This is a genomic window from Mesorhizobium sp. J18 (assembly GCF_007829525.1).
GTDB lineage: Bacteria > Pseudomonadota > Alphaproteobacteria > Rhizobiales > Rhizobiaceae > VLJP01.
The window spans coordinates 114,631-164,820 of sequence record NZ_VLJP01000034.1 but is presented as its reverse complement, the minus strand read 5'-3'; the positions used below and the strand labels follow the sequence as shown (position 1 = coordinate 164,820).

Below are 50,190 nucleotides of genomic sequence, written 5' to 3'. Positions count from 1 at the left end.
CATATTGCTTGCGCCAGCGGTAATAAGTCTGTTCGACAACGCCGATCCGCCTGATCGCATCAAGACGGGACAGGCCTTGCCCCATCAGAACCTCAACCTGCCGCAACTTCGAGACAATCTCTTCCGGCTTCGGTCGCTTGTTGGCCATTCTCGATCCTCCGTTTCCTAATCATAACGGCGGACCACTTCACTGGGGGAGGATCATCAATTCGCCCAATTGACGGGATCGAACCTTCCCATCTCGCTATCGAGGAGGCAGCGGTAGCCGCGATCTCTGCATATCAAAATATGTAGCCTATCTCCAGGCATCTCGATTACCTCTATTAAAGAGCATTGGACGCCGATAGGTGGCCTATTAACATAACCTGTCCGTCATCGACGATATGAGTGCTCGATCATCAATTTCCTTTGTTCGAGGGGTAATCGGGAGAATAGTTGAGGATGCAATCCATTAGGCTCTCTCAGAGAAACGCATTGTAGCACTGACTTCTCGAATATTAAGCGTTCAGTGTCATGCTCTTTTGATGGATGGGCTGGATTAGCAAATATAATTAGCGACCAAGCGAGCCGGTGCTAGCATGGCCCGGCAATGTCATACGTCTTTGCCGCCTTAATGGAGATGTCCCGCGAGTACCGACATATCTACAAGGTTACCAGGTGCCTGTAGAACTTCTTCTTTTCCAGGAACGGGAGACGGGTCATGCGGGGCACGACGCTCTTCCCGCGAACGGTGGTCGTGACGATCTTTCGGTCTTTCAGGCTCATCACATGACGATGCACCGTGGCGTGCGGAAGACCTGTCAGGGCTTCGAGCGTCGTCAGATTGGCGTCAATCGAATCAAGCTCGCAGTAGACCAGGGCGAGGATGATTTCGCTCTCAGGCGGTTTCGTGCCCAGCGAAAGTATGAGTCGATTCGTCGACAGTCGTGTCCTGATGGCCAATCTCAGTATGTCGCGATCGATCTGGCTCAGGCTCTCGGGCAGGCGATTTTCGGACACAGGTCGGGGCTTTCTTATTCATTGTCGGACCCCTCCCAGGGCGTGTCATTTAGGGGATTTGTACATCAATTTGTACCCCAATTTGTACCTCACTTTTGGCGGAATACGCTTACCAGCGATTGTAGCCTGATCCAAATTTCTCAATAAAAACAAATCACTAGTACCTGTCGCGGAAATGAGTTTCTGGAGCGGGTAGCGGGAATCGAACCCGCATATTCAGCTTGGAAGGCTGCTGCTCTACCATTGAGCTATACCCGCATCCGCGCGCGTTTCAGGTTCAGGCCGACAGGTGGTGGAGGGGGCTGGATTCGAACCAGCGTAGGCATAGCCAACGGATTTACAGTCCGTCTCCTTTAACCACTCGGACACCCCTCCGTACCGCTGCCGGAACCGTGCAACGAGCAAGCCGGAAAGCGAGCCGCCTTGGCTTGTTTTCCGCGATGCGCCTTATGGCGAGGCGCCACCGCACTGTCAACAGGAGCCGGCGGGTTTTTCACGCTGCAGACATCCGAAGCGTATTCAAACGCCGGCGGGACATATATAGAGCGGCCATGAGCGATCACAAGAAAACGGGCACAGCAAGGGACAGCCACTATGCGAGGCTGCGGCGAGCCCATCGCGATATCAAGGGCGCAGTTCCTCGCAAACGTGCTCCTCTGGAAGGAAAGCCGCCCCCAGAAGGGCTTGTGCGTCTTTACGGCCTACACACGGTGCGCGCCGCGCTCGACAATCCGAAGCGCGTCATCCACGACATGCTGGTTACCCGCAACGCCGCCCAGCGGCTCGGGATCGAAGACGTCACCGCCCTTCCCTTCCCCGCAAAACTCGTCGAGCCGAAAGAGATCGAGACGCTGACGGGATCGGAAGCCGTTCATCAGGGCGTCGTCATCGAAGCGAAACCTTTGAAGGCGAATCCGCTGGACAAGCTGCAGCATGCCTCGCTGGTGCTGGTGCTCGACCAGGTAACGGACCCTCACAATGTCGGCGCCATCATGCGTTCGGCGGTGGCCTTCGGCGCCGATGCGCTGATGACGACGGCGCGTCACAGCCCGGCAGAAACCGGGGTGCTGGCCAAGTCCGCGTCGGGTGCGCTAGAACACGTCAACCACATCGAAGTACGCAACCTCGCAGCAGCCATCGAGGATCTGCATAAGGCCGGCTTCCACACGGTCGGTCTCGATTCGGAAGGGCCGCAGGAACTGGAGGAATCGCTTGTCGGTAGCAGGATCGCACTGGTGCTCGGCGCGGAGGGCAAGGGTCTGCGCCAGAAGACGCGAGAGACGGTGAATGCCCTTGCCCGACTGGACCTGCCCGGCGAAATCCGTTCGCTCAATGTATCGAATGCGACGGCAGTCGCGCTCTACATTGCCCGCCGCTATCTATCGGCACGGTAGTCACTGATCGACCGGATATTTTCGTCAGATCGCGCCCGTGGCCCGAAGCTCTCCGATTTCCTGTTCAGATAATCCGAGCTCCGACAGAATGGCCTCCGTATGCTCACCGAGCGCCGGCACTGCTTCCATGCGCGGTTCAAATGGACCAGGTGTTCCCGGCGGCAGAAGAGCAGGAATCGATCCGACCGGCGAATCGACCTTCCTCCAGCGCCCGCGCGCCCGTAACTGCTCGTGGTCCCAAAGGTCTTGCATGGTGTTCAGCTTCGCATTGGCGATCTGTGCCGTGTCCAGGCGTTGCTGCACTTCCTCGACGGAAAGCATTGCGAATGCGGCGGCAATAATGCGTTGGAGAGCCTCACGATTGGCATTGCGCGCTCCGTTGCTTTCGAAACGGCTGTCCTCTGTGAGTTCCGGCTGCTCCAGGACCTTTGCGCAGAACGTCTTCCACTCCCGCTCATTCTGCAGGCCAAGAAGGATCGTCTCGCCACCCGCGACTGGAAACGGGCCATAGGGATAAATGGTGGCGTGAGAGGCGCCCAAGCGTGCCGGCGGCTCGGCGGCCTCATAGGCGTAGTAGAGCGGGAAGCCCATCCATTCCGCCATCGCCTCAAGCATGGATATCTCGATGCGGCTTCCCTGCCCGCTTCTGCCCCGCTGAAGGAGCGCGCCAAGGATGTTGGAATAGGCATACATGCCGGCGGCAATATCGGCGATAGAGCATCCGGCTTTTGCAGGGGCGTCCGCCGTTCCCGTCACCGACATGAAGCCAGACTCAGCCTGGATCAGGAGATCGTAGGCCTTCTTGTCGCGATATGGACCGTCGGCGCCATAACCTGATATGTCGCAGACGATCAGCCGCGGATAGCGATCCTTCAGAGCCTCGTAGGAGAGACCTAGCCGATCGCTGGCTCCCGGCGCGAGATTCTGGACCAGCACATCGGCCTTGGCGATCAGCCTGTAGAGCAGATCGCGTGCGGCATCGTGTTTGACGTTGAGTGTCAGGCTTTCCTTGGAGCGGTTCGTCCAGACGAAATGAGACGAAAGCCCATTGACGCGCTGGTCGTAAGCGCGGGCGAAATCCCCTACTCCCGGCCGTTCCACCTTGATCACCCGGGCACCGAGATCGGCAAGTTGCCGCGTGCAGAAAGGCGCCGCGATCGCATGTTCCAGCGTGACGACCGTGATGCCTTCAAGCGGTCTCATGCAGAGCCTCAGAATGAGCGGGGCAAGCCGAGGATATGCTCGGCGACGTAGGAGAGGATGAGATTGGTCGAAATCGGCGCGACCTGATAGAGTCGCGTCTCTCGAAATTTGCGCTCCACATCGTATTCAGCCGCGAAGCCGAAGCCGCCATGGAACTGGAGACAGGCGTTGGCCGCCTCCCATGACGCATCGGCGGCAAGCAGCTTCGCCATGTTCGCCTGCGCGCCGCAGGGCAGTCCGGCATCGAAGCGGCGGCAAGCCTCCATGCGCATAAGGTTGGCGGCCTCCACATTTACATAAGCTCGCGCCACCGGAAACTGCACGCCCTGATTCTGACCTATTGGACGATCGAAGACGATGCGCTCCTTCGCGTAACCGGAGACCTTGTCGATGAACCAGTAGCCGTCACCGATGCACTCGGCTGCGATCAGGGTGCGCTCTGCGTTGAGACCATCGAGAATGTATTTGAAGCCTTCACCCTCGTTGCCGATCAGGTTTTCGGCCGGAATCTCCAGATTATCGAAGAAAAGCTCATTGGTCTCGTGATTCACCATATTGGCGATCGGCTTCACTTCGAGGCCGTTCCCGATCGCCTCGCGCAGATCAACGATGAAAATCGACAGCCCTTGCGACTTCTTCTTTACTTCGGCCAGCGGCGTGGTGCGGGCAAGCAGGATCATCAGATCGGAATGCAGCACGCGCGATATCCAGACTTTCTGCCCGTTGACGATATAGTGATCGCCCTTGCGGACGGCGGTAGTCTTCAGCTTGGTGGTGTCGGTGCCGGTCGTGGGTTCAGTCACCGCCATGGATTGCAGCCGCAATTCACCCGAAGCGATCCCCGGCAGATATTTTTTCTTCTGCTCCTCGGAACCGTGCCGGAGCAGCGTACCCATGTTGTACATCTGCCCATGACAGGCACCGGCATTGCCTCCCGAACGATTGATCTCCTCCATAATGATGGAGGCTTCCGTCAGGCCGAGGCCAGAGCCGCCGTATTCGGAGGGGATCATGGCTGCGAGCCATCCGGCCCGTGTCAGCGCCTTCACGAATTCGTCGGGATAGCCACGCCCGGCATCGACGCGGCGAAAATATTCCGGCGGAAATTCCTTGCAGAGATCGCGAAGCGCCTCGCGCATGTCCTGATACGGATCGATTTCGCCGCTCGTCATTCTTCCCGACGCTCCTGCTCTCATGTGAATTCCGCCCTGCCCTGCATCGCAAGCCCTTCCGGCTTTGCGATCCAAAGCTCGGCACCGTCCTTTCCGTCCGGCTTCCCCGCCACTTCGAAAGCCTCGCCTGCAAAGACAGGCGCCATGCCACGGAAGGAAAAATGCCTGAGCGTACGGCCGGGATTCTCCCGGCACGCCAGGTCCGCCATCAGCGTTGCAAGCAGCGGGCCATGCACGACCAGACCCGGATAGCCTTCGACGCCGGTCACATAGGGATGATCGTAGTGGATGCGGTGGCTGTTGAAAGTGAGCGCCGAGTAACGGAAAAGCATTACCGGATCGGGTGAAACCGTCCGGCGCCAGGCTGGATCGCTCGGGGCCTCCTGCATGCGGATGGCCGCCCCCGCGATCTTTGGAGCTTCCCGATAAACGATGTCCTGTTCCTCGGAGATGGCGAGGCCGTCGGCACCGGATATCTCGTGCAGGACGCTGACGAATACCAGCCTTCCAGAACGCCCCTCCTTTTCCTCGACATTCTCGATGCGCGAAACGCGCGTCGCCTGCTCACCAATTTTTAAGGGGCGATGGAATGTCAGTCGCCCTCCCGCCCACATGCGCCGCGGCAGTCCCGTATCCGGCAGGAACTCGCCCGTCCGAGCATGTCCATCCGGTCCGGCCTGCGAGAGCGGATCGAGCGGCAGGAAGTGAAGCCAGTGACGAAGCGGCGGGAGGGAATCGCCTTCCCGCGATGGCTCGATGCGATCCTCGAGCGTCAAGGCAAGCGCTTCGACCGGCCAGACACGGATGAGGTCGCGGGTCGTCCGCGTCCGGCCGATCGCCTCGGTAATTTTGCTCATATCCTCTCCCGTTTTGCCCACTGCGCCTGGAACGTCCTCAACGGTCCGGCTGATTTCATAGACGCTGTGATGCCGATCCTCAAACCGAATGCGCCAAGGCAACGCCGTGGTTAAGACAGGATGTTGCAGCAGCTATGACCGCATGGTCCAGGTGGATCGCGGAAACGGAATCACCACATTTACAGTCCTCTGAGCAGGATCATGCTCAAAATCGGCGAGAAGATCACTGCCGCCAACCGGCTTGGCCGGACAGGCAGCAGCGGCCGCTGCGCCGGTCCGCATCTTCACCGAGAGATCCGCCGAGATGACAAGACGGTCAACCCGCTTGCCTTCTTCAGGGCCGGCAGGCGGATCAGCCAACATCCCTGAGCCCAATATCCCTGAGCGTTGTCAGTCGAGGTCGGCGATCGCCAGGCTCGTGCCCTCTTCGATACGCTGGGACAGCGAAGCTTCCATGAACGCGTCGAGATCACCGTCAAGCACGGATTGCGGACTGGTGTTCTCGACACCGGTGCGCAGATCCTTGACCAGCTGATAGGGCTGGAGGACATAGGACCGGATCTGGTGTCCCCAGCCGATATCCGTCTTGGTGGCCTCCGTGGCGCTGGCAGCTTCCTCGCGCTTCTTCAGTTCTTCCTCGTAAAGGCGTGAACGCAGCATGTCCCAGGCCGTTGCCCGGTTCTTGTGCTGGGAACGCTCCTTCTGGCACTGGACAACAATACCCGTCGGGATATGCGTGATGCGGACGGCAGAATCGGTCGTATTGACGTGCTGGCCGCCGGCGCCGGAAGCACGATAGGTGTCGATGCGGACATCCGATTCCGGAATGTCGATCTCGATCGACTCGTCAATGACCGGATAGACCCAGACGCTGGCGAATGAAGTATGCCTCCGCGCATTGCTGTCAAAAGGTGAAATCCGCACCAGCCGGTGCACACCGGATTCCGTCTTGAGCCAGCCATAGGCATTGCGGCCCCTGACGAGCAGCGTGGCCGATTTGATGCCGGCCTCTTCGCCGTCATGGACCTCCAGCACCTCGACTTTCATGCCACGGCGTTCCGCCCAGCGGGTATACATGCGCAAAAGCATGGAAGCCCAATCCTGGCTTTCCGTGCCGCCCGCGCCGGCATGGACTTCAAGATAAGTGTCGTTACCGTCGGCCTCGCCGGAAAGAAGCGTCTCAACCTGCCGGGCGGCAATCTCTCCGCGCAGCGAGCGGATGGCCGCCTCAGCTTCCTGCACGACGCTCTCGTCGCCCTCCTCCTCTCCAAGCTCAATCAGACCGATATTGTCTTCAAGTGCCTGGGAAAGCGCCTTGATGGCAGCGATGTTTTCCTCGAGCGTCTGACGCTCGCGCATAAGTTTCTGAGCTTCCTGAGGATCGTTCCAAAGGGCCGCATCCTCGGCGCGCATGTTAAGATAGTCGAGGCGCTTTATTGCTTCATCCCAGTCAAAGATGCCTCCTCAGCAGGCTTATGGCCTGCTTGATTTCATCGACCAGGTTTTCGGTTTCCGCTCGCATTAACGTCTTCTTCTTTCTGGCGGCTCGGGCATTCGCAGCGGGATCGGGTCATCCTGCATCGCATAAATGCCGCTGGATCAAACAGATCGGGCATGATCCTGTCCGAAGATCGGGAGCACCATGCCCAGGATTCGGCGCGGAACATAGGGGCACGTCAGCCGGCTGTAAAGCACGGGCGCAAGACGGTCGTAAGCTTCCGTGGAAGCCGGCAGCCGGTCAGTAAAGACCGCCGGCGCCGGAGGTGATCGCGCGGTTGGCTTGCGGGGAGAGTTCCTGCGCGGGGATGGATTCCTCGTCCATGCCGATCACCCAATAGCTATCGGCCGGCCCGGTACCAGGCTTGAAGGCCTCGAGGATGACGCCGGGCTGACCCTCCTGAGCACGCATGCCGGTCTTGCGATCGATCGGGACGAGCTTCATGCCTTCGGGGACACGGAAATCTACCACGCGCGTGCCTTCAAGGGCCTTTGCCATGAAATCCTTGAAAATGGGCGCTGCCAGCCCGCCGCCCGTCGATCCCTTGCCCATCGGGCGAGGCTGATCGTAACCCATGAAAACACCAACCACGAGATCGGGCGTATAGCCGATGAACCAGGCATCCTTCTCGTCATTGGTAGTGCCGGTCTTGCCGGCGATCGGGCGGCCGAGCTCGGATACCGTCGTTGCGGTGCCACGGGTCACCACGCCTTCCATCATCGAGGTAATCTGGTAGGCCGTCATGGGGTCGAGCACCTGCTCGCGATTGTCGACCAGTTCGGGTTCGGGCTGACCGTTCCATTCTTCCGCACCGCAGCCCGTGCATTCACGTTGATCATGCTTGTAGACGGTCCGGCCATAGCGGTCCTGGATGCGGTCGATCAGTGACGGTTGGATGAACTTGCCGCCATTGGCCATCACCGAATAGGCCGAAACCATGCGCATGACCGTCGTCTCGCCGGAACCCAGCGACATTGCCAGGACCGGCAGCATCTTGTCGTACACACCGAAGCGTTCGGCATATTCGGCGACCAGATCCATGCCCATGTCCTTGGCAAGACGCACGGTCATCAGGTTACGCGAGCGCTCGATGCCGGCGCGAAGGGTCGACGGGCCGGCGAATTTGCCGCCGTAGTTCTTCGGCTCCCAAAGCTTGTCGCCAACCTGGATCGAGATCGGCGCATCCATGACCACGGACGCCGGCGTATAGCCATTGTCCAGTGCAGCGGCGTAGACAAAGGGCTTGAAGGCCGAGCCGGGCTGGCGATAAGCCTGTGTGGCCCGGTTGAACTCGGATTCGGCATAAGAGAAGCCGCCAACCATCGCCAGCACACGTCCGGTATGCGGGTCCATGGCAACCAGTGCGCCGCCGATCTCCGGCACCTGGCGCAAGACCCAGGCGTTCTCCGCACCGGTCTTCTTTTCCACATAGACGACGTCGCCGGGCTTGAGCACATCGTCTGCCGAGTCCGCCTTGAGCCGTTCCCCGTTAACGACATGGCGCAGCGCCCATTCCATGTCGTCAAGTGCGATCGTTCCAGTCTCACGCTCGTCGGAAAGTTCGCCGGAGACCTGACGTGAAGGTTGAAGCCCGATTGACACGGAAGCCTGGGATGCCTCCAGTACCACGGCCAGGCGCCATTCAGGCACGTCGCTCAGGCTCGGCACCTCGCTCAGGGCTACGCCCCAGTCAGCACCTGTTTCGATGTTTGCGACAGGACCACGGAAGCCGCGAAGCGTATCATAGCGTATGAGGCCGCGTTGGAGCGCCGCACGCGCGTGGAGCTGCAGTTCAGGGTTGAGCGTGGTGCGGACCGAAAGACCGCCCTCGTACAGCGCGGCCTCGCCATAGCGCGCAATGATCTCGCGGCGAACTTCCTCGGTGAAATAATCGGCCGCGAAGAGATAGCCACCACCGCGGCGCGGCTCGACGTTAAGCCCCGTTTCGCTCGCCTTGCGTCCCTCCTCCTCCGAGACATAGCCATTGGCGACCATCTGATCGATAACCCAGTTGCGGCGCTCGATGGCCCGTTCCGTGTGCCGGAAGGGATGATAGTTTGAAGGTCCCTTGGGCAGCGAGGCGAGATAGGCCACCTCTGCGACCGTCAGCTCGTTGACCGATTTGTTGTAATAGGTCAGAGCGGCACCAGCTATGCCGTAAGCGCCCATCCCGAAATAGATCTCGTTCAGGTAGAGCTCGAGAATGCGGTCCTTGGAGTAGGCCTGCTCTATCCGGAAGGCCAGGATCGCTTCCTTGATCTTCCGGTCCAGCGTGCGTTCGTTGCTGAGCAGGAAGTTCTTGGCGACCTGCTGGGTGATGGTTGAGCCGCCCTGAAGGGGGCCGCCTTGCAAATAAACCAGTGCGGCGCGCGCTATGCCTTGAATATCGACGCCCGGATGGTTGTAGAAATTCTTGTCCTCGGCCGAAAGAAAAGCCGCCTTGACCCGATCCGGAATTGCCTGGATGGGCAGGTAGAGCCGCTTTTCACGGGCGAACTCAGCCATGAGCGAACCGTCGCTCGCATGGACCCGCGTCGTCACAGGCGGCTCGTATTTCGCCAACACCTCGTAATCGGGCAAGTCCTTTGCCAGGTCCCCGACATAGATCGCGACGCCGGCGGCCGCGAGAAGCGCCAGCATGATGCCAATGCCGAAGAAATATCCAATAAGACGTACCATGCCCGCTCCAGTATCCGGACGACGTTTGATTTCCGCTCTATGTTCGCGCTCTAGTCGTCCAGGCCGATGAGGATTCCAGTGCTCCGTTGCCACTCTACTGTCGCGCCGTTGTGGGCAAATTGCGGCAACCGGGAAACGGCTCGATCAGGCGATCCTATTAAACCACGGACTGTTGTTTTGTTGCAACGTCGAAGAGAGTGCAGGAACAAGACGGCCACTCAACCGCCCGCTCCTTTTAAACCCGCAAAGCTTTCAATCGCTGCAACGATGCTGTCGGCCGCCTTTCCTCGCCATTCCGCGCTGCGCAGAAGCTTTTCGTCTTCGGCGTTGGAGAGATATCCCATTTCGAGCAGCACGGACGGGACGTCCGGTGCGCGCAGAACCCGGAAGCCCGCATAGCGGTGCGGATTGTTGATCATCTTGATCGTGTCGGAGAGTTCCCCCAGCAGCGTGTCGGCGAAGCGCATGGAGAAACTATGCGTTTCCCGGCGAATCAGATCGATGAGAATATCGGCAACATCGTCCTTCTGTTCCTCGACCTCGATACCCGCCAGCTTGTCGGAAAGGTTCTCCCGCGCCGCAGTCATGGCCGCCTCGGCATCCGAGGCCTTGTCGGAAACCGTATAGACCGTCGCACCCCGTACACTGCGGTAACGGATCGCATCGGCGTGGATCGAGATAAAAAGATCCGCCTCGTGCTCACGCGCGATGCGGACCCTCTCGTCAAGGCGGAGGAATTTGTCCGTATCGCGCGTCATGACCACATTGAACTTGCCGGTTTGCTCCAGCTTCTGCCTGAGTTCCAGGGCGAAAGCGAGGGTAATGGTCTTTTCGAGGGTGCCTGTGCTGCCCTCCGCGCCGACATCTATCCCGCCATGGCCTGCATCCAGCACGACAGTGAAGAGTTTCGACCGGGCAGCAGCCGGCACGATGCGACGGTCGGCCGTACCTGCCGTTGGGTCCGCGCCGGCAACGCGCTGGCTGAGGGCAGCATCGAAAGCGGTTGTCGACGTAGCCGTCAGATCAGCGATCATCCGGTATCCCGGAGAATTCTCGTTTTCGAGGATTTCCAGTTTATCGACCGCAAAGGGGCCGGCTGCCGTGAGAATGATTCGTGACCGGCCGGTGTCGATATTGCCATAGCGGACCTGTGCAACAAGGCCACGCGCCTTAAGATCCTCGGGCGAAACGTCAAAAGCCGTGCCGGCGAAATCAATGACGAGCCTGTACGGATCGCGCAGGAGAAACCATTTCGGCTCGGGCTTCTTGTCGAACCAGATGACGATGCGGGTATGCAGGCTGTCGCCCGCCATCTTGTAGCCATAGACTTGCAACGGCTGCGAATCGGTTTCCTGTGACAGTGCCGGCGAAAGCAATGCCTGGGCAACGAAGAGAACGATAAAAACGAAGCAGCCTAACGCCGTCCCTGGGCGTTTGAAAACCTTCGCTTGGAGGTTTGATCGTCCCACCTTCGGCTGCATTTGCTGCGCCAATCCCGTTTCGACAGTCGACACCAAGGACAGTAGCGCAATTGCTAACTATCCATGGTTAATCAATCCTTTCGGCCGGATGCCGTGATGCCCCCTCCCTTTGCCGGCATTGAAATCAGGGTTGCCATGATCATTGGCAAATCATAAAAGCGGCACTGGATCATCGCAATGTTCGTATCCGGCCAATGCGTTGAATACGCGCCAATTGCGGACATGGGCAACGCGTGTCAAGCCGACGCGACGTCCCATCGAAGGATGGTCCGGAAGGATTTCTTCAAGGTGTTTCCGGCAAGGCCGAAACCCTTAGCGTGAGGAAAATCGGCAGGGGCGGCGTTCCCGCGCCGGCTCTGTCAGAGCAAAAGAAGCGGTCCGGTTCGCCGGGCCTTGTTGAAACGGTTTCGCCAGGAAAGGCAATGGCTTCAGGCACAATTGCAAGGATCGGATCACTCCGCGCCGCCCAGGCAGCGGACGCATCCTCCATTGTGTCTCGGCGTCTGGCGAACCTCATACTGTCCGGCATCAGGCCTCCGGTCGGCGCGATGAGAAGCGTTTTCGCTCGCGCCCCGCGGTCGGTCGCTGCCGCGGAGAAAAATTATAATGCCCAACAAGATGCTGATAGATGCCTCCCATCCGGAGGAAACGAGAGTAGTCGTAACACGCGGTAATCGTATCGAAGAATTCGATTTCGAATCGCAGGACAAGAAACAACTCAGAGGCAATATCTACCTGGCGCGCGTCACGCGCGTCGAGCCTTCCCTTCAGGCCGCATTCGTCGAATATGGCGGCAACCGCCACGGTTTCCTGGCGTTCAGCGAAATACATCCGGACTATTACCAGATTCCCGTCGCCGACAGGCAGGCGATCCTGCAGGCGGAAGCCGAGCAGGTGCGCGCCGAAGACGAAAATGGTGAGGAGGAGGAAGAGCGTTCCAACCGCGGCAAGAGACGTCGCCGTTCGGGCAAGAACCGCCGTGACGCGGCCGGCGAGACACTTGCTGGCGAGGCAGAACAAATTGTCGGCGAATCCATCGAAATTGACGAGGCTTCGGCCGCCGAGAAGGATATCTTCCTCGAAGAAGGTGAAACTTCCATGGCGGCCGTGGCCGAAGCCGACTTGGTTTCAGAGGAAGTCAACCCTCCGGAGCAAGACGACCGGCAGGCTTCCGAGGATGATGCCGAGGTGGACACGGTCGGCGCAGAGGACGCCCTGGATGAAGTGCAAAACAGGCGCAAGCCCGTTCGCCGCACCTATAAGATTCAAGAGGTCATCAAGCGCCGCCAGATTCTACTGGTCCAGGTCGTGAAGGAAGAGCGCGGCAACAAAGGCGCGGCTCTGACCACTTATCTCTCTCTGGCAGGGCGTTATTCCGTCCTCATGCCGAACACGGCTCGCGGCGGCGGTATCTCGCGGAAGATCACCAATCCGCAGGACCGCAAGCGTCTCAAGGAGATCGTGCGCGAGCTGGAGGTCCCGGAGGGCATGGGTGTCATTTTGCGCACCGCCGGGGCCAATCGCACACGCGCCGAAATCAAGCGCGACTACGACTATCTGATGCGGCTGTGGGAAAGGGTGCGTAATCTGACGCTGGAATCGACAGCCCCTGCCTTGGTCTATGAGGAAGGCAGCCTCATCAAGCGCTCTGTCCGCGACCTCTACAACAAGGATATCGATGAAATCCTCGTCGCCGGCGAGGAAGGATATCGCGAGGCCAAGGACTTCATGCGCATGCTCATGCCGAGTCATGCCAAGGTCGTCCAGCCTTACCGCGACACCATCCCGATCTTCGCCCGTAACGGCATCGAAGCGCAGCTCGACAAGATGCTGCAGCCACAGGTTACGCTGAAGTCCGGCGGCTACATCATCATCAATCAGACGGAAGCCTTGGTCGCCATAGACGTCAATTCCGGCCGCTCGACCAAGGAGCATTCGATCGAGGACACGGCGCTGCAGACCAATCTGGAAGCAGCCGAGGAAGTGGCACGCCAATTGCGCCTGCGCGACCTTGCCGGCCTCATCGTGATCGACTTCATCGACATGGAGGAGAACCGAAACAACCGTGCTGTGGAGAAGCGTCTCAAGGATTGCCTGAAGAACGACCGGGCGCGCATCCAGGTCGGTCGCATCTCACATTTCGGCCTTCTGGAAATGTCGCGCCAACGCATACGCGCGAGCGTTCTTGAAAGCACTATGCAGCCCTGCCCGCATTGCGGCGGCACGGGTCATGTGCGATCGGAATCCTCGGTGGCATTGCTTGTCGTCCGTGCCGTCGAGGAGCACCTGCTCAAGGACAACCGCAACGACATAACGGTGCGCACGCCGGCTTCCACGGCGCTTTATATCCTCAACCACAAGCGATCCAACCTGGTCGCGCTCGAAGACCGTTTCGGGGTGACGATCACCGTTGAGGCCGACGATACGGTCGGTTCGCAATACTATACGATCATCAAAGGGCCGCCCTCCCAGCGCCCAGCGACGATCGAGACGCCGGCCTTTCCCGCCCCCATTCTGGACGAGGATCCGGATGAAGCGGATGCGGATGCCTTCGCCGAAGAGGCCGAGGCCGAACGCGGCGCGGAAGCCGACGATGCCAGAGACCGTAAAAAGCGCAGGCGGCGGAGGCGGCGCGGTGGCCGTGATCGGGATCGCCCCGCAAGCGAAGAAACCTATGTCGAGACCGCCGTATCCGATCTCGAAGCCGAAGCGCCGCAGGAAGAGGTTGACAGTATCGAGGCATCGGACGGGGGCGAAGCAACCGAAGATGCCGCTGAGCGCGGCGAGCGTAAGAAACGTCGACGTGGAAAGCGTGGCGGTAAACGAAACCGCCGCGAAGACGCGGCTCAGACCCCTGAAGAGGCTGGCACGGCGGAGGAGGTGACGGAGGCTGCATCCGAGGAACCTGCAGAGGAGCTTGTTCCGGCCGAGGCCGCGGTTCCAGTAGAACCGGTCGAGGTACCCGAGCCGGCAAAGAAGCCTGCTCGGCGAACGAGAAAATCCAAGACGGAAAAGACAGCGGAAGCCGAGAGTTCCCCGGCAATCGCCACTGAGCCGGAAACTCCCGCCGATGCTTCGCAGGACGAACCCGAATCAGCGGAAAGTGAAGCGAAGAAGCGCCCTGCTCCGGCGCGGAGAAAAGCAGCCCAAATCGCATCCGAGCCAGTGGTGTCTTCTTCCGACGACAAGGAAGACAAACCTCGCAAGACCGGTTGGTGGCAACGGAAAGGCTTCTTCTGAAGCATCGACCCGTGACAGGAGACCGGCGTTTTCGCCGGTCTTTCATCTTCTGGCATGAAGATCGTATGGCATTCTTGGCCTTGACGGGCCAAAGAAATACTATCTCTGTTCGCAAACCATGCCGCACAACTGCCAGATTGCTATGGAAGTGACGTGCATGATTCCGCCGTTAGCGGCTTTCTTTGGGGTTCTCCTTTGTCTATCCGTGGGTTTGCCATGTCTTTGATCCAGCAAGCCACCCGAGCCATCGTTATGCGCATACTTGTCCTGCTGTTGATGAGCGCGCAGTTCATGGTCGTGCCGCTCGGGGTGGCCCACGCACAGCGCTCGGTGCCGATCGTGCGCGACGCGGAGATCGAGGCACTGGTTTCGGAATATGCCCGCCCGATACTGAAAGCGGCAGGGCTGTCGAGGTCCGGCATACAGATCGTTCTTGTCAACGATCCCGGCTTCAATGCTTTCGTGGCCGGACGCAGGATTTTCGTCAATACCGGCGCCCTGATGGCCTCGGAAACGCCCAACGAAATCATCGGCGTCATCGCCCACGAAGCGGGGCACATCGCCGGCGGACACCAGGAGAGATTGCGTCAGCAGCTAGAGCGCGCGCAGACGATGGCCGTGGTCGCCGCCCTGCTTGGCATCGGAGCCGGTATTGCAGGGGCGGCAGCCAATGCCGACGGAATGGCGCAGGCCGGCGCAGGCCTGGCGATCGGCGGTTCTGAAATGGCCCGCCGCGGCTTGCTCGGTTATCAGCGCGGCGAGGAAATGACCGCCGACCGTTCCGCGCTCACCTACCTGCAGGCGACAGGCCAGTCGGCCAAAGGCATGCTGACGACATTCGAGCGTTTCGCCAGTTCCATGGCGCTGGCCGGCGTCAATGTCGATCCTTACCAGATCAGCCATCCGATGCCGCGCGAGCGCATCGCCAATCTCGAGACGCTGGCACGTCAAAGCCCTTATTTTGACAGGAAGGATCCGGCCGAACTGCAGTTGCGGCACGACCTCATGCGGGCCAAGATCGCGGCCTATACCGACGGCCCCAGCGGCGCAGCACGGCTTTTTCGCAATGACCCGCGCGGCATGCCGGCTCTTTACGGTGACGCCATATCCACCCTGCTCTATGGCAATCCGCGCACGGCCATCGAAAAGGCTGACAGGTTGATCGCCGCTATGCCTGGCAATGCCTATTTCCATGAATTGCGCGGCGACGCGCTCATCAAGGCAAATCGCGCCGTCGAGGCCGCCGATGCCTATGCAAAAGCCATACGGCTGGACAAGTCGCGTTCTGGGCTGCTGCAGGTAGGCTACGGCCAGGCACTGCTGGCGACCGGTAAGCCGGATCTCGTGAGGAAAGCAGCGGCCGAAATGCAGGCCGGCTTGTCGCGCGAGCCGGAATTTGCCAACGGCTATCGCTATCTTGCCCAGGCCTACGGCCAGATAGGCGACATTGCCTCGGCGGAATTGGCGACGGCGGAAGGGCATTACCAGGCAGGCCAGTATCAAGACGCCAAGATATTCGCGGCACGCGCCCAGATGAAGTTCAAGCGCGGCTCGCCCGGATGGCTTCGGGCGCAGGATATCATCGAGCTCAAAACGCCGAAGAGAAGATGACGGCCGTGAACCTCTTGTTCACCATGGTGCCGCCAAATACGAAAAAACAGACGGCTTCCCTGCAAGCCTATCTCGAAAGCCGGACATGACAAAGAAAAACGCAATTCTCGTCGGTGCAGCCGGAGCGGTAATTTCGCTCGGCATGCTTGCTTTGGGTTACATGGCAGGCAATTCGCAAATGCCCGGCGAAGCGGTGGCAACACTGCCACAGCAAAGCGCGGACCGGTCGGAAATCGAGCTCATCGTCCGCGACTATCTTCTCGCCAATCCCGATCTGCTGATCGACATGCAGACAGCGCTCGAGGAACGTCAGCGCGAGGAACAGCGTGTCTCCCAGCAACAGATCATCAGCGAGGCCGGCGACAGGATCTTCAACAGCAAGTTCGACGGCATTATAGGCAATCCCGATGGAACGGTCACGATCGTCGAGTTCTTCGACTACAATTGCGGCTTCTGCAAACGGGCCCTGGAGGACATGCAGAACCTTGTCGAGACCAACCCCGATTTGCGCTTTGTGCTCAAGGAATTCCCAATTCTCGGACCTGAGTCGCAACAGGCCAGCGTCGTTTCGCTGGCTTTCCATACGATTGCCCCTGAGAAGTATGGCGAATTCCATAACCGACTGCTCGGCGGCGACGGCCGCGCCGACGAGGAAACGGCAATCGGAATCGCCCTGTCTCTTGGCGTTGACGAAGCGGCACTTCGAGAGGCGATGGAAAATCCCGAAATCATGCACGCCTTCGCCGAGACATACCAGCTGGCCGAGCAACTTGCGATCACCGGCACCCCTTCCTATGTCATCGGAAATGAGGTCGTCTTCGGCGCACTGGGACGCGAAGTCCTGGCGCAGAAGATCGAGGCAGCGCGGGCATGTACGGACGGCGAATGCTGATCGTGCTTTCGGATCGTCCCCGCCTGTGGACAGCGTCAGAAGGTGCTTGCGCTCTTTCCGGCGCGACTTATGCCGACTATAGAAGGCGCATAGCGGGCCGGATCGCGGCGCTGCTCGGGGAAATTTGATGCCGAAAACCATTTATATACTTAACGGCCCCAATCTGAACATGCTTGGCAAGCGCGAACCCGGCATCTACGGAGGCAAGACGCTGGACGAGATCGGCACGGATTGTCGCGCGGCTGCGGCCAAACACGGTCTGGAGGTGGATTTCCGCCAGTCCAGCCATGAGGGCGATCTGGTGAACTGGATCCATGAAGCCGGCGAAAAGGCGGCCGGCGTCATCATCAATCCGGGCGCCTACGGGCACACGTCTATCGCGCTGCATGATGCGATCCGAGCCGTGAATCCGCTACCCGTCATTGAGGTCCACCTCTCCAACATTCACGCCCGCGAATCCTTTCGCCACGTCTCGATGATCGCGCCGGTCGCTATCGGCATGATCTGCGGATTTGGTCCGATCGGTTACAACCTCGCGCTCGAAGCCCTAGCCGCTCGCATCTGAGCGGCACCAAGGCAGGGACAGAAAATAGATGTCTACGAAAAACTACAATTTCGATCAGAAACTGATCCGCGATCTCGCGGGAATTCTCGACGAGACCAACCTTACCGAAATAGAGGTCGAGCATGGCGACATGCGCATCAGGGTCTGCCGTCAGGCAAGTCCCATCCAGGCCTATGCGACGCCGGCGCCCGCCATTGCGGCGGCAGCGCCGCAGGCAGCGGCCGAACAGGGACGCAGCCAGCCTGCTGAACCTGCGGTCGATCTTGCCAAGAACGCCGTCCCCTCGCCCATGGTGGGTACCGCCTACCGCGCTCCGGCACCGGGTGCCAAGGCCTTCATCGAAGTCGGCGAGACCGTGCGTGAGGGCCAGACGCTTCTCATCATCGAAGCCATGAAGACGATGAACCAGATTCCCTCGCCGCGCTCGGGCGTCGTGACGGCCATCCTCTTCGAAGACGCGCAGCCGGTGGAATTCGGCGAACCGCTCGTCGTTATCGAATAAAGTCGGGGCGCAGCGCAGCATGTTCCAGAAGATCCTGATCGCCAATCGCGGCGAGATCGCGCTGCGGATTCTGCGCGCGGCCAAGGAGCTCGGCATCAAGACGGTCGCCGTGCATTCGACCGCCGATGCCGATGCGATGCATGTCCGACTTGCCGATGAGAGCGTCTGCATTGGTCCGCCGCCTTCGCGCGAAAGTTACCTGAACGTCCATCAGATCGTCGCCGCCTGCGAGATCACCGGTGCGGACGCCATCCATCCCGGCTATGGCTTCCTGTCGGAGAATGCCAAATTCGCTGACATTCTGGATGCCCACAACATCACCTTCATCGGCCCCTCGGCCGAACACATCCGCGTCATGGGCGACAAGATCGAGGCCAAGAAGACTGTCAAGCGCCTCGGCATTCCCGTCGTCCCCGGTTCCGACGGTGCAGTGAACGACGAAAACGAGGCCAAGCGGATCGCCGCGGATATCGGTTATCCGGTACTGATCAAGGCTTCCGCAGGCGGCGGCGGCCGCGGCATGAAGGTCGCCCGCAATGAAGCCGGATTGGCCGAAGCGCTGTCGACCGCCCGCGCGGAAGCCGGCGCGGCTTTCGGCGACGATGCCGTCTATATCGAGAAATATCTCGAGAAGCCGCGCCATATCGAAGTGCAGGTCATGGGTGACGGCGCCGGTCGCGCCGTTCACCTGGGAGAGCGCGATTGTTCGCTCCAGAGGCGCCACCAGAAAGTCTGGGAAGAGGCGAATTCGCCCGCGCTCAATGCCGAGCAACGCAATCGTATCGGCGACACGGTTGCCAAGGCAATGGCCGATCTCGGCTATTCCGGCGCGGGAACGATCGAGTTCCTGTACGAAAATGGCGAATTCTACTTCATCGAGATGAACACCCGCCTGCAGGTGGAGCATCCGGTGACAGAAGCGATCACGGGCATCGATCTGGTCCATGAGCAGATCCGCGTCGCCTCCGGAGGCGGCCTCTCGGTGCGGCAGGAGGACATCCGTTTCTCCGGCCATGCCATTGAATGTCGCATCAATGCGGAAGATCCACGCACTTTCGTTCCGTCGCCTGGCACCATCACCCATTTCCACACGCCGGGAGGGCTCGGTATCCGCGTCGATTCAGCTGTTTATTCCGGCTATCGCATTCCACCCTATTACGACAGTCTGATCGGAAAGCTGATCGTCCACGGACGCAACCGCGTCGAATGCATGATGCGGCTGCGGCGGGCCCTTGACGAATTCGTAGTGGACGGCATCAATACCACCCTGCCGCTGTTTCGCGATCTCGTTGGCAATCTCGATATCGCAAATGGTGATTACGACATTCATTGGCTGGAAAATTATCTGTCAAAGGCCGATTGACGGTTTTCGCTTATGACGAGGCCCTTTGCGCCCGGCTATCGCATTCCGATCGATCTCCTGCTGCGCGCCTATACCATGGGAGTCTTTCCCATGGCCGAGAGTGCCGACGACCCGGAGGTCTTCTGGGTTCGGCCTGAAACACGCGGCGTCATTCCCCTCCATCAATTCCACGTGCCGAAGAGCCTCGCCAAGCTGATCCGGCAGCAGCATTTCGATATCGCATTCGATTCCGATTTCGTCGGCGTCATCGAGGGTTGTGCAGAATCCAGGCCCGGCCGCCAGAGCACCTGGATCAACACACCGATCCGCGAGGCTTATACAGAGCTTTTCGAACGCGGCCACTGCCACACCGTAGAGGCATGGCACAAAGGAGACCTTGCCGGCGGGCTTTACGGCGTCACCATAGGCCGCGCCTTTTTCGGCGAAAGCATGTTCTCACGCGAGCGCGACGCTTCGAAAGTCTGTCTCGCATATCTGGTGGAGCGCCTGCGGCAGCGAGGTTTCACCCTGCTCGACACGCAATTCACCACGCCGCATCTGAAGCGCTTTGGCGCCATAGACGTACCGCGCGCCAGATACGAGCGGCTCCTGGAAGAAGCTCTGGAAGGCGAAGCGATCTTCTATCCCTGACCGGTCACTGGCTCGCCTGAGGCGGAGGAACGTCCGACTGCTCCTTGCAAGTCTTCAGCCACACGTCATAGACGGCGTGCTCAACAGCGTTGAGACCCGGACTTTCGGCGAACATCCAGCCGGTGAATATACGCCTGATCTTCCGGTCGAGGGTTATTTCGTCGACTTCGACGAAAGCATCCGTTTTAGGCTCCTCATCCTCGGCGGAGGAATAGCAGACCCGCGGCGTGACCTGCAGGGCGCCAAACTGTACCGTTTCATCCATATAGGCATCGAAGGTTATGATTCGGCCTGTGACCTTATCGACGCCTGTAAATTCGGCTACCGGATCCTTGACCCGCGCGGCTTCAACCGAGGAAAGCGGGCCGAGCAATGCGGATAGTGCCACGATCCCGGTTGTCACGAACCGCGACGTCAAACCATGCCATCCCGCTGCCTTCATGGAAATCCGCACCACGCCTTGCTCTATCTGCCTGTAAGGCGGATAGCCTTCAAATGTGGCAACAAAACACCGATGAATCTCACCCTCCCGGTGTCCATGCATCATAGTCGCCGGTGACCCGCGGACGCTCCCTGTTTCCAAGCACCGAGCCCATGGGCCGGTAGGCTTCCGGCGTACCGGTCAGATTGGGCTGATGCGGCTTCTGCCATTCGCGCGGCATGTAATTCTCCGAAACCGGCGGCGTGTCGACCTTATGATGGATCCAGCCATGCCAGCCTGGAGGAATCAGAGAGGCCTCCGAAATGCCGTTATAGATCACCCAGCGACGGGTACGGCCCTCGGAATCCTTGCCTCCCTCGTAATAGACATTGCCGAACTCATCCTCGCCGACACGACGGCCCTTGCGCCAAGTATGGAAGCGCGTGCCGAGCGTTTGTCCATTCCACCAGGTAAAGAACTGAAGCAGGAATTTCTTCATCGGACTCCTCGTCGTCGCAAGGGCGACACGCTGCCTTATGGCTCCCCGAAGCAATGAAGGCAAGGCCTCTTGGCGGCCGCCCGTCCGGTCTCCAACAACATGCGCCTACATCCAGACTACAGGTCTTTCATAGATGGCAGCGGGAATTCCGGATTGCTTCGCGCCGCAGTCCTGCGTGGCTCCGGCGCGGGCAAAGCCTTGCGAAAGATAAAAGCGAACGGCCCGGCTGTTCTGTTCCTCGACCTCCAGCCGCACCTTATCGGCATCGGGAAAGCAGCCTTCGATCTCGTCGAGCAACAAGCCGCCGATCCCCTGCCCCTGGCGGCCGGGTTTGACGTAGAGCTGATGCAGCAGAACCGTCTTACCTTCATCAGCCGCGCTCGCGAATGCCATGCCCGCTATCTCCTCACCGTCGTCGGCGACAAGAAATTCCGAATTCGGCCTATTCAGCCGATCGGCTAGCGCTTCGGTGCTGTGCCATTCTTCGGTTATGGCTGTGACACGATCAGCGCCATAGATCGCATCATAGGTGTCGTGCCACGTCTCCAGCAGCAGCGCGCGGATCGTCCCGATGTCGCGGGCTGAAGCCGTACGCACGAAAACCGGAGCATTGTTACTCATCGATCCCGAGCTTTGCCTTCACCAGCGCATTGACGGCCTGCGGATTGGCCTTGCCGCCCGTCGCCTTCATGACCTGTCCGACGAACCAGCCGGCCAGCGTCGGCTTGGCCTTGGCCTGCTCCACCTTGTCCGGATTGGCAGCGATTACCTCGTCCACCGCTTTCTCGATGGCTCCGGTGTCGGTCACCTGCTTCATGCCGCGGCTTTCGACGATCTCGCGCGGATCGCCGCCGTCCTGCCAGACGATCTCGAAAAGGTCCTTGGCGATTTTTCCGGAGATCGTCCCGTCCTTGATCAGATCGATGATCGCGCCAAGCTGCTCAGGTGAAACAGGCGTGTTTTCAATACTTTCTCCGACTTTGTTCAACGCACCCAGGAGGTCGTTGATCACCCAGTTTGCGGCTGTCTTGCCGTCCCGGCCAGCCGCAACCTGCTCGAAATAGTCGGCAATCGCCTTTTCCGAGACAAGTACGGATGCGTCATAGGCCGACAGTCCAAGAGTCTCGATGAAGCGCGCCTTCTTCTCATCCGGCAATTCCGGCAGGTCCCTGGCGAGGGCATCGACATAGGCCTGGTCGAATTCGAGCGGCAGGAGGTCCGGATCGGGGAAGTAGCGATAGTCATGCGCCTCCTCCTTGGAGCGCATTGATCGCGTTTCGCCCTTAGCCGGGTCGAAGAGCCGCGTCTCCTGCTCGACTTTCCCGCCGTCCTCAATAATGGCGATCTGTCGCCGCGCCTCTGATTCAATCGCTTGGCCGACGAAGCGGATGGAATTGACGTTCTTGATCTCGCAGCGCGTGCCGAAAGGTTCTCCCGGCCGGCGTACCGACACGTTGACGTCGGCACGCAGGGAGCCTTCATCCATGTTGCCATCACATGTGCCAAGATAGCGCAGTATCGTGCGCAGCTTGGTCAGAAATGCCTTCGCCTCCTCGGCCGATCGCAGATCAGGCTTGGATACGATCTCCATCAGCGCCACACCAGACCGGTTCAGGTCCACATAGGACATGGTCGGATGCTGATCATGCATGGATTTGCCTGCATCCTGCTCCAGATGCAGACGCTCGATCCCGACCTCGATATCCTCGAATGATCCGTCGCGCGCAGGCCCCACGGAAACGGTGACGGTTCCTTCACCGATGATCGGCTGCTTGTATTGCGAAATCTGATAGCCCTGCGGCAGGTCTGGATAGAAGTAGTTCTTGCGGTCGAAGACGGAGCGGTGGTTGATCTTCGCCTTGAGCCCCAGGCCGGTACGGATCGCCTGCTTGACGCATTCCTCGTTGATCACGGGCAGCATACCTGGCATCGCCGCATCGACGAGGCTCACATTGGCATTGGGTTCTGCGCCGAAGGAGGTCGAAGCACCGGAAAAGAGCTTCGCTTCGGATGTCACCTGTGCATGGATCTCCATGCCCACAATGATTTCCCAATCGCCGGTTGCACCCGAAACAAGGCGCTTCGGGTCGGACGTGCGCGTGTCGATAATCGTCATGTTTGCCTGTGCAATTCCTGAAGCCGGAAAGCCGATGAACTAGCGGCAGATCGATCAAAGCGCAATGGCGAGTAGGCCGGGAGCAGTCGACATTCGGCTTTGGCAAGACACGAGCAAGATTGCAGCCCCGATTGGGTCGAAAATTCTTGCCGGATCTACCCCCGGTTTTTCCGCCCGCAGCGACCAGCGGGCCATGCCGCGGCCGCCAAAGCCGCCGATAAGAAAAGGCATAGCCACTTGGCGGCGATGTCTCAAGCGGTCGCTATATAGGTGCGGATTTCCTCCGCCTCGCGTTCCACATCCTCGATGCGGCGTTTGACGACGTCGCCGATGGATACGATGCCGGCAAGCCGGCCATCCTGCTCCACCGGCAGGTGGCGAAAACGCCCGCGCGTCATGATTTCCATGACTTCGTTGATCGTGTTGTTCTCGTGGCAGAGTTTTACGCTGGCAGTCATCACTGCCGAAACGGGTTCGTCGAGTGCCGCGCTTCCTTCCTCGCCAATCGCGCGCACTATGTCGCGTTCGGAAAGAATGCCGGCAATACGACCATCCGCAGTGGTGACCACGGCTGCGCCGATGCGGTATTCGGTAAGCACCTTGGCCGCATCCACCAGTTTCTGATCGGGTCCGACGGTAACAACATCGCGGCCTTTGAGGTCGAGAATCGCCTTTACGGTCATCGCACTCTCCTTGCGAGGAAGCCTATCCACTGCCTCGCCGCGCCATCCCGCCGCTTGCGTAATGGTGCTCTCGAAAAGGCTGCTTTTCAAGTACCTGGCGGAGTTCCTTCGTCTGCGGTGGGCGGCTTGGATCGGTCGCGGTCCAACAGGGCAATACCGAAGAAGCCACCGAGGAAACCACCGATATGAGCTTCCCAGGCAATTTGGCCAATCGCGTCCGAACCACCAAATCCCAATCCGGTCGCCAGATTGATCAGCAGCCAGACACCGAGGAAGACCATCGCGTTGCGCGACCGCACGACCTCGGCCATCGACAGCAAAGGTCCGTCGAAAGCGGCTTTGGCTTCCCTCCGATCGATGCGGAAAGCAAAACGCGCCGCAGCACCCATCATGCCGGAAATGGCCCCCGAGGCGCCGACCACCGGGGTCATGTCGAGTGGATGGAGCAGGTAATGCAGAAGCACGGCGGCGAGTACGGTCAAGCACCAGAACAGGAGGAACCTTCCGGTTTCGATCCGGTTCGCCAATGGCGAGCCGAATGCCGCCAGCCAGATCATATTGATGCCGAGATGGAGGAAATTGCCGTGCAGGAACGAATAGGTCAAAGGGCTGACTAATGCATAGATATCAATCGCATACTCACCGGAATACCGAAGCGGGATGAAGGCGAGACGCAGGACCAGCCCCGAATCCTGCGATGACGTAAGCAGATACATCCGAAACAGATGGATCGCGACGCAGGCGATGATGAGCGCCAACACCGAGCCGGCCAGATTGAAGACCGGCTCTCTGGTTCTGGCTGCCTGCTGCTCCTCCCGATTGCCGTCCTTCTCGACGGTATCGTCCATCGGATTGCCTTCCGCCGTTGTTTGTGTGTCGCGTGTTCGGTAGCAAACCGGACGGCAAAAAAGAAGCCGCCCAGGTTCATCCCGAACGGCTGGACGAGTCCCCTGTTCCGTCCCGCTGTGCTCTTTGCCGTGGCGGCGGCAACCGACCGTGCAATTTATACCTTTTGTTAACCCTAATACGCCGGAGACCCGTGAACAATCGTCCCGCATGCTGGCATGCAACCTGCTTGATCGAGCATGTAGATCATCGGGAACCGCATATTTGGTTCTCGTTGGAGCAGGGACATCAGCCCAAGGGGCCGGGCAAGCATGAATCAGGATGGATCGATCGCGCTTTTCCGCTATTGGAACAGTCTGCGCGGCGAACGCGCGGCGCCCAAACGGGCGGAAATCGAGCCGGCCGCTATAAAGTCGTTGCTGGCTGACACGTTCATCCTGGAACGGGATGCGCGTGGCGAGCCGGTGTTCCGCCTCGCTGGCACGAGACTTTGCGCCATCTACGGCCGCGAACTCAAAGGCTTTTCCTTTCCTTCCCTGTGGAGCGCCGAGGACCGGAAGATGGTCGGACGTGCGGCGCGCGACGCATTTCAGGAAAAAGCGATTGTGGTTGTCACTTTCCATGGATTGAGCCTAAGCGGCCGCAGCAACCCATTCGAATTGCTCATACTGCCGTTGGACGGCGGCACCGAGCATCCGCGCGCGCTGGGCTCCCTTCTACCGGTGCACAGGCCCTTCTGGCTCGGCGCGGATCCGATTGTGGAAAATCGTATCGAGACGCTGCGCCTGGTCGACCCGGACGAGCAACCGGCCCGCCTGTCACGCGGCGCGACGGTTTCAGCCCCGCCGTTGGCGCCAAGCAGTGGCACGATCTTTGACGAGATCAGCATAACCGAGGGCGGCCGCCGTATCCGCCATCTTGTCGTCTTTGACGGCGGACGGTCCAGTTAGGATGTCAGCGCTGTCATTGGCCGGGACGATACTCCGCCTGAACCCTCTTTCGGTAAAATTTTATCTAAGTTCTCTGAGAAACAGTATTTATTTATATATTCATACTCGCCCAATTCGTTAAAAATGAATTCCAGTTTTGACTTGAATAATACTGTCCATTTTTGCGCAGGATAAAGCGCCGTGTGCCATGGTGTCTCGGAACGGGGAGACACCATAATGAACAGACATATTTTGGCGCTGCTTTTGTCCGCCGCTGCAATCTTGATGCTGGCCTTGCCGGGAATAGCTCAAGCGTCACCGATCTTCATGCCGACGGGCGAGCTCTCCGCGCAGCCTGTCGGCCACTACGAACTCTGCCAGCGCGTTCCAGAGGAATGTAGCCAGATCACGGCAAATCCGGTCCCCCTGACGCTGACCCGCGAGCTCTGGACCACCCTCATCGACGTCAACAATGCGGTCAACGCCATGGTTGCGCCATTGACCGACATGGAAATCTGGGGGATCGAGGAATGGTGGTCCTATCCCGTCGATGGAGTCGGCGATTGCGAGGACTATGTGCTCGAAAAGCGTCGCATGCTGATCGAGAAAGGCGTACCGGCTGGCAATCTGCTTATCACTGTCGTTCGCCAGCCGAATGGGGACGGCCATGCAGTTCTGACGGTTCATACCAGCCTCGGAGATTTCGTTCTCGACAATCTGGAACCACGCATCCTCGAGTGGACGGATACGGAATATGAGTATCTGAAGCGCCAGTCAGCCGGCAATTCGGGCATGTGGGTGTCGATCGAGGACGGCCGGTCCGTCGCTGTGGGCAGCGTCTCCTCCAACCGCTGAAATACCAGTACCCGTTAAGTCCCCCCACTCCCCGTCCCCAAAGACCGGGCTTGAGAGCCGGCCCGCTCCCCGGTCCGGCTCCACTCCTTTGCATCCTTGGCTATACCCGCGCGAAACTCGCCATGTGAAAGGCCTGCACCTCAGCGGGGTAGCGGTAGGCTTCTCCGACAGGACAGGCATTGCGCGCGAGGCATCCGCCAAGGCGGCATGGCTCACCGGCCGGACCCCGCACATGGGAAAGACAGCCGGCATGGTCATAACCTTCATTCGAAACTGCTCCGGCCGGGCAGCTATCGAGACAAGGTTTTGAAACGCATGTAGCGCACGGGTGCGCGGTCTCTGCCTGCGGCTCGAAAAACAGTTCCTTGTCGAACAGCAGCGCGCCACGATAGGCGTGCCAAAGACCGTATTCCGGATGGATGAGGATGCCCAGGGGCGATGCCTTCAGCCCCTCGGTGCGCATCGCCCAGCGCTGGAACGGCAGGTAGGGGCGATCGGAGGGATAGACCGCCCTCGCCCCATGTTTTTCGGCCAGCGCGTCGATCACCTCGCGCGCCCAGGTGTCGAGCGGATTGGCAAGGTCATTTTGCTGGATATCGCGCCAGCGTTGGAAATATCGCCAGGGCGCGGCACCCGCTTGTCCGATGAGCAACACCGATTTCGCCGGCTTGCCGGAAGGCCCTTGCGGCGCAGTCTCGTCTGCCTCGAAGTTGAATCCACCGCGTGGAATCAGACCATGCGAGGCAAGTGCTTCCTCGATCACGGAGTAAGCGGATTGCGGCTATCGACGAGGATACGGCCGCCGATCGCCACGAAACAGACACCGGCGGCGCGCTCGATCCAGTGCCGCGCATTTCCGAATGCCCGCACGACCGGCGCCGAGGACATGAACAGGCTGACGATCGAATACCAGACGAGGGAGCTGGCCACCACCAAGGCCACCATCGTTGCCATCAGCCAGTCGGGGGTCTCGGCCGTCACCGAGGTGGCGAAGACGCTGGCGAAGAGCACGATCGCCTTGGGATTCGTTAACGTGACGCCGAGGCCGAAAAGCAGCGGATTGCCGCGTTTGGCACTGCCCTCGGTCGTCATCTCGATCGCTTCCGGCCTTGTCAGGAGCAACCTGACACCAAGATAGACGAGATATGCTCCACCGGCGACGCGGATTGTCCAGGCGAGCCACTCGAACTTGATCATCACTGCGGACAGGCCGAGCAGGCCCAATGTGGCATAAATACCAAGGCCGACCGAGACGCCGACCGTCGTAAGAAGCCCGGCTACGGCACCGCGCATCATGGAGGAACGCACCACGGCGACAAAATCCGGTCCCGGCAACATGAGCGCCGGTATGAAGATCGCAAAGACGCTGATGAGGACGACCGTCGGCTGCATGGGCTTTTCTCGCGTTCACTTGAGCACGATGAGGAAACACCCGTCTGCTTCCGCTTGCAAGTGGAACAACCCGGTTGCGGAAATATGGAGCACCATCGGCTCTCGTTGTCCGGCGTCCGAATGCCGCGCCGGACTTCCTTGTGGACAATGTTTGCCTTTGGCCCGGCTTTTCCGGCCTCATGCGTTCAATGTTTCTGCAAAGAAAGTCGTCAGCCGCGCCCAATGGCGCTCCGCGCCAGCCTCGTCATAAACGCTGTGGTCCGCCACGCACCATCCGTGCGCCTTCCCGACATAGTTTTCGATGATGTGGTCGACCTCGGCGGTACGCAGCGCTTCCACGAGTAGCGCCGACTGCTCGGGCGGAAAGCTGCGGTCGACGCCAGCGGCCCCGACATAGACGCGCGCCTTGATGGCTGCAGCCTGACGATGCGGGCTGTCCGGCGCCTCGCTGGCCAGATTGCCGCCGTGGAAGCTTGCAGCCGCGGCGATGCGATCGGGATAGGCAGCGGCTGCATTCAGGGCCCGCGCGCCTCCCATGCAATAGCCGACCGTGCCGATCTTTCCGGTGGCACCGTGACTGGCGAGCGTGTTGATGAAGGCGCCTGTATCGGCCTGTGTCATGGCCTGCGTGGTGGCCCTGATCATATTGCGGATCGCGCCTGCGGTCCTTTCGTTCGAGAATGCAGTCCTGGCGTCGAACGGCCCGTAAGTGCCGAAGCGGTAGAAAAGATCAGGCACCAGGACTGTATAACCATAGCCACTCAGACGCTCGGCCATCTGGTCCAGCGCCGACCGAGGGCCGAAAGCATCCATGTAGAGGATGACACCCGCCGCCGATGCCTTGTCCCCGGGCTGGAAAAGAGCCGCATGGGCGACCCCATCCGATGTTCTGATTTCGATTGCCCGTTTCGGCATCGGCTTCTCCTTGCTGCTATGCTTCGCACGCGTTTGCGTAACTATAGCAGCACAGCGAGAGTGTCAGCGGCGGAGACTCATTCCTTCTCGTCCCGGTCGGAAAAAGCGCTCCGCCAGACTTCCTTATGAATGATGTTGGCCACTTTGGCCCGGCCGTTGTCGGGCTCCCTTCAGGTGAAGGCGTCGGGCATGGATTCCTTGCGCCTGGCGATGAAATCCCGCAATCCTTCCTCGATGCCGGGATCCAGCGGCGGCGCCTCGTAGCTTTCCAGCCAACGTCGGGCCAGTTCGTTGGCACGCTGCTCCGTTGTTTTCTCGCCTTCGGCCGACCACTGCTCGAAGGAATTGTTGTCGGCGATGGACGACCGGTAGAAAGCAGTCTGGAAATTCGCCTGCGTATGCGTGCAGCCGAGATAGTGACTGCCGGGACCGACTTCGCGGATCGCGTCCATGGCCTGGCCGTTTTCCGACAGGTCCACCCCCTCGGCGAATTTCTGCTGCATGCCGAGCTGGTCGATATCCATCATGAACTTCTCATAACCCGACACAAGCCCGCCTTCGAGCCATCCGGCCGCATGCAGAACGAAATTCGTTCCGGCAAGCATGGTTGAGTTGAGCGTGTTAGCGCTTTCATAGGCGGCCTGCGCATCCGAAATCTTGGCCGCGGTGAGCGAACCACCGGTGCGGAACGGCAGGCCGAGCCTGCGGGCGAGCTGTCCCGCGCCGTAGGAGACCAATGTCGGCTCCGGCGTCCCGAAGGTCGGTGCTCCCGACTGCATGGAGATGGAGGAGGCGAAGGTGCCGAAGAGCACTGGCGCGCCGGGCCGCACGAGCTGCGTGAAGGCCGCGCCCGCCAGCACTTCCGCCAGCACCTGCGTCAGGGTGCCAGCCACCGTCACCGGACTCATTGCGCCGGCCAGAATGAATGGTGTGATGATGGTAGCCTGATTGTTGCGCGCATAGACCTTGGCCGCACCAAGCATGGTCTCGTCGAAAACCATGGGCGAATTGGCGTTGATCAGATTGATGATAACCGTGTTCTCCTCGACGAACTTGTCGCCGAAGAGGATCTTTGCCATGGCCACGGTGTCCTCGGCCCGCTCCGGCGCCGTGACGGAGCCCATGAACGGCTTGTCGGAATAGCGCATATGGGCGAACACCATGTCCAGATGGCGCTTGTTTACCGGCACATCGACTGGTTCACACACCGTACCGCCCGAATGGTGGATCGAGGGCGCCATATAGGCCAGCTTCACGAAGTTGCGGAAATCCTCGATCGTGGCGTAGCGGCGGTTGCCGTCCAGGTCGCGCACGAAGGGCGGACCGTAGACGGGCGCGAAAACGGTGGCGTCTCCACCGATCTGCACGGACCGCTCGGGGTTGCGCGCATGCTGAGTGAAGACCGAAGGCGCGGTCTTGATGAGTTCGCGGCAAAGCCCCTTGGGAAAATGCACCCTCTCGCCCTGCACATCCGCGCCGGCTCCCTTCCACAGCTTCAGCGCCTCGGCATCGTCGCGGAACTCAATTCCGATCTCTTCCAGGACCGTATCGGCATTGGCCTCGATAAGCGCCAGGCCCTCCTCATTCAGAACCTCATAGAGCGGCACCTTGCGCCGGATATAGGTCATCTGCTGACCCGGGCCGCCGCCGGAGCGCGCCGCCCGGCGGGCGGCGGCGCCGCCGCGCTCGCCTCGTCCGCGCCTTGCCGTGCCTGCATCCTTTTCGGCAGCCAGATTGTCTTCCATGACGGTCTTCCCTGAATAACGACGCCGCCGCATTACACGGCATTGACGCGAGTTTGTAGCCTAGCCCGTACGCCGAAACGGTTTGCGAGCGCCAGCCAGTGTCGCAAAATCGACAAGAAAAGACTTAGTTTTTTCAGTCGCTTTCCTTTTGCATGACGTCGCAAATCAGCTATGGAATTGCGCCTCATCAGGAATATTTAGAGGCTCATATATTTCGGCAATATAAAAAGCCGGAGCAACGGCCCAGGAGCCAGGAATGTCCGACGACGAAATCATCCTTTCCGAACTTTCCGACGAAGAACTCGTGCAGCAGATGCATGACGACCTCTACGACGGGCTGAAGGAGGAAATCGAGGAAGGCACCCGCATATTGCTGGAACGCGGCTGGGCCCCCTATCAGGTGCTCACCGAAGCCCTGGTGGAAGGCATGCGCATCGTCGGCGAGGATTTCCGTGACGGCATCCTCTTCGTTCCCGAAGTGCTGCTGTCGGCCAACGCCATGAAGGCGGGCATGTTTATACTGCGCCCGCTGCTGGCGGAAACCGGGGCACCGAAGCAGGGCAAGATGGTGATCGGCACCGTGAAGGGCGATATTCACGATATCGGCAAGAATCTCGTCGGCATGATGATGGAGGGCGCCGGCTTCGACGTCATAGATCTCGGCATCAACAACCCGGTCGAGAACTATCTGGCGGCCATTGAGGAGCATCAGCCCGATATCGTCGGCATGTCGGCGCTTCTGACCACGACCATGCCCTATATGAAGGTCGTGATCGACACGCTGAAGGAAAAGGGCATCAGGGACGATTATATCGTCCTGGTCGGTGGCGCGCCTTTGAATGAGGAATTCGGCAAGGCCGTCGGCGCGGATGCCTATTGCCGCGATGCGGCCGTCGCCGTCGAAACCGCCAAGGACTTCATGAAGCGCAAGCACAATATGCGCGCCTCCGCCTGAGGCGCGCAAGCTCGCTTCGAAACGTCCTTCGCCTAGTAGGTCGACTGCTCGATATCCTGGCCGGCGGCCTGTGTCGCGTTGACAGCGTTTGCGGTATCCCGTCCCATGCCGCGAATGGTGTTGGCACAGCCGGCCGCAAATCCGGCCACAAGGAGAAGTACGGCGATACGGGAAAAGGTCGAAGCTATCATGATGTTCTCCGCAATGGCGCCGCGCCTCGCGGCACGGCAAAGTTGAGACCATGGTGCAACGCGCGAACGCGGAAAAAGTTCTCGTGATCGGCTGCGGAATGCTCGCACGCGAGGTGCTGGCCGTCATCGACCAACTCGGCCTCGACCATCTGGAACTCACCTGCCTGCCTGCGGAGCTCCACTACTATCCCGATCGCATCCCCCCTGCCCTCGACAAGGCTATCGAGAAGGCCAGAGGGGATGGCTACCGGAATATCTTCGTCGGCTATGCCGATTGCGGAACCGGAGGACAGCTCGACAGAATATGCGAAAAGCATGGCGTCGAGCGCCTAGCGGGGCCGCATTGCTTTGCCTTCTATCAGGGACTGGAAGCCTTCTCGCGCGTCGAGGAGGAGGACATGACCTCGTTTTACATGACGGACTTTCTCTGCCGCCATTTCGACGCCTTCTTCATGCGCCCGTTGGGGCTCGACCGGCATCCGGAACTGATCAAAGATTTCTTCGGCAACTACGAAAAAGTGATCTATCTTGCCCAGACCGACGATCCGGAATTGGAGAAGATAGCCAAAAATGCCGCAAAACTGCTCGGCCTGAAATATGAACGCCGCATCACCGGCTATGGCGACCTGGCAAAGGGACTGGAGAAAGCGGCGGAACCGGTCGCCTGACAGCCATCAACCTTCAGGAAGCCGATGAACGAGATTGTCGCAACGGCCTTCTGGAATCGTCTCGATACGGAAGGCCATGACGCATGCAGCCTTATCCGCAAAGCGGAAGGATGGCGGCTTGCCGGCTGCGCCGTCTTCGACCATCAGGGCAAGCCGTGCCGGCTCGCCTACTGCGTCGATTGCGATACCGAATGGCGGACCCTGGCAGCAAATGTGCGCGGTTCCGTCGGCTTTGATGAGCTCGCATTCGATGTGGAACGAAAGACGATGGGCGATTGGCTTCTCAACGGCGTCGAGCAGTCGGCAGCCAGGGGGTGCGTCGATCTCGACCTCGGCTTCACGCCGGCGACGAACCTCATCGCCATCCGCCGGCTCAAGCCGCACCATGACGCCGAAATCCCCGCCCCGGCCGCCTACTATCTCGAATTTTCATTGGAGCTTGGCCTTCTCGAACAGACTTACAGGCGGACTGGCGAGACGACGCTTGCCTATGCCTCGCCAGCCTTCGGCTACGCAGCCGAGCTGACCGTCTCCCCATCCGGCTTCATAACGGACTATCCCAGTCTGTGGAGTGGTCGCGCCGAAGGCCGCTGAAGCTTTCCCCAATTCACGAAATGGCCTGAATCTGGGATATGAGTCGCGCTCCCGGAGCGCGCCGTTCCACTTTTCGCCCGATGCTTTGCCAGAGATGCTCATGTGTTCCAGATCCATTCTTGCCTCTCTTCTGATCCTCTCCCCGTCCGCCGCCTTGGCCACGGGCGAGATCGAAGGCTTGATCACCGATCATGACCGTCAGCGACTGGAGGACTATGAAACAACGCGCGATGAAGCCGTGGCCGAGGCAAAGGAAGGCGGATCGGAAGCAGACATAGCCGTTATGGAAGAGGTCCTGGAGCGTGAGCCGGTCCCGTTCGAAGGCTTCGATATGACCGGTTACTGGCAATGCCGGACGATCAAGGTCGGCGGCTTGGCGTCATTGGTGGTCTATGGCTGGTTTGATTGCCGCGTCATCGATGATGGTTCCGGCTGGATGCTGGAGAAGCTGTCCGGCTCACAGCGCACCAAAGGAAGGTTCTTTACCGAGAGCGATACCCGCCTCACCTATCTCGGTTCTTATTTCGTCGCAGGCGATACGCCAAAAAAATACGGCAACGGTCCAGAAACCGACCAAGTCGGCTATGCCTATCGCAGCGGCGAGGACACCTGGCGGATCGAATTCCCCGCACCTGCCAGGGAATCGAAGCTGGACGTTCTGGAATTCAGGCGCTGAGACCACCCCGCCGCCAATACTGCCGCGAACGGAGACCGCATATCTCGATGAGACCGGACATAGCCGAGATTGATGCGGTGCCTGCCATCGTGATGCATTCCGGACCGCCGCGCAGGCTTTCACGCATCTTCGCCGATCTGGCGCGTGAGGCCGAGGGCGTGGTGACGGTGGAACAGATCCGTCAAGCACTCGGCGATCGCAGCTTCGCGACCCTTCTCGTGTTCTTTGCCTGTCTGAACCTGCTGCCTTTTCCGCCCGGCAGCACCTTGCTGCTCGGCATACCGCTAATGCTGATCTCGCTGCAAATGGTGCGCCGGGACAGCACGGTATGGCTGCCGCGATTCATCCTGCGCAAATCCGTCGGCGCAAAACAGTTCCGTCTCCTGACGGACAGGCTGGTGCCGCGCCTTGAATGGATCGAGCAGATGATCCGCCCTCGCTATTGGCCCTTCGCGCGGGCCCATGCCGATCGCCTCATAGGACTGGCTGCGCTCATTCTCGCCACGGCGGTCACCCTGCCGATACCTCTCGGAAACTGGCTTCCCGCCTTTTCCTGCGTCCTTCTCGGGCTCGCCCATTCGGAACGGGATGGCCTCCTTCTGACGGTGGCGGCCTGTTGCGGGCTCATTTCCCTGATCATAATCGCCATCGTGCTCGGAACAGCCGGTGCGGTTGCCGGGTTCCTTTTCAGTTGAGGGCCTCTGGCGTCGTGTGAGGCGTCGTTTTTGAAAGCACCCGCGTCGTCTCGCAACAAGCAGGGGTCTCTGCCTTGCGGCAATGCTCGGCGATGGAAACGGAACGAGGCTTCGATGGCCGACCTTATCATTGTCTACTGGCGCGATATCCCGGCCCAGGTGATCGTTCGGAAGGGCAGGCAGAACGCCAAGCGTGAATTGCCGTTGCGCTTCACGGAAGCGATCGACATGTGCGCCATGCGCGTTGGCGCCCGAGACACCGATGCCTATCTCGCCGAATGGCGGCGCGGCGATCCGGTGCCGGTCAGCGACGACTTGGAAGCCGAAGCAGACAAGGCGCTTGCCTCCATCGACGCGGAGTTTACGGACGAGCGCCTGAAGGCGCTGGTCAAGGCAGGCGGCAAGGAAAATGTCTGACACCCGGCCGACCTCCACAACGGCAGCCGGACCGGCGAGCACTCGGCCGGAAGTCACGCCATCCAATGCGTCAGGTGGCATGACGCAGGCCACCATCGTCAGGAAAACGGCGCCGAAGAGCGATTACAAACCCGCCGATGTCTCGCCGCAGCGGCGCATACAGCGCAGCTATACGGTGCGGCTGTGGTCGGTGCGTCATTCGCGCTTCCTGGAATGGTTCTATGCCCGCTTTGCCGACGTCTTTCTTCTCCTTCATCCACTGTGGAAAGCCGTCGGCTACAGCCGCGCCGAAGCGCCGGTGAAATTCGTCGAGAAGCGCGTGAAGGGCTTCATGTTCGACTGCCGGATGTGCGGCCAGTGCATCCTGTCCTCTACCGGCATGTCATGTCCGATGAACTGCCCCAAGCAGCTTCGCAACGGGCCCTGCGGCGGCGTGCGCGCCAACGGCAATTGCGAGGTCGAACCCGATATGCCCTGCGTCTGGGTCAAGGCATGGGAAGGCTCGCGGAACATGCGCCACGGTGACGCAATCCTCAATGTCCAGAAGCCGGTAGACCAGTCACTGCGCGAGACTTCCGCCTGGCTGCGCGTTACCGCGCTTGCGGCCGTCGAACGAGAACGGGCGAAGCAAGAGGCGCCAGCATGAGCCCGCCCCACCCCCTGCAGCCCGATGAAAATCCGGCCGGCGTCCATCTGCCGCTGGACCCCTTGCCCGGCCACTCCTCGCGCGGCCGGTTGGAGCGGATCTTGCGGCGTGGCGAGTTCGCGGTGACAGCCGAGCTTAATCCACCCGACAGTGCCAATCCCGAAGACGTTTATGAGCGCGCTGCGATTTTCGACGGCTGGGTCGACGGCATAAACGCCGTCGATGCGTCAGGCGCCAACTGTCACATGTCGTCCATGGGCATCTGCGCCCTGCTCACACGCATGGGCTATGCGCCGATCATGCAGATCGCCTGCCGCGATCGCAACCGCATCGCAATACAGGGCGACGTGCTCGGCGCAGCCGCCATGGGCGTGGGCAACATCCTTTGCCTGACGGGCGACGGTGTGCAGGCAGGCGACCAGCCGGGCGCCAAACCGGTTTTTGATCTCGATTGCATGTCGCTCCTGGAAACCATACGGACCATGCGCGACGAGCAGAAATTCCTCTCCGGTCGCAAGCTCACCACACCGCCTTCGGTCTTTCTGGGCGCCGCCATCAACCCTTTTGCGCCGCCTTATGACTTCCGGCCGCTGCGTCTCGCCAAGAAGATTGCGGCCGGCGCGCAGTTCGTTCAAAGCCAGTATTGCTTCGACGTGCCCATGCTGCGGACATACATGCAGCGTGTGCGCGATCTGAGCCTGCACGAGAAATGCTTCATCCTTGTTGGCGTTGGCCCTCTTGCGTCAGCCAAGACTGCCCGCTGGATCCGTTCCAACGTGCCCGGAATCCACATTCCTGACGATGTAATCAAGCGGCTGGAGGGCGCTCAGGACCAGAAGAAGGAAGGCAAGCAGCTCTGCATCGACATCATCAATGAGGTGAAGGAGATCGAAGGCGTCTCCGGCATCCATGTCATGGCCTACCGGCAGGAGGAATTCGTCGCCGAGATCGTGCATGAATCCGGCGTGCTGAAAGGCCGCCGGCCATGGAAACGCGAGCCGAGAGCCGACGATGCCCTTGTCGCTGACCGGCTCGACCACATTCTGCATGACGAGCTGACGGAAAGGCCCGGCGAAATGATCAGGGGAGCAGTTGAATGACCGTCATCCTCTCTCTTGAACCAGTGAACATAACGATATAAAGAAGTCTTTATATCTTTTGGAGAAAGCCTATGACCCGCACGATCGTCGCCTCGGCGACAAAGGAAATCATCATCGGTTTCGACCAGCCATTCTGCGTCATCGGCGAACGCATCAATCCGACCGGCCGCAAGAAGCTTGCCGCGGAGATGGTTGCAGGCAATTTCGAGACCGTGAAGAAGGATGCGCTCGAGCAGGTTGCGGCGGGCGCGACCATGCTCGACGTGAATGCCGGCGTTACTGCGGTCGATCCGAACGCCACCGAGCCCGCGCTGCTCGTCCAGACGGTGGAAATCGTGCAGAGCCTGGTCGATGTGCCGCTTTCCATCGATAGTTCCGTAACGGCCGCCATCGAGGCGGCTCTCAAGGTCGCCAAGGGCCGTCCGCTGGTCAATTCCGTCACCGGCGAGGAGGAGAAGCTCGAAGCCATCCTGCCGCTCGTGAAGAAATATGACGTGCCCGTGGTGGCCATCTCCAATGATGAAACGGGTATTTCCGAAGACCCGGATGTGCGCTTCGAAGTGGCGAAGAAAATCGTCCGGCGCGCGGCCGACTATGGCATTCCTGCCCACGATGTCGTCGTCGACCCGCTGGTCATGCCGATCGGTGCCATGGGCACGGCAGGCAAACAGGTCTTCGCCCTTCTGCGCCGGCTGCGCGAGGAATTGAAGGTCAACACCACCTGTGGCCTTTCCAACATCTCCTTCGGCCTGCCGCACCGGCATGGCATCAATGCGGGGTTCATCCCCATGGTCATCGGCGCCGGCATGACCTCCGCCATCATGAATCCTTGCCGCCCCCAGGAGATGGAGGCGGTACGCGCCGCCAATGTGCTGAATGGCACTGATCCCAATTGCTACAACTGGATCATGACCTATCGTGACCATCAGCCTGCACCAGCGGCAAACGCCAATGCGAGCAGTGGCGAAGGCGCGGCAGCAGCTTCCTCTTCCTCCGGCAATGGCCGTCGTCGCGGCGGCCGCGAAGCACGGCGCGCGAGGGCTTAGCTGACATTCCTGATCATGGGAGCCTCGGCATGAACCCTCCCGCCAACATCACCGATCCGCTCATCCTCTTCATGCCTTCCGGCAAGAGGGGCCGGTTTCCGAAGGGCACGCCGATCCTCGACGCGGCGCGCCAGCTCGGCGTCTATGTCGAAAGCGTTTGCGGCGGCCGGGCGACCTGCGGCCGCTGTCAGGTGGAGGTGCAGGAAGGCCATTTCGCCAAGCACAAGATCATCTCGTCGAATGAGCACATCTCGCCGATCGGTCCCAAGGAGGCACGCTATGCCGAAAAGCGCGAACTGAAGCCGGGCCGTCGTCTGTCCTGCTCCGCCCTGATCGAAGGCGATCTCGTCATAGACGTCCCGCAGGATACGGTGATCAACGCACAGGTCGTGCGCAAGGATGCCGATACCAGGGTCATCGAGCGCAACCCCGCCACCCGCATCTGCTATGTCGAAGTGGAAGAGCCCGACATGCACAAGCCCTCCGGCGACCTCGACCGGCTCAAGGCTGCGCTGCAACGCGACTGGGACTATGGCCGGCTGGAGGCGGATGCGCATCTCCTGCCGCAGGTGCAATCTATCCTCCGCCAGGGCAAATGGGCCGTCACCGCTGCTGTGCACGACGATGACGACACCGACGCCGCCCGCATCATCGCCCTCTGGCCCGGCCTGAAGAACGAGGCCTATGGCATCGCCTGCGATATCGGCTCTACGACCATAGCAATGCATCTGGTCTCCCTTCTTTCGGGCCGCGTCGCCGCCTCTGCCGGCACCTCGAACCCGCAGATCCGTTTCGGCGAAGATCTGATGAGCCGCGTTTCATACGTCATGATGAACCCGGACGGCCGGGAAGCCATGACCAAGGCGGTACGCGATGCGATTTCAACCCTGATCGACAAGGTGGCTGTCGAGGGCGGCGTTCAACGCGAAGATATTCTCGATGCGGTCTTCGTCGGCAATCCGATCATGCATCACCTGTTCCTCGGCATCGATCCGACGGAACTGGGTGGCGCGCCTTTCGCACTTGCCGTTTCCGGCGCGGTCAAAGCACATGCGAGCGATCTCGGCTTGCGCCTGAATCCCGGCGCCCGGCTCTATATGCTGCCTTGCATCGCCGGTCACGTCGGTGCTGATGCCGCAGCGGTCGCGCTCTCCGAAGGCCCGCATCGTCAGGACGAGATGATGCTGATCGTCGACGTCGGCACCAATGCCGAGATCGTGCTTGGCAACCGCGAGCGTGTCGTTGCGGCCTCCTCTCCCACCGGCCCTGCCTTCGAAGGCGCAGAGATCTCCGGCGGCCAGCGCGCCGCACCCGGCGCCATCGAGCGGGTCCGCATCGATCCCGGGACCCTGGAGCCGCGTTTTCGTGTCATCGGTTCGGAACTCTGGTCGGACGAGCCGGGCTTTGCCGAATCCGTTGCTGCCACTGGCGTCACCGGCATTTGCGGCTCGGGCATCATAGAAGTCATCGCGGAAATGTTTCTGACCGGCATCATTTCCGAGGATGGAGTCATCGACGGTGCGCTTGCAGCGAAAAGCCCGCGCATCGTCGCCAATGGCCGCACCTTCTCCTATGTGCTGACGGAAAGCGAGCCGCGCATCACGATCACGCAGAACGATGTGCGCGCCATCCAGCTCGCCAAGGCCGCGCTTTACGCCGGCATCAAGCTCCTGATGGAAAAACAGGGCGTGACCGGGGTGGATGTCATCCGATTCGCCGGAGCTTTCGGTTCCTTCATCGATCCGAAATACGCCATGGCGCTCGGTCTCATCCCGGATTGCGAACTGGACAAGGTCTCGGCCGTCGGCAATGCCGCCGGCACCGGAGCGCGCATGGCGCTGCTCAATCGCATGCATCGGCGAGAAATCGAAGAGACTGTGCGCCGGATCGAAAAGATCGAGACGGCACTGGAGCCGAAGTTCCAGGAGCATTTCGTCCATGCCATGGCCTTGCCCAACAAGGTCGATCCGTTTGTTAAACTTGGCCAGCAAGTGCCTCTCCCGCAACGCAAATCGATCGATGCGGGAGGCGTCGCCGGAGATGGATCGCCTCGTCGTCGCTCGCGCGAGGAACGAGCAGCGCGGCGCGCAAGGCCGTGATGCGGCTTGCAGCCTCCCTTACGGCCTGATTGGAAACCGTAAGGGGCGGTTTCCGTTATTCTCGTCGCCATGCCAAGTCTCAAAAGTCACCTTGTCGCTCTTTATCTGAAATATACGCGCAAGCGTGCCTTCGCTTCGGCGGAGTCGATTCGCACCTGGGCGGAATGGGCGAGAGCCCGAAGCACCCACAGGCCACCGGATACTGTGCGCGAGAGCATGCGGATAACGGAACGCGAGGTCGACGATATTCCGGTATACGAGGTCGAGCCGCCTACCCTCAAAAGCGGCCTTCACATCATTTATCTGCATGGCGGTGCCTATCTCTTCGAGATCACCTCCTATCACTGGAGGCTGATAGCCGAGATGGCAGAGCGGTTGGGAGCACGCGTCACCGTCCCGATCTACAGGCTCGCACCGGACCATACCTTTCCTGCGATTTTCGGCCCGGTGCACACGGTCTGCAGCGAAATCCTTCGGCGCGACGCGCCGGAAAAGGTTGTCTTCATGGGTGATTCAGCCGGCGGCAACATGGCTGTCGTGCTGACGATGATGGCAGCCGAGCAAGGACTTCCCATTCCTGGCCATCACGTCCTGATTTCGCCTGGTCTCGACATGTCGCTTAAGAACCCCGCCCTGTATGAGGTGGAGAAACTCGATCCCTGGCTGGGCATCGAAGGCGGGAAGGAGGCAATCCGCCTCTTTGCACCGGGGATGGAGACAACCGACTGGCGCATCAGCCCCATCTTCGGCGATCTTTCCGTCCTGCCGAGAACATTGATCCTCTCCGGTACGCGCGACGTGCTGAGCCCGGATACCGTGATATTTGTCGAAAAGGCACGCGCGGCCGGTGTGGATATCGAACTGATGCTTGAGCCAGGCATGATCCATGTCTGGCCGCTGATCGACATGCCGGAGGCGCGCCGCGCGCGGGACCGCATCGTCGCTTTTCTGAACGAGACCGAGCTTGCCGATTGATATCAGACCGGCTTCAGCCCCTTTTTGAAGCGACGGCCGTTCTCGACATAGTGTGCCGCGGAAAGCCTGAGTTTGGCGATCGCCTGCTCATCCAGGCTGCGCACGGCCTTCGCGGGCGAGCCGACGATCAGGGACCCGTCGGGAAATTCCTTGCCTTCCGTCACCAGCGCGCCGGCACCGACGAGGCAATCGTTGCCGATCCGTGCACCGTTGAGAACGATGGCGCCCATGCCGATCAGGCTGTTGTCGCCGACGGTGCAGCCATGCAGTATGGCGCGATGGCCGATGGTGCAGCCGCGCCCGACGATCAGCGGAAAGCCCATATCCGTATGCATGACGGTGTGTTCCTGGACATTGCTGCCTTCGCCGATGGTGATCGGCTCGTTGTCACCGCGCAGGACGGCCCCGAACCAGATGCCTACGTCGCGTCCGAGCGAGACCTTTCCTATCAGCGTCGCATCCGGCGCGATCCAGTTGCTGTCCTCGTCGTCGAAATGCGGGCTGACGCCATCAAGTGCATAAACAGGCATGGCTGATCCGTGGTCTCGTTGTTCGACGGCACGTTAGGAGAGGATCATGCCGGGTGGCAAGCGCTGCAATGCTTCGGGCTTTACGGAAACCCGACGCTTACAGGTCGATGTCCAGGATCGCCATGGAGAAATTATAGGAGAGCTCGCCCTCGTCCTCATCCTTGAAGATAATGCCGAGGAATTCCTCGCCGAGATAAAGCTCACAGGAATCGTCCTTGCGAGGCCTGGCTTTCACCTGCAGGGCTGGATTCTGGAACGTGCGCTTGAAGTAGGCGTCGAGCTTCCTGATTTCTTCCGGCTTCAAAATCTTCTCCGATGGCAATTGGCTACGGCTGGGCGGCTTGTGGCACGTCCCCTCGGATCCTGTAAACCCTCAATCTCGCCCGTCGGCGGAAGGGCGGTGTCGTGGTGGTCAATCCTGGCTGTCCAGAAGCTGGTCCATTGCGCGTGAAGGCTCGTCGCATCCCGCCTCGCCGATGATACGGGCCGGCACGCCCGCAACGGTCTTGTTGTTGGGGATCGACCGCAACAGCACCGAGCCTGCGGCCACCTTGCTGCAATGGCCGACCTCGATATTGCCGAGTATCTTGGCGCCGGCGCCGATCAGCACGCCATGCCTGATCTTGGGATGGCGGTCGCCACCGGTCTTGCCGGTGCCGCCGAGCGTCACGCCGTGGAGGATCGAAACATTGTCCTCGATCACCGCTGTCTCGCCCACCACGAGCCCGGTGGCGTGATCGATGAAGATGCCCTTGCCCATGCGGGAAGCCGGATGGATGTCCGTCTGGAAAACAGCCGAAGAACGGCTCTGGAGATAAAGTGCGAAATCCTTGCGGTTCTGCTTCCATAGCCAATGCGCCAGCCGATGGGTCTGGATGGCGTGGAAGCCCTTGAAATAGAGCACCGGCATCAAGAAACGGTCGCATGCCGGGTCGCGGTCAAAGTAGGCCTGGATATCAACACGGACGGTCGAACTCCATTCCGGCTCGTCGCGCAGCATGCTCTGGAAAGTCTGGCGGATCAGATCAGCGCCGATATCCTCATGGTTCAGACGTTCGGCGACGCGATGAATGACGGCCTCTTCAAGCGTATCGTGGTTGAGGATCGTCGAATAGAGGAATGCCGCCAGCAGCGGATCATTGGCAACCGCCTCTTCCGCTTCCGCACGCACGGACGACCAGATAGGATCGAGCTGCTGAGGCGCCTTCGCCCGCGCTGCTTGGTGGCTGTTCATATCCGACCTCCATCCTTTGGCATTTCCTGCTTGTGCGCTGGCGGAACATAAGCCAGAAACCGTAACAGTTGAACCGCAAATTCCTCAGCCTTCATTGAAATGGATTGAACCGATGGCGTTTCAAGGGAATGCCGGCGCCGCCCCGATCAAAATCGATGTCAGCGACGGGGTCGCGACCGTCACCCTGGATCGCCCTGGCAAGATGAATGCGATCACCCATGCCATGTGGGATGAACTTGCGAGCCTGGTGGTCCAGATCGGCAAGGAGCCGGAAGCCCGTGTGATCGTGCTGTGCGGCGCAGGCGGCAATTTCAGCGCCGGCGGCGATATCGGAGAATTCGACGAAATCCGGCGTGACACCGCGACATCGCAGGCTTACGAGAGGTCGAACTCCGCTGCCTTCGCCGCCTTCCGCAATGCGCCCATACCTACGCTGGCGGCAATCGGGGGCGTCTGTTTCGGCGGCGGCTTCGGGCTTGCGGCAGCCAGCGATCTCAGGATCGCCTCCTCCGACGCCCGCTTTTCCGTACCGGCAGCCCGCCTTGGCCTCGCCTATCCCTATTCGGATATGCGGGACATCGTGTACGCAGCTGGTCCGCAGATGGCGAAATATCTGGCCTTCTCTGCCGCCGCCATCGACGCGGCGACCGCTCTACGAGCAGGCTTTCTGCTCGAAGTCGTGGATAGTGACCGGCTCGCGGAAAGAGCGGCGGAAATCGCGCGGACGATAGCCGCAAATGCCCCGCTGTCCATCAAGGCATCGAAGGCCGCCATCCATGCGGCGCTTTCCGGCAATCCCTCCGATATTGCGAAGGCCAGGGAAGCGGGCGAAAGGACATTCGACAGCAGCGACTATGCCGAAGGTCGCGCCGCCTTTCGCGAAAAGAGGAAACCGGTCTTCCGCGGACGCTGAAATCCAGCCTTATCAGGCGGCCCGGCGGTCAGTCAGAAAGTCCAGTATGGCGGAGCAGAATACGTCGTTGCGGTCGCCGGCCACCATGTGCCCCGCGCCGCCGACATCCACATAGGCCGCCGAAGGCGCCAGATCGACGAATTCCCTGGCATGCACTTCATGGACAAGCTCCGACTGCATACCTCGCACGAGAAGCACCGGAAGATGCAGGTTCGGCAAATTCGCCATCACCTCTTCCATCAATCCGCGCCCCTCGGCACTCAGTCCGCGGTTTTCCCGCATCATCGCCGGGTCCCAATGCCAGCGATAACGCCCATCGGCATCGAGCCGCAGGTTCTTGCGCAGCCCGTCAAGCGAATTCGGGCGCTTGCGATGCGGAAGGTAGCGCGCAATGGCTTCGGAAGCCTCTTCAAGCGAAGCAAAGCCTTCCTCCATGCGCTCGGCCATGAAGCCGCGCACCTTGGCTACCCCTTCGGGGTCCATTTTCGGCGTGACATCGACCAGAATGAGCGATTCCAGCAGCGACGGGTGCCGCGTTACCGCAACAAGACAGGACAGGCCGCCAAGCGAGGCGCCAACGGCGGAAGGCCGGGCATGGAACAGGTTTTCGACCTGCCTCACAATCGCTTCCACATCCTCCGAGAAATCCGCGAAGGAATAGTGACCGCTCCGGACCCACTCGCTTTCGCCATGACCGCGCTGATCGACCGTGATGGCGCGCATCCCATTCGCTGCCACGCGCTCGGCGGTGGCGTCCCAGGCCCGCCGGGTCTGTCCGCCGCCGTGGAGAAAAATGACGGGATGGCCGCTTTCACCCCACACATCGCCTGCCAGGCGGTTGCCTTCCGCACCCTCGAATTCGATCTCCTTCCTCTCGATCAAAGCGGATTCTCCTTCAGAAATTCCAGCACGCGCGTCTTGAATGTGCGATCCCCGACCGAAAGCATGTGGTCCCTGCCTTCCACGGCGAATGCCACGGCGTTCGGCATGAGTTCGGCCAGCCGTTCGGGCGAGCCGCCGATATCATCCTTCGTGCCGACCGCAACGAGCGTCGGCTGGCCGATTTGTGCCACCTGCTCGGCGCTCAGCAATTCGCGGGACGTGGCGATGCAGGCCGCAAGTGCGTGACGGTCGCTCCTGGTCTGATCCGCGAATTTGCGGAACATCTGGCCGCGCGCATCGGTGACGGCGCCCGGATCTTCCGCCGAGAGTGCGTCGGCAATGACATCCCATTCCCCCACACCTTCCACCATGCCGATGCCAAGCCCGCCGAAAATCAGCGTCGCCACCTTCTCCGGTGCCTGCAGAGCAACGAATGCCGCCAGCCGTGCGCCCATGGAATAGCCGAACAGATGGGCGCGTCCGATGTCCAGGCGGTCCAGGAGAGCAACGGCATCACTTGCCATCTTGGGCGGGGTGTAATCGGCCGGATCGTAACTCCTGGACGAGCGGCCATGCCCTCGATTGTCCAGGGCAACCACACGATAGCCAGCCTCGCGCAGCGTCTTCGTCCAGCCCGGGGAGACCCAGTTGACGAAATGATTGGAAGCGAAACCGTGGATGAGAAGGATCGGATCGCCCTCGCCTTCGTCAATGAAAGCTATGTCGAAACCGTCATGGGAGAAGGACTGCATTATTAAGGCTGGAATCCATTACAAAAGAGGGAACGATGATCCCTCTTTTTTCCACCGGATCGCAGAACAGGCAAGCATTATACGCCGAAGCCACTCACCGGCCGGCGACACGGTCGATTTTCGGATGACGCAGCCTGTCGCCAACCGTGATCCCCGTTTTTTGCGCGGTTCCTGCCTTTAGTTCGAGCACGAACCGCGCTGGTTCGCCGGGTCCGATCGGCGCCGTCGAATAGGGCTCACCAGGCAGGATTGCGATCACACGACCGTTACCCGCAATGAATACCAGATCAAGCGGCATCGGCGTGTTCTTCATCCAGAAAGCAAGCGGACGGCTTTCCTCGAAGACGAACAGCATGCCATGATCGTCCGCCATGGACTGGCGGAACATAAGGCCCCTCGCCCGTTCCTCTCCATCATCCGCAATCTCTATGGAAAAAGAGCGTTCGCCCCGGGTCGTTTCGACAGTCAGCCTCGCGGGATCGACAGGCAGGACCATAGCCTGTCCCTCGGCCGTACTGGCCGGTACGGTTGCAGCAAACAGGAGCAGGAGTGGAAGCAGCCCCGCCAGAAGGCGAGAAAGAAGTTTGGCGAAAGCAGCCATCGGACCTCGCACCGCCGGCGTTTCGTTATCTTTCAATGCGAAACCGGCAATGTACCCATATCGGGGTAGATTTCGGCAGCCATGAGGCCTTTTTCGCCGCGGCCGTAGCGCACCAGAACCACCTGGCCGGGCCGCAGTTCCGTCACTCCATAGCGGCGAAGCGTTTCCATATGGACGAAGATATCTTCCGTACCCTCGCCACGCGTCAGGAAGCCGAACCCCTTGGTACGGTTGAACCATTTCACCAGGGCGCGCTCGAGGCCGCTTTCCGGCGATACGGCCACATGGGTGCGCTGCGCCTGGTCTTCCGCGGGGTGCACCGCGGTCGATGTGTCCATTGAAATGATGCGAAAGGCCTGCAGGCCGCGTTCGCCACGCTTGGCAAGACAGACGACGCGCGCGCCCTCAAGAGCGGTCTGATATCCGTCGCGCCGCAGGCAAGTTACATGCAGGAGCACGTCACCGACCCCGGACTGATCCGGCAGAACGAATCCAAACCCCTTGGCGACATCGAACCATTTGATCGCGCCGGAAATTTCCGCGATGTTAGTGGAATCGGCACTGTCATCCGCCGTCAGGGCATCGCCACTGGCTGGATAACGCCTCTCCGGCGAGGCCTTCTCCCCCATTCAACGCACCTTTCGTCTTCCAAACACGCAAATGATTCTGCCAGCAAGAATAACATCGGCTGTTCCTGACTTAGCAAGGGCCACCCGCCATTTTTCGACAGGCGTTCACGAAAATACTGAGGATCGGGTTAGAAGTTGCCTCCGCTGATCAGAGTGATTCTCCCTCGAACGAGGTTGCCCCGGATCGCTCCCGCACCCTATGTATCCGCCTGTCAGGCATAACTGAGGAAGCACGGAATGCGTTATCTGCACACCATGGTTCGCGTCAAAGACGTGGACGAATCCCTCGATTTCTACTGCAACAAACTCGGTCTCGAAGAGGTCAACCGGATGGACGACGAGAACGGCCGGTATACGTTGATCTTCCTCGCCGCGCCGGGTGACAAGGAGGCCGCTCTCGCCAACAAGGCTCCGCTGGTGGAACTCACCTACAACTGGGATCCGGAGGATTATCAGGGCGGTCGCAATTTCGGCCATCTTGCCTATGAGGTGGACGATATCTACGCCACCTGCCAACGTCTGATGGACAGCGGCGTCACGATCAACCGACCGCCGCGTGACGGACGCATGGCCTTCGTTCGGTCGCCCGATGGCATCTCGATCGAGCTTTTGCAGAAGGGTCAAGCCAAGGAGAAGGCTGAACCCTGGGCCTCGATGGGCAATACCGGCACCTGGTAGCCCTGTCCTTCGGCATATTTGCCTCCCTCCTCCGGCATGCTAACAGCTTCACAAAGCTGACATTCCGGAGGAGCGCATATGAAGGAAGTCCTCATCGAACTCGAACGCCGCCGCGCCGTTGCCCGTATAGGCGGCGGGCAGGTACGCATAGACGCCCAGCACGCCAAAGGTAAGCTGACGGCGCGTGAGCGCATCGAGACTTTTCTCGACGAGGGTTCCTTCGAAGAATTCGATATGTTCGTCGAACATCGTTCGACGGATTTCGGCATGGAGAAGACGAAGATCGCAGGCGACGGCGTAGTGACCGGCTGGGGCACGGTCAATGGTCGCACCGTTTTCGTCTTTGCCAAGGATTTCACCGTCTTCGGCGGCTCGCTCTCCGAAGCCCATGCGGAGAAGGTGATCAAGGTCCAGGACATGGCCTTGAAGAATCGGGCACCGATCATCGGCTTTTACGATGCCGGTGGCGCGCGCATCCAGGAAGGCGTGGCGGCACTGGGCGGCTATGCCGAAATCTTCCAGCGCAATGTGCTTGCCTCGGGCGTCATCCCGCAGATTTCCGTGATCATGGGCCCCTGCGCCGGCGGCGACGTCTATTCGCCGGCCATGACCGATTTCATCTTCATGGTCCGCGATACCTCATACATGTTCGTCACCGGACCCGATGTCGTGAAGACTGTCACCAACGAGACGGTCACGTCCGAACAGCTCGGCGGCGCTTCCGTCCACACGACGAAATCCTCCATCGCCGATGGCGCTTATGACAACGACATCGAAGCCCTCTTGCAGATGCGGCGGCTGGTCGACTTCCTGCCGCAGTCGAATACGGGTGAAATCCCGGAAATCGAATGCTTCCAGAGCGTAACGGACGATGACTATTCACTGGATCGTCTGATCCCGGACAATGCCAACAAACCCTATGACATCAAGGAACTGATCCTGAAGACCGCCGACGAAGGCGATTTCTTCGAAATCCAGGAGAGTTTCGCGAAGAACATCGTGACCGGCTTCGGTCGCATCGAAGGCCGAACAGTCGGTTTCGTCGCCAACCAGCCCATGGTGCTTGCCGGCGTGCTGGATTCAGATGCCTCGCGCAAGGCTGCCCGCTTCGTCCGCTTCTGCGACTGCTTCAACATTCCGATCGTCACCTTCGTCGATGTTCCCGGCTTCCTGCCGGGCACGGCGCAGGAATATGGCGGCCTCATCAAGCACGGCGCGAAGCTGCTTTTCGCCTATGCCGAAGCGACTGTGCCGAAAATTACCATCATCACACGCAAGGCCTTCGGCGGTGCCTATGACGTCATGGCCTCCAAGCATTTGCGCGGGGATGTGAATTATGCCTGGCCAACGGCTCAGATCGCCGTTATGGGCGCCAAGGGCGCGGTCGAGATCATCTTCCGCAAGGATATCGACGATCCCGAGAAGATCGCTGCCCACACGAAGATGTATGAAGACCGATTTCTGTCGCCCTTCGTGGCTGCCGAGCGCGGCTATATCGATGAAGTCATCATGCCTCATTCGACGCGCAAGCGGGTAGCGCGGGCGTTGCGCATGCTGCGCAACAAGGATCTGAAGAATCCCTGGAAGAAGCACGACAATATACCGTTGTAAGCAGCGGGCCCGTCGTGCAACTCGTATGGCAATGTAAAGCAGCGCGCGCAAAATTGAACATAAGCGCGCTTGATCCTACTGGACTAAGCGAAGCATCGGAGTCACGGTTCTTACGGGCGGAAGTTGAAAGGGACGGGCCATACCATAACGGTAGGAGGCCAGCATGCAGCACAAGACCCTTGACGAACTGAAGTCAGTCGCCGAAATCGAAACCGGCCGTGCTTCCATGACACGCGAGCAACGCCTCGGTCGTTGGGCCGAGCTTTTGGAGCGCGTGCCTGATCGGGTGCTCGCGACGCTTTCGGGTACAGAGTACCAGCCCATCCGCAAGCGTGAAGCCATGCGCAGTGCCGGTTCGCCGCTTTCGGTCGCGTTCGAGGATCCTGTTCTTCGGGCCGAGGGGCTGAAGGACGACACCTATGGCGAGGCCAAGCGGTTCTTCGAGATCACGGATTGGCAGTTGCACGAGATCGTCTGCTATTGCCATTTCGGAGCCTCGATGACGGCGGCAACGGCTGCTCAACACGTCAGAGCGGCCGTCGACCGGTCATCCCAGACGGGCATGCTTTCGCGGCTGCGCAACGCGCTCATCTGGTAACGGCATGAACATGGCCGGCGAGCTTCCGTATGGCTTGTCGGCCTGCCCATGCCTTCCGAGCACAGGCTCGGGAGAGATTGTTGATTGTGCCGTCAGTAAAGCTGGAGCGGCACGAAGAGGCAGATCGTTCGCGATGTGTCGGATCCTGCCACCGAACACCAATGATACCTGCCATCCGGGGAACGGCGCAGCCGCTTGTCGTGGTAGTTCACCACCTCGCCGGTTTGATTGATGACGTAACCCTCCGGCCGTTCGCTGATTGCCGCCTTCGACACTTCCCGGCAATCCTGGTTCGCACAGCAGGAATAGGGATATTCCCAACCTGTTGGCGCTTCATGGGCCTTTCCGGGATTGGCTGTGGTGATCAGCAGTCCGACCGCAAGAAGCCCAACGGCCGGCATGGCGAGCAGCAAACGACGGCTAGGGCCAAACATAACCTCTTCCTCAAGAGTTGACCCCTCGTCGTCTCCCGGTTCGACAAAGAACGTTAACTCACGAAGCTATGAGGTTGTTCCGCCCATGGGTAAGCGCTTGAATGCCTTACGGGTCCGTGCGAAGTCTTCCACCCACCGGCACTCGCGAGACAGCAGACCATCCAATGCCCAAAACCGACATCGCCCGACGCGTCTACAATCACACCTGGAAGCTGGATCCGATCTGTCGGAGTCTGCTCGATACGGATTTCTATAAACTTCTGATGCTGCAGATGATCTGGAGGCTATATCCCCATGTCAGCGCTACCTTCTCGCTCATCAACCGCAACGACCAGACCCGGCTGGCCGAGGAGATCGACGAGGGCGAGCTTCGGGAGCAGCTCGACCACGCACGCTCCATCCGTTTTACCAAGAAGGAGATGATTTGGCTGGCCGGTAACACCTTTTACGGCCGCAAGCAGATCTTTCAGCCCGATTTCCTGGCCTGGCTGCAGGATTTCCGCCTGCCCGAATACGAGCTTTCCAGCCGCAATGGGCAATTCGAGCTGCATTTCCATGGACCCTGGATGGAAACGTCCATGTGGGAGATACCGGCTCTTGCGATCATCAATGAGCTACGGTCGCGCGCCGCCATGCGCTCACTCGGGCCTTTCGCACTCGACGTTCTCTATGCCCGCGCAAAGGCGAAAGTCTGGTCCAAGGTCGAACGGCTGAAGAAGCTGCCTGAAATCAGGATTTCTGATTTCGGCACGCGCCGCCGCCACTCCTTCCTCTGGCAG

Annotated in this window: 53 protein-coding genes, 2 tRNA genes and 1 pseudogene (1 of these 56 only partly in view); 27 read left to right on the top strand and 29 right to left on the bottom strand. The window is 60.1% G+C overall.

Annotation, left to right across the window (positions count from 1 at the left end):
* From L598_RS13825 to L598_RS13810, 4 genes and pseudogenes are all read right to left on the bottom strand, one after another.
* Positions 1 to 148 (bottom strand): annotated as a pseudogene (locus L598_RS13825) (IS3 family transposase); the annotation flags it as partial.
* A 494-nt stretch (positions 149 to 642) separates the two neighbouring features.
* Complete coding sequence (locus L598_RS13820; RefSeq protein WP_144863331.1) at positions 643 to 999, bottom strand: hypothetical protein; 357 nt, start codon at positions 997 to 999, stop codon at positions 643 to 645.
* A 184-nt stretch (positions 1,000 to 1,183) separates the two neighbouring features.
* Positions 1,184 to 1,257 (bottom strand) — tRNA-Gly (locus L598_RS13815).
* A gap of 32 nt (positions 1,258 to 1,289) precedes the next feature.
* Positions 1,290 to 1,374 (bottom strand) — tRNA-Tyr (locus L598_RS13810).
* Positions 1,375 to 1,550: 176 nt separating this feature from the next.
* Between L598_RS13810 and rlmB the strand changes: the two genes are divergently transcribed.
* A complete protein-coding gene (gene rlmB / locus L598_RS13805) occupies positions 1,551 to 2,393 on the top strand; it encodes a 23S rRNA (guanosine(2251)-2'-O)-methyltransferase RlmB (protein WP_144863329.1) in 843 nt (280 codons plus the stop codon).
* 24 nt (positions 2,394 to 2,417) lie between these two features.
* Here rlmB and L598_RS13800 read toward each other — a convergent pair whose 3' ends face one another.
* Genes L598_RS13800 through L598_RS13790 form a run of 3 tightly spaced genes read right to left on the bottom strand, consistent with a single transcriptional unit; the run spans position 2,418 to position 5,625 of the window.
* A complete protein-coding gene (locus L598_RS13800) occupies positions 2,418 to 3,596 on the bottom strand; it encodes a CaiB/BaiF CoA-transferase family protein (protein ID WP_144863327.1) in 1,179 nt (392 codons plus the stop codon).
* An 8-nt stretch (positions 3,597 to 3,604) separates the two neighbouring features.
* Positions 3,605 to 4,768 (bottom strand): acyl-CoA dehydrogenase family protein, encoded by a 1,164-nt coding sequence (locus tag L598_RS13795; protein ID WP_144863325.1) that lies wholly within the window; start codon positions 4,766 to 4,768, stop codon positions 3,605 to 3,607.
* Between the two features lie 20 nt (positions 4,769 to 4,788).
* Positions 4,789 to 5,625, bottom strand: coding sequence for a MaoC family dehydratase N-terminal domain-containing protein (locus tag L598_RS13790; RefSeq protein WP_144863323.1), 837 nt, complete (start codon positions 5,623 to 5,625; stop codon positions 4,789 to 4,791).
* A 177-nt stretch (positions 5,626 to 5,802) separates the two neighbouring features.
* Here L598_RS13790 and L598_RS13785 point away from each other — a divergent pair, with 177 nt between their 5' ends.
* Positions 5,803 to 5,994 carry a M23 family metallopeptidase gene (locus L598_RS13785; RefSeq protein ID WP_281407395.1) on the top strand — a complete coding sequence of 64 codons (192 nt, stop codon included), beginning with the start codon at positions 5,803 to 5,805 and terminating at the stop codon, positions 5,992 to 5,994.
* 21 nt (positions 5,995 to 6,015) lie between these two features.
* Here the strand turns inward: L598_RS13785 and prfB are convergent.
* The 3 genes from prfB to L598_RS13770 form a co-directional block, all read right to left on the bottom strand.
* Positions 6,016 to 7,147 (bottom strand): peptide chain release factor 2 gene (gene prfB / locus L598_RS13780; RefSeq protein WP_144863320.1). Its coding sequence is split into 2 segments (ribosomal slippage): positions 6,016 to 7,080 and positions 7,082 to 7,147, totalling 1,131 coding nucleotides; the frame shifts between segments, so codons are not numbered across the junction.
* A 216-nt stretch (positions 7,148 to 7,363) separates the two neighbouring features.
* Positions 7,364 to 9,802, bottom strand: a complete 2,439-nt coding sequence (locus tag L598_RS13775; protein WP_144863318.1) for a penicillin-binding protein 1A — start codon at positions 9,800 to 9,802, stop codon at positions 7,364 to 7,366.
* Between the two features lie 218 nt (positions 9,803 to 10,020).
* Positions 10,021 to 11,136: an N-acetylmuramoyl-L-alanine amidase gene (locus tag L598_RS13770; protein ID WP_348642755.1), complete on the bottom strand. Its 1,116-nt coding sequence runs from the start codon at positions 11,134 to 11,136 to the stop codon at positions 10,021 to 10,023.
* 753 nt (positions 11,137 to 11,889) lie between these two features.
* On the opposite strand from L598_RS13770, the gene L598_RS13765 reads away from it, so the two are divergent.
* The 7 genes from L598_RS13765 (at position 11,890) to aat (ending at position 20,086) form a co-directional block, all read left to right on the top strand.
* Positions 11,890 to 14,523 (top strand): ribonuclease E/G, encoded by a 2,634-nt coding sequence (locus L598_RS13765; RefSeq protein WP_144863314.1) that lies wholly within the window; start codon positions 11,890 to 11,892, stop codon positions 14,521 to 14,523.
* 276 nt (positions 14,524 to 14,799) lie between these two features.
* Positions 14,800 to 16,134: a M48 family metalloprotease gene (locus tag L598_RS13760; protein ID WP_246658757.1), complete on the top strand. Its 1,335-nt coding sequence runs from the start codon at positions 14,800 to 14,802 to the stop codon at positions 16,132 to 16,134.
* An 85-nt stretch (positions 16,135 to 16,219) separates the two neighbouring features.
* Complete coding sequence (locus tag L598_RS13755) at positions 16,220 to 17,026, top strand: DsbA family protein (protein ID WP_144863310.1); 807 nt, start codon at positions 16,220 to 16,222, stop codon at positions 17,024 to 17,026.
* Between the two features lie 127 nt (positions 17,027 to 17,153).
* Positions 17,154 to 17,591, top strand: a complete 438-nt coding sequence (gene aroQ / locus L598_RS13750) for a type II 3-dehydroquinate dehydratase (RefSeq protein ID WP_144863308.1) — start codon at positions 17,154 to 17,156, stop codon at positions 17,589 to 17,591.
* A gap of 28 nt (positions 17,592 to 17,619) precedes the next feature.
* Positions 17,620 to 18,093: an acetyl-CoA carboxylase biotin carboxyl carrier protein gene (gene accB, locus L598_RS13745; RefSeq protein WP_144863306.1), complete on the top strand. Its 474-nt coding sequence runs from the start codon at positions 17,620 to 17,622 to the stop codon at positions 18,091 to 18,093.
* 19 nt (positions 18,094 to 18,112) lie between these two features.
* Positions 18,113 to 19,456 (top strand): acetyl-CoA carboxylase biotin carboxylase subunit, encoded by a 1,344-nt coding sequence (gene accC, locus L598_RS13740; protein ID WP_144863304.1) that lies wholly within the window; start codon positions 18,113 to 18,115, stop codon positions 19,454 to 19,456.
* A 12-nt stretch (positions 19,457 to 19,468) separates the two neighbouring features.
* On the top strand, positions 19,469 to 20,086 hold the full coding sequence (aat, locus tag L598_RS13735; RefSeq protein WP_144863303.1) for a leucyl/phenylalanyl-tRNA--protein transferase: 618 nt from the start codon (positions 19,469 to 19,471) through the stop codon (positions 20,084 to 20,086).
* 4 nt (positions 20,087 to 20,090) lie between these two features.
* Here the strand turns inward: aat and L598_RS13730 are convergent, their stop codons facing one another.
* The 6 genes from L598_RS13730 to L598_RS13705 form a co-directional block, all read right to left on the bottom strand.
* Entirely contained in the window at positions 20,091 to 20,477 is a 387-nt protein-coding gene (locus tag L598_RS13730; protein WP_246658756.1) for a DUF2155 domain-containing protein, read from the bottom strand.
* Between the two features lie 130 nt (positions 20,478 to 20,607).
* Entirely contained in the window at positions 20,608 to 21,006 is a 399-nt protein-coding gene (locus L598_RS13725; RefSeq protein ID WP_144863299.1) for an NADH:ubiquinone oxidoreductase subunit NDUFA12, read from the bottom strand.
* Positions 21,007 to 21,111: 105 nt separating this feature from the next.
* Positions 21,112 to 21,627, bottom strand: coding sequence for a GNAT family N-acetyltransferase (locus L598_RS13720; RefSeq protein ID WP_144863297.1), 516 nt, complete (start codon positions 21,625 to 21,627; stop codon positions 21,112 to 21,114).
* Positions 21,620 to 23,122, bottom strand: coding sequence for an Asp-tRNA(Asn)/Glu-tRNA(Gln) amidotransferase subunit GatB (gatB, locus tag L598_RS13715; protein ID WP_144863295.1), 1,503 nt, complete (start codon positions 23,120 to 23,122; stop codon positions 21,620 to 21,622). The genes L598_RS13720 and gatB overlap by 8 nt, the downstream gene beginning before the upstream one ends.
* 251 nt (positions 23,123 to 23,373) lie before the next feature.
* Positions 23,374 to 23,805 (bottom strand): CBS domain-containing protein, encoded by a 432-nt coding sequence (locus tag L598_RS13710; RefSeq protein WP_144863293.1) that lies wholly within the window; start codon positions 23,803 to 23,805, stop codon positions 23,374 to 23,376.
* 86 nt (positions 23,806 to 23,891) lie between these two features.
* A complete protein-coding gene (locus L598_RS13705; RefSeq protein ID WP_348642756.1) occupies positions 23,892 to 24,521 on the bottom strand; it encodes a rhomboid family intramembrane serine protease in 630 nt (209 codons plus the stop codon).
* Between the two features lie 441 nt (positions 24,522 to 24,962).
* Between L598_RS13705 and L598_RS13700 the strand changes: the two genes are divergently transcribed.
* Complete coding sequence (locus L598_RS13700; RefSeq protein WP_144863288.1) at positions 24,963 to 25,601, top strand: PAS domain-containing protein; 639 nt, start codon at positions 24,963 to 24,965, stop codon at positions 25,599 to 25,601.
* A 264-nt stretch (positions 25,602 to 25,865) separates the two neighbouring features.
* Positions 25,866 to 26,435 (top strand): transglutaminase-like cysteine peptidase, encoded by a 570-nt coding sequence (locus tag L598_RS13695; protein WP_246658755.1) that lies wholly within the window; start codon positions 25,866 to 25,868, stop codon positions 26,433 to 26,435.
* Between the two features lie 100 nt (positions 26,436 to 26,535).
* Here L598_RS13695 and L598_RS13690 read toward each other — a convergent pair whose 3' ends face one another.
* The 4 genes from L598_RS13690 to L598_RS13675 all read right to left on the bottom strand — a co-directional run bounded on the left by L598_RS13690 (position 26,536) and on the right by L598_RS13675 (position 30,487).
* Positions 26,536 to 27,198 carry a hypothetical protein gene (locus L598_RS13690; RefSeq protein WP_144863283.1) on the bottom strand — a complete coding sequence of 221 codons (663 nt, stop codon included), beginning with the start codon at positions 27,196 to 27,198 and terminating at the stop codon, positions 26,536 to 26,538.
* Positions 27,195 to 27,827: a LysE family transporter gene (locus L598_RS13685; protein WP_144863281.1), complete on the bottom strand. Its 633-nt coding sequence runs from the start codon at positions 27,825 to 27,827 to the stop codon at positions 27,195 to 27,197. The genes L598_RS13690 and L598_RS13685 overlap by 4 nt, the downstream gene beginning before the upstream one ends.
* A 177-nt stretch (positions 27,828 to 28,004) precedes the next feature.
* Entirely contained in the window at positions 28,005 to 28,742 is a 738-nt protein-coding gene (locus L598_RS13680) for a dienelactone hydrolase family protein (protein WP_144863279.1), read from the bottom strand.
* Between the two features lie 170 nt (positions 28,743 to 28,912).
* Complete coding sequence (locus tag L598_RS13675; RefSeq protein ID WP_144863277.1) at positions 28,913 to 30,487, bottom strand: trimethylamine methyltransferase family protein; 1,575 nt, start codon at positions 30,485 to 30,487, stop codon at positions 28,913 to 28,915.
* A 256-nt stretch (positions 30,488 to 30,743) separates the two neighbouring features.
* On the opposite strand from L598_RS13675, the gene L598_RS13670 reads away from it, so the two are divergent.
* Positions 30,744 to 31,442, top strand: a complete 699-nt coding sequence (locus tag L598_RS13670; RefSeq protein WP_144863275.1) for a B12-binding domain-containing protein — start codon at positions 30,744 to 30,746, stop codon at positions 31,440 to 31,442.
* Between the two features lie 32 nt (positions 31,443 to 31,474).
* Here L598_RS13670 and L598_RS13665 read toward each other — a convergent pair whose 3' ends face one another.
* Complete coding sequence (locus L598_RS13665) at positions 31,475 to 31,633, bottom strand: entericidin (RefSeq protein WP_144863273.1); 159 nt, start codon at positions 31,631 to 31,633, stop codon at positions 31,475 to 31,477.
* A gap of 98 nt (positions 31,634 to 31,731) precedes the next feature.
* On the opposite strand from L598_RS13665, the gene L598_RS13660 reads away from it, so the two are divergent.
* The 10 genes from L598_RS13660 (at position 31,732) to L598_RS13615 (ending at position 40,549) form a co-directional block, all read left to right on the top strand.
* Entirely contained in the window at positions 31,732 to 32,301 is a 570-nt protein-coding gene (locus L598_RS13660) for a DUF1638 domain-containing protein (RefSeq protein ID WP_246658754.1), read from the top strand.
* A 24-nt stretch (positions 32,302 to 32,325) separates the two neighbouring features.
* Positions 32,326 to 32,895, top strand: a complete 570-nt coding sequence (locus tag L598_RS13655) for a putative glycolipid-binding domain-containing protein (RefSeq protein WP_144863269.1) — start codon at positions 32,326 to 32,328, stop codon at positions 32,893 to 32,895.
* A gap of 100 nt (positions 32,896 to 32,995) precedes the next feature.
* On the top strand, positions 32,996 to 33,571 hold the full coding sequence (locus L598_RS13650) for a DUF4893 domain-containing protein (protein WP_144863267.1): 576 nt from the start codon (positions 32,996 to 32,998) through the stop codon (positions 33,569 to 33,571).
* Positions 33,572 to 33,618: 47 nt separating this feature from the next.
* Complete coding sequence (locus L598_RS13645; RefSeq protein WP_144863265.1) at positions 33,619 to 34,266, top strand: exopolysaccharide biosynthesis protein; 648 nt, start codon at positions 33,619 to 33,621, stop codon at positions 34,264 to 34,266.
* A gap of 114 nt (positions 34,267 to 34,380) precedes the next feature.
* Positions 34,381 to 34,683: a virulence factor gene (locus L598_RS13640; protein ID WP_144863263.1), complete on the top strand. Its 303-nt coding sequence runs from the start codon at positions 34,381 to 34,383 to the stop codon at positions 34,681 to 34,683.
* Between the two features lie 79 nt (positions 34,684 to 34,762).
* Positions 34,763 to 35,329 carry a methylenetetrahydrofolate reductase C-terminal domain-containing protein gene (locus L598_RS13635; protein ID WP_144863349.1) on the top strand — a complete coding sequence of 189 codons (567 nt, stop codon included), beginning with the start codon at positions 34,763 to 34,765 and terminating at the stop codon, positions 35,327 to 35,329.
* Positions 35,326 to 36,429 carry a methylenetetrahydrofolate reductase gene (locus L598_RS13630; RefSeq protein ID WP_144863261.1) on the top strand — a complete coding sequence of 368 codons (1,104 nt, stop codon included), beginning with the start codon at positions 35,326 to 35,328 and terminating at the stop codon, positions 36,427 to 36,429. Before L598_RS13635 ends, L598_RS13630 begins: the two co-directional genes overlap by 4 nt.
* 71 nt (positions 36,430 to 36,500) lie before the next feature.
* Positions 36,501 to 37,475 carry a methyltetrahydrofolate cobalamin methyltransferase gene (locus L598_RS13625; RefSeq protein WP_144863259.1) on the top strand — a complete coding sequence of 325 codons (975 nt, stop codon included), beginning with the start codon at positions 36,501 to 36,503 and terminating at the stop codon, positions 37,473 to 37,475.
* Positions 37,476 to 37,504: 29 nt separating this feature from the next.
* Positions 37,505 to 39,574 carry an ASKHA domain-containing protein gene (locus L598_RS13620; RefSeq protein ID WP_144863257.1) on the top strand — a complete coding sequence of 690 codons (2,070 nt, stop codon included), beginning with the start codon at positions 37,505 to 37,507 and terminating at the stop codon, positions 39,572 to 39,574.
* A gap of 216 nt (positions 39,575 to 39,790) precedes the next feature.
* Positions 39,791 to 40,549 (top strand): alpha/beta hydrolase, encoded by a 759-nt coding sequence (locus L598_RS13615; RefSeq protein WP_348642754.1) that lies wholly within the window; start codon positions 39,791 to 39,793, stop codon positions 40,547 to 40,549.
* A gap of 2 nt (positions 40,550 to 40,551) precedes the next feature.
* Here L598_RS13615 and L598_RS13610 read toward each other — a convergent pair whose 3' ends face one another.
* The 3 genes from L598_RS13610 to cysE form a co-directional block, all read right to left on the bottom strand.
* Positions 40,552 to 41,079, bottom strand: a complete 528-nt coding sequence (locus L598_RS13610) for a gamma carbonic anhydrase family protein (RefSeq protein WP_144863253.1) — start codon at positions 41,077 to 41,079, stop codon at positions 40,552 to 40,554.
* Positions 41,080 to 41,176: 97 nt separating this feature from the next.
* Positions 41,177 to 41,383 carry a DUF3126 family protein gene (locus tag L598_RS13605; protein ID WP_144863251.1) on the bottom strand — a complete coding sequence of 69 codons (207 nt, stop codon included), beginning with the start codon at positions 41,381 to 41,383 and terminating at the stop codon, positions 41,177 to 41,179.
* 108 nt (positions 41,384 to 41,491) lie between these two features.
* Positions 41,492 to 42,313, bottom strand: a complete 822-nt coding sequence (gene cysE / locus L598_RS13600; protein ID WP_144863249.1) for a serine O-acetyltransferase — start codon at positions 42,311 to 42,313, stop codon at positions 41,492 to 41,494.
* Between the two features lie 112 nt (positions 42,314 to 42,425).
* On the opposite strand from cysE, the gene L598_RS13595 reads away from it, so the two are divergent.
* Entirely contained in the window at positions 42,426 to 43,226 is an 801-nt protein-coding gene (locus L598_RS13595; protein WP_144863247.1) for an enoyl-CoA hydratase-related protein, read from the top strand.
* A 12-nt stretch (positions 43,227 to 43,238) separates the two neighbouring features.
* On the opposite strand, the gene L598_RS13590 is transcribed toward L598_RS13595, so the two are convergent.
* The 4 genes from L598_RS13590 to L598_RS13575 all read right to left on the bottom strand — a co-directional run bounded on the left by L598_RS13590 (position 43,239) and on the right by L598_RS13575 (position 46,090).
* Entirely contained in the window at positions 43,239 to 44,108 is an 870-nt protein-coding gene (locus tag L598_RS13590; protein WP_144863245.1) for an alpha/beta hydrolase, read from the bottom strand.
* The gene (locus L598_RS13585) at positions 44,105 to 44,860 is read right to left on the bottom strand and encodes an alpha/beta hydrolase (RefSeq protein WP_144863243.1); all 756 of its coding nucleotides are present in this window, start codon (positions 44,858 to 44,860) and stop codon (positions 44,105 to 44,107) included. Before L598_RS13585 ends, L598_RS13590 begins: the two co-directional genes overlap by 4 nt.
* Before the next feature lie 94 nt (positions 44,861 to 44,954).
* The gene (locus tag L598_RS13580; RefSeq protein WP_144863242.1) at positions 44,955 to 45,461 is read right to left on the bottom strand and encodes a DUF192 domain-containing protein; all 507 of its coding nucleotides are present in this window, start codon (positions 45,459 to 45,461) and stop codon (positions 44,955 to 44,957) included.
* Positions 45,462 to 45,493: 32 nt separating this feature from the next.
* A complete protein-coding gene (locus L598_RS13575; protein ID WP_144863240.1) occupies positions 45,494 to 46,090 on the bottom strand; it encodes a cold-shock protein in 597 nt (198 codons plus the stop codon).
* Between the two features lie 237 nt (positions 46,091 to 46,327).
* Here L598_RS13575 and L598_RS13570 point away from each other — a divergent pair, with 237 nt between their 5' ends.
* From L598_RS13570 to L598_RS13560, 3 genes are all read left to right on the top strand, one after another.
* Positions 46,328 to 46,768 carry a VOC family protein gene (locus tag L598_RS13570; RefSeq protein ID WP_144863238.1) on the top strand — a complete coding sequence of 147 codons (441 nt, stop codon included), beginning with the start codon at positions 46,328 to 46,330 and terminating at the stop codon, positions 46,766 to 46,768.
* 78 nt (positions 46,769 to 46,846) lie between these two features.
* Entirely contained in the window at positions 46,847 to 48,379 is a 1,533-nt protein-coding gene (locus L598_RS13565; protein ID WP_144863236.1) for an acyl-CoA carboxylase subunit beta, read from the top strand.
* Positions 48,380 to 48,542: 163 nt separating this feature from the next.
* Positions 48,543 to 48,977 (top strand): hypothetical protein, encoded by a 435-nt coding sequence (locus tag L598_RS13560; protein ID WP_144863234.1) that lies wholly within the window; start codon positions 48,543 to 48,545, stop codon positions 48,975 to 48,977.
* A gap of 92 nt (positions 48,978 to 49,069) precedes the next feature.
* Here L598_RS13560 and L598_RS13555 read toward each other — a convergent pair whose 3' ends face one another.
* Entirely contained in the window at positions 49,070 to 49,378 is a 309-nt protein-coding gene (locus L598_RS13555; RefSeq protein ID WP_144863347.1) for a hypothetical protein, read from the bottom strand.
* A gap of 197 nt (positions 49,379 to 49,575) precedes the next feature.
* Between L598_RS13555 and pncB the strand changes: the two genes are divergently transcribed.
* Positions 49,576 to 50,190: the start of a nicotinate phosphoribosyltransferase gene (gene pncB, locus L598_RS13550; RefSeq protein WP_144863232.1), read on the top strand. It continues 690 nt past the right edge of the window; the window shows 615 of its 1,305 coding nt (coding positions 1-615); it begins with the start codon at positions 49,576 to 49,578; its stop codon lies off the right edge, out of view.

Bases quoted from the DNA above. Each gene is read 5' to 3' on its own strand.
- aat (WP_144863303.1), top strand. From the start codon at position 19,469: ATGACGAGGCCCTTTGCGCCCGGCTATCGCATTCCGATCGATCTCCTG.
- L598_RS13760 (WP_246658757.1), top strand. From the start codon at position 14,800: ATGAGCGCGCAGTTCATGGTCGTGCCGCTCGGGGTGGCCCACGCACAG.
- L598_RS13720 (WP_144863297.1), bottom strand. From the start codon at position 21,627: ATGAGTAACAATGCTCCGGTTTTCGTGCGTACGGCTTCAGCCCGCGAC.
- L598_RS13635 (WP_144863349.1), top strand. From the start codon at position 34,763: ATGACGCAGGCCACCATCGTCAGGAAAACGGCGCCGAAGAGCGATTAC.
- L598_RS13580 (WP_144863242.1), bottom strand. From the start codon at position 45,461: ATGGCTGCTTTCGCCAAACTTCTTTCTCGCCTTCTGGCGGGGCTGCTT.
- L598_RS13565 (WP_144863236.1), top strand. From the start codon at position 46,847: ATGAAGGAAGTCCTCATCGAACTCGAACGCCGCCGCGCCGTTGCCCGT.
- L598_RS13625 (WP_144863259.1), top strand. From the start codon at position 36,501: ATGACCCGCACGATCGTCGCCTCGGCGACAAAGGAAATCATCATCGGT.
- L598_RS13700 (WP_144863288.1), top strand. From the start codon at position 24,963: ATGAATCAGGATGGATCGATCGCGCTTTTCCGCTATTGGAACAGTCTG.
- L598_RS13680 (WP_144863279.1), bottom strand. From the start codon at position 28,742: ATGCCGAAACGGGCAATCGAAATCAGAACATCGGATGGGGTCGCCCAT.
- L598_RS13660 (WP_246658754.1), top strand. From the start codon at position 31,732: ATGCTCGCACGCGAGGTGCTGGCCGTCATCGACCAACTCGGCCTCGAC.
- L598_RS13650 (WP_144863267.1), top strand. From the start codon at position 32,996: ATGTGTTCCAGATCCATTCTTGCCTCTCTTCTGATCCTCTCCCCGTCC.
- rlmB (WP_144863329.1), top strand. From the start codon at position 1,551: ATGAGCGATCACAAGAAAACGGGCACAGCAAGGGACAGCCACTATGCG.
- L598_RS13645 (WP_144863265.1), top strand. From the start codon at position 33,619: ATGAGACCGGACATAGCCGAGATTGATGCGGTGCCTGCCATCGTGATG.
- L598_RS13705 (WP_348642756.1), bottom strand. From the start codon at position 24,521: ATGTATCTGCTTACGTCATCGCAGGATTCGGGGCTGGTCCTGCGTCTC.
- L598_RS13695 (WP_246658755.1), top strand. From the start codon at position 25,866: ATGCTGGCCTTGCCGGGAATAGCTCAAGCGTCACCGATCTTCATGCCG.
- L598_RS13655 (WP_144863269.1), top strand. From the start codon at position 32,326: ATGAACGAGATTGTCGCAACGGCCTTCTGGAATCGTCTCGATACGGAA.
- L598_RS13615 (WP_348642754.1), top strand. From the start codon at position 39,791: ATGCGGATAACGGAACGCGAGGTCGACGATATTCCGGTATACGAGGTC.
- L598_RS13795 (WP_144863325.1), bottom strand. From the start codon at position 4,768: ATGACGAGCGGCGAAATCGATCCGTATCAGGACATGCGCGAGGCGCTT.
- L598_RS13800 (WP_144863327.1), bottom strand. From the start codon at position 3,596: ATGAGACCGCTTGAAGGCATCACGGTCGTCACGCTGGAACATGCGATC.
- L598_RS13675 (WP_144863277.1), bottom strand. From the start codon at position 30,487: ATGGAAGACAATCTGGCTGCCGAAAAGGATGCAGGCACGGCAAGGCGC.
- L598_RS13670 (WP_144863275.1), top strand. From the start codon at position 30,744: ATGTCCGACGACGAAATCATCCTTTCCGAACTTTCCGACGAAGAACTC.
- L598_RS13595 (WP_144863247.1), top strand. From the start codon at position 42,426: ATGGCGTTTCAAGGGAATGCCGGCGCCGCCCCGATCAAAATCGATGTC.
- L598_RS13765 (WP_144863314.1), top strand. From the start codon at position 11,890: ATGCCCAACAAGATGCTGATAGATGCCTCCCATCCGGAGGAAACGAGA.
- L598_RS13575 (WP_144863240.1), bottom strand. From the start codon at position 46,090: ATGGGGGAGAAGGCCTCGCCGGAGAGGCGTTATCCAGCCAGTGGCGAT.
- L598_RS13775 (WP_144863318.1), bottom strand. From the start codon at position 9,802: ATGGTACGTCTTATTGGATATTTCTTCGGCATTGGCATCATGCTGGCG.
- L598_RS13665 (WP_144863273.1), bottom strand. From the start codon at position 31,633: ATGATAGCTTCGACCTTTTCCCGTATCGCCGTACTTCTCCTTGTGGCC.
- L598_RS13630 (WP_144863261.1), top strand. From the start codon at position 35,326: ATGAGCCCGCCCCACCCCCTGCAGCCCGATGAAAATCCGGCCGGCGTC.
- L598_RS13610 (WP_144863253.1), bottom strand. From the start codon at position 41,079: ATGCCTGTTTATGCACTTGATGGCGTCAGCCCGCATTTCGACGACGAG.
- L598_RS13585 (WP_144863243.1), bottom strand. From the start codon at position 44,860: ATGCAGTCCTTCTCCCATGACGGTTTCGACATAGCTTTCATTGACGAA.
- L598_RS13560 (WP_144863234.1), top strand. From the start codon at position 48,543: ATGCAGCACAAGACCCTTGACGAACTGAAGTCAGTCGCCGAAATCGAA.
- L598_RS13570 (WP_144863238.1), top strand. From the start codon at position 46,328: ATGCGTTATCTGCACACCATGGTTCGCGTCAAAGACGTGGACGAATCC.
- gatB (WP_144863295.1), bottom strand. From the start codon at position 23,122: ATGACGATTATCGACACGCGCACGTCCGACCCGAAGCGCCTTGTTTCG.
- L598_RS13640 (WP_144863263.1), top strand. From the start codon at position 34,381: ATGGCCGACCTTATCATTGTCTACTGGCGCGATATCCCGGCCCAGGTG.
- accC (WP_144863304.1), top strand. From the start codon at position 18,113: ATGTTCCAGAAGATCCTGATCGCCAATCGCGGCGAGATCGCGCTGCGG.
- L598_RS13790 (WP_144863323.1), bottom strand. From the start codon at position 5,625: ATGAGCAAAATTACCGAGGCGATCGGCCGGACGCGGACGACCCGCGAC.
- L598_RS13620 (WP_144863257.1), top strand. From the start codon at position 37,505: ATGAACCCTCCCGCCAACATCACCGATCCGCTCATCCTCTTCATGCCT.
- L598_RS13710 (WP_144863293.1), bottom strand. From the start codon at position 23,805: ATGACCGTAAAGGCGATTCTCGACCTCAAAGGCCGCGATGTTGTTACC.
- L598_RS13555 (WP_144863347.1), bottom strand. From the start codon at position 49,378: ATGCCGGCCGTTGGGCTTCTTGCGGTCGGACTGCTGATCACCACAGCC.
- cysE (WP_144863249.1), bottom strand. From the start codon at position 42,313: ATGAACAGCCACCAAGCAGCGCGGGCGAAGGCGCCTCAGCAGCTCGAT.
- L598_RS13685 (WP_144863281.1), bottom strand. From the start codon at position 27,827: ATGCAGCCGACGGTCGTCCTCATCAGCGTCTTTGCGATCTTCATACCG.
- L598_RS13725 (WP_144863299.1), bottom strand. From the start codon at position 21,006: ATGAAGAAATTCCTGCTTCAGTTCTTTACCTGGTGGAATGGACAAACG.
- L598_RS13755 (WP_144863310.1), top strand. From the start codon at position 16,220: ATGACAAAGAAAAACGCAATTCTCGTCGGTGCAGCCGGAGCGGTAATT.
- accB (WP_144863306.1), top strand. From the start codon at position 17,620: ATGTCTACGAAAAACTACAATTTCGATCAGAAACTGATCCGCGATCTC.
- aroQ (WP_144863308.1), top strand. From the start codon at position 17,154: ATGCCGAAAACCATTTATATACTTAACGGCCCCAATCTGAACATGCTT.